This is a genomic window from Chryseosolibacter histidinae (genome assembly GCF_018598225.1).
Taxonomy (GTDB): Bacteria; Bacteroidota; Bacteroidia; order Cytophagales; family Cyclobacteriaceae; genus Chryseosolibacter; species Chryseosolibacter histidini.
In genome coordinates this window covers 115,344-173,014 of sequence record NZ_JAHESF010000014.1, presented here as the reverse complement: position 1 = coordinate 173,014, position 57,671 = coordinate 115,344, and the positions used below count along the sequence as shown (strand labels likewise).

Genomic DNA, 57,671 nt, shown 5'->3' with positions numbered 1-57,671 from the left:
GGAGAAGCTTGCCAACAATGCCATTATCACCAAAAGATCGCATGGTCAGATGTTCGAGCCTGTTGGCAGTCTTCACCTCGCATTCGAAGGGCATCATACATTCACAGACTACTACCGGGAGCTTGATCTCGGGCGGGCTGTTTCAAAAACGTCTTATAAGGTTGGCGATGTAACGTATACACGGGAGGCCCTGGCTTCCCTGGCCGATAGGGTGGTTGTTGTACAACTCACCGCAAGCAAACGTGGAAGCCTTTCATTTGCTGCTTATTACTCCACGCCCCAGCGAGGTGTTGTAAGGAAAACCGAATCCGGTAAAGACCTCACCCTGTCAGGAACAACCATCGATCATGAAGGGGTCAAAGGTATGGTTGCGTATAAAGGGATCACACGCATTAAAACAGAGGGTGGTGCACTATCGGCGACCGACACTTCGCTGATCGTTGAAGGCGCGAACGCTGCTACGATTTATATCGCTGTTGCCAGTAACTTCAATAGTTATAACGACATCGGCGGCGATGAAAAAGCAAGGGCAGCCGAATACCTTAACAAGGCATATCCGAAATCGTATCCATCCCTTCTGAAAGCGCACATTACTGACTATCAAAAATATTTTAACAGGGTAAAGCTGGACCTGGGCACAACCGATGCGGCAAACCTGCCGACAGACGAGCGATTGAAGAATTTTCGCTCAGTCAATGACCCGCAATTTGCAACGCTGTACTTTCAGTTTGGCCGTTATTTACTGATCTCATCATCTCAGCCGGGAGGTCAGCCCGCCAACCTTCAGGGCATCTGGAATAACAGGATCCATCCACCGTGGGACAGTAAGTACACGATCAACATCAATGCAGAAATGAATTACTGGCCGGCTGAAAAAACTAATCTTTCAGCGTTGCATGAGCCTTTTCTGAAAATGGTGCAGGAGCTGTCGGTGACCGGTCAGGAAACGGCCAGGGTGATGTATGGCGCAAGAGGTTGGGTGGCGCATCATAACACTGACATCTGGCGCGCTACGGGTGCTATTGATGGCGCCTTGTGGGGTGTATGGAATGCAGGTGGTGCCTGGACAAGCCAGCATCTTTGGGAGCACTACCTGTACACAGGAGATCAAACATTTCTGGAATCTATCTATCCGGTATTGAAGGGCGCTGCCACATTTTATGTGGATTTTCTGGTGGCGCATCCGAAGTACCAATGGCTTGTGGTAAACCCGGGGATGTCGCCTGAAAATGCACCAGCGGCACACCAGGGCTCATCACTCGATGCAGGCACAACCATGGACAACCAGATCGTATTTGAAATATTCTCTACCGTGATCAGGGCTGCAGCGTTGTTGAAAAAAGATGCAGCCTTCGCCGATACGCTGGTGCAGATGCGTAAACGTCTTCCTCCCATGCACATAGGCCGGCACGGACAACTGCAGGAATGGCTGGAAGATATTGACGATCCCAAGGATGATCACCGGCATATTTCACACTTGTACGGACTGTTCCCTTCAAACCAGATCTCGCCTTACCGCACCCCTGAGCTTTACAGCGCCTGCAAAACTACACTGATGCACCGGGGCGATGTTTCAACGGGATGGAGCATGGGCTGGAAAGTGAACTGGTGGGCGCGAATGCTGGATGGGAATCATGCATTTAAGCTGATCCAGGATCAATTAACGCCCGTGGGCACCAATCCGGGCGGAGGAGGGACTTACAGGAACCTCTTTGATGCACACCCGCCATTTCAGATCGACGGTAACTTCGGCTGCACTTCGGGTATCGCCGAAATGCTGATGCAAAGCGCGGATGGTAGCCTTCATTTGCTTCCCGCGCTTCCTGACGTCTGGCAAACAGGAAGCGTCACCGGCTTGTGCGCCAGGGGTGGATTCGAAATTGTAAGTATGGACTGGAAGGACTCGAAAGTTACCCGGGTTGCCATTAGATCAACACTGGGAGGCAATCTTCGCTTGCGTGTACCCAATCCTTTGAGATCGAAGGAAGGACGTTTATTGAAAAATGCGAGCGGCGAAAGTCCTAATGCATTTTATCAGACGGAAGAAACGCCAGACCCGATTGTATCACCTGATGCAAACATCATACTTCCCGCGCTAAAGCAAACTTTACTATACGATATACCAACGCAGAAAGGCGAAGTAGTGACACTTGTGGCGCAATGACCATATCGTTGCGCTTCATCGGAGACTACCTGCCCGCCAGCGTTATTGAATTCTATACTGATAAAAAAACAGGAACAACCATGAAAAAAATGATTCTCCTCTTTTCCATTTTATTTTGGAATGCACTTTCGGCTGACGCCCAGGCAACCCTCATGCACTCACCGGAAGGTTTTGATGTTTTGCGATCAGGCGTTCCGCATGGAAAAATCGATACCATTTCCTATCCTTCAAAGACAGTGGGCGTAAATCGAAAAGCGTTGATCTATACACCACCCGGATACACACGAAAGATCAAGTACCCCGTATTGTATCTCTTGCATGGCATTGGCGGCGATGAAAAAGAATGGTTGAACGGTGGCAGCCCCCAGGTGATCCTGGATAACCTGTACAGTGAAAAGAAAATTCAGCCCATGATCGTGGTGCTGCCCAACGGCCGGGCGATGAAAGATGACCGCGCTACCGGGAATGTTTTCGATAGTGTGAAAGTGCAGGCCTTTGCAACCTTCGAAAAAGATCTGCTCAGGGACCTGATCCCCTTCATTGAAAAGAAGTACCCGGTTTACACCGATCGTGAGCACCGCGCAGTTGCCGGCCTGTCGATGGAAGGAGGGCAGTCGCTGAATTTTGGACTGGGCAACCTGGACACGTTTGCCTGGGTGGGTGGCTTTTCATCGGCGCCCAACACCAAAGCACCGGAAGCACTGGTTCCCGATCCTAAGAAGACAAGCGCTCAGCTAAAATTGCTTTGGATCTCATGTGGTGTGGATGATGGGCTCATATCATTCAGCCAGCGTACACACGATTACCTGGAAGAACACGCTGTTTCCCATATCTTTTATACCGAACCCGGCGCGCACGACTTCAAGGTCTGGAAGAATGACCTCTACATGTTTTCACAATTCCTGTTCAAGCCTGTCGATGCTTCCGTTTTTCCCAAATATAATATGCTTGGATCCGCAACTGCCTCCAATGTGAGGTCTGCAAAGTTTCCCAGGGTATTACCCGATCATCGGGTCATCTTCAGGATCAAAGCGCCGGAGGCCCAGAAAGTGCAGATCGATCTGGGCAGGAAGTATGACATGGTGAAAGGGCAGGATGGTTTTTGGGAAGTAACCACCGATCCCCAGGGAGAGGGCTTTCATTACTATTCGCTTGTGATCGATGGTGTGGCGGTAGCCGATCCATCGAGCGAATCCTATTACGGCATGAGCCGCATGGCCAGCGGCATCGAGATACCAGTTCAAGGCGAAGCGTACTATGCGATCAGGGATGTTCCGCACGGCGATATCCGGTTGAAGCGGTACTATTCAACTGTTATGAACGGCTGGCGTAACCTCTACATCTATACGCCACCAGGCTACGATGCCAACGCAAACCAAAAATATCCTGTGTTGTATATTTTGCACGGTGGTGGTGAAGACGAGAGAGGCTGGGCCACCCAGGGTAAAACCGATCTCATTCTTGATAATCTGATCGCGGAGAAAAAGGCAACGCCCATGCTGGTGGTCATGCTCGACGGAAATACCGGTACGCCGGGATTTGGTGAGCAGTTCCTTCGCACATTTGAAGCGGAGCTGAAGCAGAGCGTTATTCCCTTCGTCGAGAAGAATTACCGGGCAGACACAGGCGCGCAGAACAGGGCGCTGGCGGGTTTGTCGTTGGGCGGACTACAAACACTCTATGCGGGTATATACAACCCTGGCTTGTTTTCACACCTGGGCGTATTCAGCTCGGGCTGGTTACCCAACCAAAAGAGCATCTCCGACAGGCAGTATGAGTTTATGAGGAGCAACGCTGCCGCGATAAATGATAAGGTCAAACTGTGGATCGCCATGGGTGGCAAGGAGGACATAGCGTATGAGAATTGTCAGGCAATGCTTCGCAGATTGGATGAGCTCAACATCAGGTATACGTATCATGAATATCCCGGTGGGCATACATGGCCCGTGTGGCGAAATAATTTGTATATGTTTGCGCCGCTGCTGTTCAAATAGCAGGTTTCCCGCCAACTTTCTCCGCCCTTGTTGCCAGGAAATTCAGCTTTGTGCTGTATTCAGTCCATTTTTAATGCACATTTAAAAATGTAAAAATAGTTTGAGTAACTTAAAAGTTACGTATATATTTGGGTAACTTTTAAGTTACCTGTATGACCAACGTAATTAAGCACAAATTTTTTTATCCGCATCCCCCTGAAGCGATTTGGGAATACCTGACAAGATCGGATCTAATGGAGCTATGGCTGATGAAAAATGATTTCCAGCCAGTAGTGGGGCATGACTTTCAGTTCAGAACAGATCCGATACCCGCCCTTGATTTCGACGGCATCTTCTATTGCAAAGTATTGGAGGTTGTTCCCTTTAAAAAGCTTTCCTATTCATGGAAGAGTGGCCCGGGTGATGGACAGATCACACTTGACTCGGTCGTCACGTGGAAGCTGAAGCCAAAGATAAAGGCACAGACCTGTTCCTGGAGCACAGTGGTTTTGCAAAGGAGGAAAACCTGAATTTTTACAACGGCTTAATGCATGGTTGGCTAGAGAAGTTGAACAATATCGATAAACTTTTAAATGTTGAATCAAAATGACGCAGCCAACGCTTGACGCATTTCAGGTGATAGGAGATCCCAGCAGACGCAAAATGTTGATGCTGTTATCAAAAAAGAGCATGACCATCAACGGCCTGGCAGACAATTTCAAGATGAGCCGCCCAGCTGTTTCAAAGCATGTTAAAATGTTATACGGTGCGGGGTTTATATCCATCACGAATATCGGCCGGGAGCGGCATTGCACCTTGAAAAAGGATGGTTTCGAAGAGCTCCAGTCCTGGATCTCCTACTTCGATAAATTCTGGACAACGAAATTGAAGAAGTTGGAGACCCTGTTAAACAACAAATTATCAAATTAAATATCAATAAAGTGAAAGCAATATTGTTAGAACAGTTTGGCATCGAGCATTTGCAACTGAGAGATATTCCCGTGCCTGCCATGGGCGAGAACGAGGTATTGGTAAAGACGACTGCGGTAGCATTGGAGTACCACGACTCAATTGTCGTGGAGAACACCATACCTTTTGGTATTCCCCTTCCACACATTCCGGTTTCTCAAGGCGTAGGGGTTGTGGAGGACGTTGGCAGTAAAGTAACCCGCTGGAAGAAAGGCGACCGTGTGATGATTCCTTTTATTGCCCGCTGGGAGGCCGGGAAAAATACACCTTACCACGATCAGTTGCGAACCGGTTTCTCCCGTTCCGGCGTGTTGGCAGAATATAGCGTTCAGCCCGAGAACACCCTGGTGAGAACGCCCAACAATATCAGTGATGAAGAAGCAGCACCATTACCTGTTGGCGGACTGACGGTATGGGCTATTCTGGCTGAGCAGGCAAACATCCGGGCTGGGCAATCTATTTTAATTCAGGGCACTGGTGGTGTTTCCCTGTTTGCATTGCAGGTAGCCAAAATATTTGGTCTGAAAGTGATCGCTACAACCAGTAGCCAGGAAAAAATGAAACGGCTAAAAGACCTCGGAGCAGATGAGGTGATAAATTATAAAGCGTTTCCGCAGTGGAGCAATGAAGTAAAGCGTCTCAATGGCGGTATTGGGGTGGATGTGACGTTGGATGTGGCCGGGACTGATACCATCGAACAAAGTATTCTCTCGGTAAAACAACACGGCTTTGTCGGATTGATCGGTTTACTGACAGGCACAAAGCTCACCATAGATCTGATCCCATTGATTACAAACTATGTCCGGCTGCAGGCATATTCTGTTGGCAATGCGCAGCAGCTGGCGGAGCTTGTAAACGCCATCGAAAAGAATAACATCAAACCTGTAATAGATAGTGTCTACGCTATCGGAGAAGTGCAGGATGCTTTCCATAGACTAAAATCAGGAAAGGCATTTGGGAAAATAGTGCTCAGCTTTTGATTCACCGTTGCCCGCGGATGTTACTTTCGCGGAACATCGATTTCCTTGTTATACCTGCTCCTATAGGCCAGGGGTGACATGCCGGTAATTTTTCTGAATACTTCCCTGAATGCCTTCAGATCAGAGTAACCGACTTCATACATTACTTCATGGATGGTTTTGCGTGAGTTTTCAAACGCTTTTTTCGCAGCTTCGACTTTTACACGTTGCGCATATTCTAGAGGAGAATTTCCGGTCGCTTTTATAAATCTGCGATCGAAATTTCTCCGTCCTATCGACAGCCGTGATGAGATCTCGTCAATAGAGATCTTCTCACTGATCTTACTTTCGATATATTCCTGTGCTCTTCTAATCTCCTCGTCGTCATGCAATTTTTGCCCGCTGAAGATACTGAAACCCGATTGGTATTGTCTGTCGATCTCAATTTGAAAAAGCTTCGAACAATAAATGGCCGTTTGCCTGTCATAATATTTTTCAATTAGGTAGATCAGCAAGTTCAGAAAAGAATAGGCGCCGCCATTCGTATAGATCCCGGCCTCGTAGGTGATTGTACTATGCGTCTTTAAATGAACACCGGGGAACAATGTTCTGAAGGTATTCTCGGCAGACCAATGCGTTGAACAATTTTTTCCATTCAGCAAACCCGCGGCTGCCAGCATAAAAGCACCCGTACACATCGATGCTATTTCAGCACCTTGCTTATACTGCCGGGTTATCCAGTCTACAATAAGTTTGTTTCCCTCCAGGGCTTGTTCATAGTCGCGGATCAATGATGGGATAACTACCAGGTTTGTCTTCTGAAGGGTATTGATGTCAGCATGAGGCTTGATGGTTACCAGGCCGTTGCTGAATTCTGTTCTGTCAGATATACCAACAATTTCAATTTTGTAACTGTCACGGCCTCCCTTCTTTTTCCAAAACAAATTGGCATCAGATAAAATTTCAAAGGCGCCAACAATGCATGCTACACTCGACATATTACTTTGACCGCAGGGCGCAACAATGGCTATGTGTTTCATGTGTATTTTTCTTGCAATGTTGGGATTCCCGTTGTCTTAAACAACCCACCATAATGTCTCTATTACACCCCCTGAAGGTAATGTTAAGGTCATAGCTTTGCATTCGAATTTGAATTCAGATTAAAAACAAGTGCAGGCAAAATGCGTGGCCGTTCCTCCATATCCAGGTTACTGGAAGCAGAGCGCCAGCGATCACTAAAAAACAGTAAGTATATCCATATGACTAATTTTGAAACATTTCATCAGTTGCATTACCAAACAACGCCTTTCATCCTGGCTAACGTGTGGAACGTAAAAAGTGCAAAGGTTGTCGAGGCCTGTGGCTTTAAAGCGATGGCCACATCCAGTGGAGCCATCGCTGAATCCCTTGGTTATAGAGATGGCGAAGAGATCCCTTTTCCTGAGTTGCTGTATGTTGTTAAGAGAATAAAGTTGTGTACAGGCATTCCGTTATCAGTTGACTTGGAAAGAGGATACACGGATGATCTGTCTGTTTTGAATGATCATATTCAAAACCTGATCGATACCGGTGTTGCCGGAATAAACCTGGAGGATGCACAAGGTGAGGATGGCTTTTTAAGAAAACTGGATAGTATAAAAAACTACCTTGTTAAAACAGGTCAACAGCTCTTCATCAACGCCCGAACCGATGCTTTCCTGCAAAAGCTTCCTGGTCCTTTGGAAATTGTTTTAAGTAGAGCAACGAGGTATAAAGATGCAGGCGCCGATGGATTGTTTGTAACAGCCGTTAGCGATGCCGAGCTGATCAGGAAAATTGTTGCTGGCACTTCATTGCCGGTAAATGTGGTTGGTATTCCAAAGCTCTCTATGCCTATGCTGGCAACCAGTGGCGTCAAGCGCATCAGCATGGCCGTTTTTTTATATAGGGCAACCTACCATAAAATGGAAGCGATGGCGAGCGAAGTTCTCAATGGAAATTCGTTTGAGCCACTATTTAACTGATCATTCAATTGCAAAAAGAAACCAACAAACAGGACATACAATGAAAAGGCTGGAGAACAAAGTGGCGGTGATCTATGGCAACGGGGCAGTAGGGGCAACAGTCGCAAAATCATTTGCCAGGGAAGGAGCGCACGTGTATTTGACAGGCCGCACGTGGAGTAAGCTCGAGACGGTGGCTGAACAAATCACATCAATGGGTGGAAGTATTGAGATCGCCCAGGTTGATGCTATGTGCGAAGATTCAGTCGAAAGACATATGGAGGAACTTATCAGGAAGGCTGGAAAGGTTGATATTTCTTTCAATGCCGTCGGGCTGCCTCAAACGGGTCATCAGGGAACAGCTTTGATTGAGCTCTCGCTTGAAAATTTTCTACACCCAATTACTGCCTATTCGCAATCTCACTTTATAACGGCAAAGGCTGCGGCCAGGCGAATGGTGGCTCAGAAGCATGGGGTTATCTTAATGAACACACCAAGCCCGAGCAGGGTTAGTGTTCCGTTCATGGGAGGCATGCCATCTACATGGTCATCAATAGAAGCTTTAAGTCGCACCATTTCGGCTGAATTGGGGCCTTCTGGTGTGCGTTCAGTATGCATCCTTACCTCGGCGATGCCGGATACGCCATTGATCGATGAAGTATACAGCTTGCATGCCAGGGCGCACAATATTGATTACAAGCAATTCCATGCCGGCATGGAAGGAAGAACACATACCAAAAGGCTCGCGTCTATCAATGACCTGGCAAACGCAGCAGTTTTTGCTGCCTCTGATGAGGGAAAAGCCATGACCGGAACCATATTGAATCTCACCGCTGGGTTGGTGATCAATTAAGCGTGCCGGTACTTTTCAGGAACCTCCGTCCCTCCGGGGCAGGCTCATGGCGAGCGCAATGGAGAAAAAACTTAAGGTTCGTTGCTAATAATTGTCATGTTTACACTAATATTGGTTTGGCGCATTCGATAAAGCCAGCAGAAGATGCCTGTCCTCAGAAGCATATTTTAAACCTTTATAGGAAGCGCTTTCGCTGCCGGGATATCTGAATGCAGGAAACCGTAATTAAACAATGGTGATAAGCTAATGACAAAAACAGATCGTGTAGTCTTCATCCTGTGTATAGCCGCAGGACTCGTTTCATGCAGGAATTCCCCGGAAACCAAAACCCCGGAGGCGGAAAATAAATTTGAAGAAACATGGCATTCGCTATCCACAATAGAAAGAGAGCCGGAGTGGTTCAAGGATGCGAAGTTCGGGATCTATTTCCACTGGGGTGTATATAGCGTACCTGCCTATAGTTCTGAATGGTATCCGAGGTGGATGTATGCGCCAGGCAGGAAAGATTGGGGAGGAGAAGTGTTCGAACATCACCAGAAAACCTTCGGGCCTGTATCTCAATTCAACTACCACGATTTTATACCGATGTTCACAGGCGAGCATTTCGATGCCAGGGAGTGGGCAGATCTGTTTAAAAGGTCGGGCGCCAGATTCGCAGGCCCCGTGGCGCAGCACCATGACGGATTCGCCATGTGGGCCAGCAAGCTGAATCCCTGGAACGCCAAAGATATGGGACCGAAGAAAGACATTCTTGGCGAGCTCTTCGCGGAGCTAAAGAAGAACGACATGAAGACAATTGCAACGTTCCACCATGAGAGGCTTCTTCAAAGATATGCGAACGACACGGCACAGTGGGCGCAGAATACGCCCGATCCGGGAGACGATAGCCATTTCCCGTACCATCCCGACTATGTAACCTCAACTACAGATCCCAGGCTCCGGCTCCTGTATGGAAATATTCCCGAAGCCGAATTCTACGAGTATTGGTTGAATCAGACGAATGAGGTGGTGGATAACTACGCCCCTGATATCATCTGGTTCGATTCCTGGCTTGACAGGATACCCGAGAACTACCGTCAAAAAATGGTGGCGCACCATTTTAATACAGCGGTCTCGAGAGGACAGAAACCGATCGTTGCCTATAAGCAGGAGGACTTGCCTGCCAATGTGGGTATCCTGGATATCGAACAGGGAGGCAAGACCGAGATCTCCGGCGACTACTGGCTGACCGATATTACGCTAAGTCACTCCAGCTGGTGTTATGTCAATGGCCAAACGTATAAGGATCCGGCGCTGGTGATCCGGAATATGATCGATGTTTGGAGTAAGAAAGGAATTGTATTGCTGAATATCTCACCCCGGGCCGACGGGATCATTAACGATGAGCAGCGCAACATTTTGACTTCCATCGGGAAATGGATCGATAGGCACAAAGAAGCTGTATATGAAACGAGGGCCTTCTCAACGTATGGTTACGGGGAAGCGGCCTTCAAGAAAGGTGATTTTGGGGGGCAATCCGCCACGACGGCTTACAACGAAAAGGATATCCGCTTTACCCAATCGAAGGATGGCAAGCGTTTGTATGTGTATTCATTGGGCCAGCCTGCACCCAATTCTGCCATTGAAATCCGACCGGCAATAGAGGGTAAAATAAAACGGGTCTCGGTGGTGGGCAGTGAAGCAGATTTGAAGTGGTCGGTCAAAGCAAACAAGCTCACCTTCCACACACCTGAGGCCGCTGACATGGATCCGCTGGCTACGGTGTTCAGGGTAGAGTTCTAATGATCCGCTGGTGGGTTCGACGTCTAAATTCCGCCTCTTTTCGTGAAGAGATGTATTCGCAACACCTGGTGACTATGAGCCGGGTAATGGGAACCGGAGTGGTATAACAACGTTCCTTTCTTTTACCATGGACGCTCCCGAACACAAAGTTTGCTCTGCCACGTGGTTTTGCAGCGTCATTAACGCCCGTTGAATGAACGTGATCTGTTGGATCTACGCGTCCGCCGTAACCTGCAAAAATGTGCCATCTTCCATCCCCGTGAGACACCTGGCGGTACCCAGTGAAACACTTACGACTGGTGGCAGATATTTATAATTTACTTATAAATCTGTTGCAAGGCGGAGCTGTTATGGAAAAACATATTTTGCCCTATGCAGTCGTAGCAATGAGTCTGTTGAACGCGCCTGCTTTTTCTCAATCAGTGGCCGATTCGACATTATTAGGCTTGCCGGGAGATAACCTCGACCTTTATGCTGTTCTGGATCTTTTTCAAAAATCCAGGACCATTGAAGAATTTGAAAAATCATTGAACCTTGAAAAAACGGGAATTAACAACCTGGATTTGGATTTGGATAAAAAGGTCGATTTCATCAAGGTTGTAACGAAGCAGGAGAAAGAGGATTTTACATTTATTCTTCAGGTAGCGGTAAGTGAAACTGAAACCCAGGATGTTGCCGTGATCTTAGTATCGAAGGATAAGGATAAAAAAATTTCCATGCAGATCGTAGGCGATGAAGATCTGTATGGCAAGAATTATATTGTTGAGCTAAGGGAGTCTTCCACGCCGCCAGTTACCGCCAATCCAGGATACCAGGGTCCGGACACTGTTAAAATTGTTACTGTGCCTGCACAAACCACAACAGTAGTGGTCGAACAAGCTCCCATTGTGCAATACGTATACTCTCCAGCTTATGTACCCTATTATCCGCCATACCATTATGGTTATTACCCGCCTTATTTTGCTGCATTTACTGTAATGGCAATCGGCGTATACTGGGGTAGTCACGCTCATTATCACCATCATGGCTACGGGTATCATGGCAACACCACGGTAATTCATAATACTAACAATTTTAACAATTATAACAGGACGCGAAATACTTCCAACACGGTAAATCGTAATAAGGCCAGCGGTAATTATGATAGAAGCAATGGTGTATCAACGCGTCCATCGACACGCCCATCAGGAGGAGCATCGCCCGCTACACGTGAATCCGGTGGCCGGCAGTCCTCCAATCGGCAGGCCGGCGGAGCATCGCCATCCACACGTCAGGCAAGACCTACACGCGAAGCTGCCGGTTCATTGCCTTCCAACCGTCAGTCGGACTTTTCTTCCCAGCGATCCAAACCCAGTTCAGCCGGAGCATCCCGTTACAGTGGCGGGTACGGAGGCGGCTCGAGAGGCGGCGGTTTTAGTGGAGGTGGTTCAAGAGGAGGCGGTGGCCGAAGACGGTAAAATTTCAACTGATACAATTATGGAAAAAAGACTGATCGATGTGGCATTACTGGCATGTTTGATACCTTTAGTCATAACCTGCGGTTCCAAGCAAGAAGAGTCCATAGCATCACCAATTGATAAAGACAAGATCAAAAAAGAGATTCAGGCTAAGGAAAATAAATTTGCAGAGCTATATAACACAGGGCAATTGAAAAGCATTGGTTATTACGCGGAGGATGCCATATCGTTTTCTCAAAACAAGGCGCCCCTGGTCGGGAAGCCGGCCATTATAGAATATCTCAGAGCTGGCATCGATTCTTCCTCCAGGGGTAATAAGATCGCATTCACTACCAACGAGGTTTTTATATCCAACGACGGTAATCAGGTTGTGGAAATCGGTTATTACAACTTAGCGGACTCCACCAATGTTTCTATTAATACCGGACATTACATGGTTCTATTCGAAAAGAGAAATGGTAACTATGTTGTCTTAAGGGATATGAGCGCTTGTGATATGCCGCTTCAATAAGAAGAATTTAATCTTTTATTGTTTACATTTCGCCGATTCTGCAACAAAATAACGCTCACCATTCACATAAATACGATCGTCTTTGATGCTCATCTGTAATTCTGCGGCTGGAAGTTTTTTGAAAGCAAGTTTAAGAACACCCGTTTCACCGATGCTCTCAGTCGACCAGGAACCCGATTGATAACCCTTGTAGCTTGCGTTGAGCTGTTTCATACTTCCTTTCTTCTTGATCTGCCCGTTGAAGGTACCATCACCGCAGAGGTTAAAAGTATTTTCTTTGCTGCCTGAACCCGATGATTGCTCGATCATGGAAAAGGTGATCAACGATTTATTTGACAGGAATTCCTTCCAGTTAAAGTCAACATATATCGAGACATCGGATGGCTGTGTGAACAGTGCTTTGCGCATGAAATTTTCTACTGCCATCTTCATTTCATCGTAGCATTGTACAGGACCGATTGCCAAACAAGTAATGCAATAGCCAAAGGGGCCGCATCTCGCCATGGCAAATCCTTTGTTCCCGGTATTGACGGCATCACCCTCAGGTACTACTTCAGCCATGATCATGTCGTTCTCCAGGGTGATATCAGTTGCCCTGACTTTAATGGATGGTGAGAATGACACCCCGCGTAACCAGTGTTTTTGCAATGACGACAGGTCATTTTTTTCGCTTGCAAAAGTGTAGATCTCGCCACAGATACCGGTGGTGTCGGGTAATAGTAAAAAGATCTCCATGTCAATCGGTAATGTGCCCTTCCAATTCGCGGGAACGGTGCTGGAGAAGCCATAGAAAGGAGCGTAGATGACCTCTCCGGATTCGTAGAGTTTTCCAGGCTGAAGTCGCTTTTTCTCAGGCTGCGCGGTGGCAGTAATTACGCTGATCATCACCGTGACTAGCAGAACCATTATTTGGGCGTTGCGATATGTCATCTGCATCATTGGCATGGCGTGGTGCACGATCGAGGTGAGTTTAACGGGTGGCCTCATGCAGCACCTGGGTGCGAAGCATGGTTGCATAGTTACCTTTAAATCATACGAAAGGATAGTTAAATACCGTGAATCACGCTTGCCAACCAAAGAACGGCGCAGACCGTGACTGCTTGCTCAAAGAAGGACTTTCTTCAATCGATTTTTTTAGCCTGATCGGGCTACCGTTGGAGCGCTTTACCATTTCTCATCAAGGTAAAGGCCTTTAGATCCGAACTTTTTGAGAATTATGAGCGACTCCGCAATTGCTTTTCTACTTTCTTCCACCAGCGCTGTATTTATGTTAATACCTTCGTGAAGGCTTGATAGCTGTTCCGCTGATAACGCGAGGTGGATTTTTGTCATTGAAATGTTTTGTGAAAGGGCAGATGAAGGAATGGTGCCGAAGTCGTTGTTTTCCATGGTAGTCTGGAGTAGAAACTCCTTATTGAACCCATGGAGACTAGAACCTGTTTCTCTCGATTGAGAAACCAAAGGAGTGCCTGATCCGATCGAATAAGTTAATCAAAGTTAACGTTTTAATCCTGCTTTCCTATTCATCAGGCTATTGGTTTGATTATTTGCTGCTAAGCTGTGGAAAATCACTGCCGAAATAGCTTAATACCAGTTATCGCTGACTTTCGGCTGCAAAGCCTTCTACAACAACCGGGCATCTTTTAGCAGCAACAGCAATCCGGCATTACCTCCGCCAGTAACCACAGCATCAAATGGGCGGCCACCATTGACAGTATGAAAACATGAAGTAGATTGATGGTCATCCCCAAATAGTTGACGTAGATTTCAGAGCAAGAAACCATGACTTTAAAATATCCTCTGGGTTAGATTTGCGTAGTGGCAAGGTGAAAAAATCCGATATCGAAGGTAAGATAGTTCTCTTGGGATTTTTAGGTCCAGGGGATACCGATAAATTCGTTTCACCTTTAAATACAACCAATTGGAAGCCAGATAGATTTTTTCATGAGAGTGTTTGCCGGTTACTTCATCTTTTATTTTGTTTACTCTTCACGAAAATATCGTCGATAACGATTAATTCGAATATTCATCGCAAACCTATCGATCGGTTGTGCGAATGTGCCAGCCCATGCGGGGAAGCAATGAAATAATTTGTAAATTATATTGCCAGTTGCGCGGTCTAACATCTCACGCCTTACTTGGTTGAATCTATGCCCCTTTTAATTTTCTTTGTCGCTTTTTTTAGATTAGGAAAGAGATCGGGAAACTCCTCGGTTATTCCTAGAAGATTAATGAAATTCTCGGGATTCACATCAGCTACATTGTAGCTAAGGCTTTTTTGAGTTTGTGAAAGATGTCTGGCGATGTTCTCTCGAATGCCACTTAGCTTCAGAGATAATTTATTCCGGCGCTGCTCGGCAAATGGCTGAGCGTTGGTAATCGTTCGCCATGATTTAAAGGTGTTCAGAAAATCTGTGAATAAATTCCTTAGTTCCGCATTCCCTTCATAAAGTGCAGGCAGATCCAGGACTTCGTCATACAGCAGATTTAAGTCGCGCATTACCGCATCGGCAATATTGTCGGGATATCCTGTCTTACTAACGAACTCGATATCTGCGATAAGCTTTGACAACGCATCTGATTTAATGCGGTTTAAAACCCAGAGTGGAGATCCTTTTCTTGCATTTAGCGTATACTTTTCTTTTTCTGCTATTACCGTGTGGTGGTCAAGTACACTTATTTCGAGACCGTTGAAAATTGTCGGAATTGATAGGGCGTGAAAAACCAATGACATTGATGCTGCTGCGGCTTTGGGTTGGAATTTTTTATCCTTTTTTCCATCCCCCCAGTCGCAAATACCTTTGATGATTATCCACTCGTTAAGCCCCTTACTAATGCACGCACTGGACAAGCCTGAACCTTCCATTTCACCACCAATTGCGGTAGGAAATTTATCCCGTAAAAAGTTTCTGTAATCAAGATTGTCAATCAATTTTTCGCCTGACAGAAGATCGCCCGCAAGAGGTCTTGCTTTTCGCTTGCGGGTAACATAAAATCCCCAATCTATAATATTGACAAAACTATTGTAAAGTAAATTGCCGCTAATCGGTGTAATGCCTCTTTGTGTTATGTCCCATTGTTTTTCATTGATCCTTGCAACTTCATAATAGGATACTGAACGTGAAATGAGCACGTCTCCTTTGAATTGCTTATCTGGATTTATGCCAAACGCTACTCCAACCATAATAACAGCTTTGGGTTTGATCACATCAATTGCGGTTGATACAGTTAATAGCGACGCATTGGGTTGTATAGATCCCATTTGGGACTGGACATGCGCTACCAGGTGGTAGCCGAGCCGGCCTATGCGGTAGGTATAACTTTGGTGGTTAATGCTCAAAATAGAATTTTTTTCAGGGATCGGGAGTAGCAGTCTGAAGATACTGGCTCGCTCGGCCTCATTGACAGTAACAATTAGAATGTCTACTTTTTTTAGGATGCTCCGAACATCCTCCGATTGCAAGTCAGCGTGCTCAATTGGAAGGCTAAACTCAAATTTTAATGCCATTCTAAATAGTCCTAAATTCGATAAAACTGTCCAAGGTATATAAAGCGAAAGGTGCGACTCCAAGTGGGCTTGCGATCGAGTGGATCAGGTGGGGCGGGGAATCTTTACTAAGATAATAAGATGAATTTGGGGTGCAACATTTGACAAGGAATAAATTTAGTGGCAAAAACGATAGAAGATTGAGATCATGGGACTTCCCGCTTCCGTTCAAGCCCGCCAGTATCGGTTCTTGGATACACACAATAGCACTATGTGCTACATTTTTTAGTAAGGCGGCAGAAGTTTATCCCTCGGGAGAGAGGCTGCGGTGATAGTTACAAAGGGGCGTTTAGCCCGTTCTGCTCCCTTTATTTTTGATGGTTTGGCGGAGAGACAGGGATTACTCACGTGATCCCTGAAGGGGAGGCTTAAACCAATCAACGCCGTTCGCTGTGCTCTCTTTGCATTTTTGTTTTTGCGCTTATGCTCGAGCGAGGCGCTCGGCAACGCTCCAAAACAAAAATGCCCTTGACTGTCGTCAAGGGCGTTGCTTGGTTTGCGGAGAGACAGGGATTCGAACCCTGGATCCACTTGCGTGAATAACGGTTTTCGAGACCGCCCCATTCGGCCACTCTGGCATCTCTCCATGGGTTGTGAACCGGTGCCAAAGATAAAAATAATGTGGCGGATTAATAAATAGTCACAGCCAGTGCGGGATGGTAAAGATCCATACGTCAAAGGGTATAGACTTCCCCGAACGAAATTTGTATTTTTTATAGGTATGAGAAATGTCCGTTTACCCTTTGTCATCGGTTTCCTGCTGGCCTTTACACTTACCATCTCCATCCAGGCCGCTCTTGCACAGTCAAAAAAGATACGTGTACTGATCGTAACCGGCGGGCACGGCTTTAAGCACAAGCCGTTCTATGACGTTTTTAATTCCATTCCCTCCATAGTGTACGACACCCTGGTGCAACCGGAGGCCAATGCCCTCATCGCTTCAGCCGAGGTGAGCCGCTATGACGTGCTGCTGTTCTATGATATGTTCGATACCATCACGCCCGCGCAGCAGGACGCCTACATTGCCCTGTTGAAAAAAGGCGCATCCATGATCTTTCTGCATCATGCGCTGGTATCGTATCAGGACTGGCCCGAATTCATCCGGATCGTCGGTGGCCAGTACCATACCCATCCCGTGGTGGTGAAGGGCGATACCCTAAAAGCCAATTATGAGCACGATGTTACCATTCCCGTGAAGGTAGAAGACAAAAAACATCCCGTAACCAGGGGCCTCGGTGATTTTGAGATCTTCGACGAAGTGTATGGCGACGTTGAGATCTTACCGGGTGTTAAACCTTTGCTCAGCACCACACACCCCAAGAGCATGCGCTACCTGGCGTGGATCAACCATTATGGCAAATCAGATGTTACCTACATACAGCTGGGCCACGGACCTTCCGCTTTCTCCAACCCTAATTTCAGGAAGCTGATGGGGCAGGCCATTGAATGGTCGGCCCGACAATCAAAAAAATAACCGGATCGTGAGCACAGGCTGAATCTGCAAAACTGCTCCGCCCGTGCCCACTTCCGGTAAATCTCAATTGCCCAGGATCAGTGACACGATAATGGTCACAACGCCGATGGTAATGATAACGAGCAGGAATATGAGATTGAGCCAAAAACTTTTTTTGTCCGGACCTTTCATGATAATTAGTACAGTGAGGTTTTAGGGAATCGATTACGAAAGAGCTTTATTCGGTCAGGCGGTGCTTAAGCTTTCGGTGGAGGAGAGGCGATCTCGGAGAACACAGCATTGAACCGGTTCTTTTGAAGTTCCTGGTAAGATTTTTTGACGATGAAGAAACAAGGTTTTGGATGAAGCTTTGCCGACAGGGATGAATAAAGATCGACCTTCAAAGTAAACGGACTACCATCGGGTGTGTCCTGGTCTTCAAGCTCTTTCACTGCGTTCTGCACACCAAATACGTTTTCGAGCACCAGCTCGGCGATGCTTTCAATATCGTTTACAGACAGGTCTTCGGGATGATAGGGCCGCAGGTCAGGAGGGTCGATGCTCAGGTTCAATACTTCCACAGACAGGAGAAACACTACTGCCCGGAGTGGTAATATGGACCTGAGTAAATTCATACGCAGGTAAATATAACAGCAATGGATTTTCCGGAGACTGGAATTTGAGCCGAAAACTTACGCGACTGAAACTGATGAGGTCCGCGGGGCTATGCGCTACCAGAGGTTGCTGATCACCTTGTATACATTATCAGCAACGATGCGGTGCCCTTCAACGTTGGGATGGATCCCGTCGGCCTGGTTCAGCTTCTCGTTGCCGGCAACATCCTGGAGCAGGAACGGTATCAGTGTTGCATTGTTCTTTTTGGCGATCTCGGGAAAGATCTTTCTGAACTTGGTGGTATAATCCTGACCCATGTTGGGTGGCACCATCATACCGGCCACCACCACACGTACCTTCGGATATTTGGCCTTCACTTTATCGATGATGGCCTGCAGGTTCTTTTGTGTTTGGTCGGGTGGCAGGCCGCGAAGCCCGTCATTAGCGCCCAGCTCGAGCACAAAGATATCCACTGGCTGGCGCAGGATCCAGTCGATCCTCGTCAGGCCGCCCGCGGAAGTTTCGCCGCTCAAACCGGCATTCACAACCTTGCTCGGCTTGCCATTTTTCGCCAGCTTTTGTTCTACCAGGGCAGGGAAGGCCTCTTCCGGCGACAGGCCATAGCCGGCGGTAAGGCTGTCTCCAAAGAACAGGATTGTTTTAGGGGAAGATTGAAAAACCAGTGTAAATGCAATAATGAGCAGCTTTTTTGCGACCATGATCAAAAGATTGCTAGTTTCAGGTTAAAAGTTTCAAGTTTCAAGTTTAGGGACGCCCAACTTTAAACCTTAAACTTTAAATCTCTCGGTGTAACAATTTTACCCGATAAACGATTTAAAATTAAACGGGATATTACAAAAACCATGTCACAAATAGTGCTTCAGGCAGAGAATCTCACAAAAATCTACCGTTCGGCAGAAAATCAGCTGGTGGTGCTGGACCAGATCTCCTTTTCGGTTGAGCAGGGCAACTCTATCTCTATTATCGGCCCATCGGGAAGCGGCAAAACTACCCTGCTGGGGCTCTGCGCCGGCCTGGATACACCTTCCAGTGGTGTAATCTCACTGATGGGATTCAGGCTGAATACCATGAGCGAAGACGACCGGGCATACATCCGCAACCTGTATGTGGGTTTTGTATTCCAGAATTTTCAGCTGCTGTCTACACTCACGGCACTGGAGAACGTAATGGTGCCACTGGAGCTCAGGGGCGAAAAAAATGTGGCTGACAAGGCCAAAGACCTCCTTAACCGCGTGGGACTTGCCGCCCGGATGCAGCATTACCCATCGCAGCTTTCGGGTGGGGAGCAGCAGCGTGTAGCCATGGCGCGCGCTTTCATTACCGATCCTAAAATATTGTTTGCCGACGAGCCCACCGGCAACCTCGACGAAGAAAATGCACACCACATCACCGAGCTGCTCTTCGGCATGAACAAGGAGCAGGGCACAACGCTGGTGCTGGTCACACACAACCTGGAGCTTGCCCAGCGCACGCAAAGGATCCTGCGCATGAAGGGAGGCAAGCTTGTTCAGGAAGTTTACAGCCAGGCATTCGGCATCGGGCATTAGTTGCCAGTTACCGGTTGCCAGTTTCGGTACCGTGAGATAATGCTTTTAGACCTGTAGAATCAGAACCGTAAATGTGAAACGCCAGCGCCCAGTCTAACCGGCAACCGGTAACTGGCAACCGGCAACTGATATATGATTGAGTACGTCATCAAGATCAAACGCAAAACAAAATCTATTTTCCGCGATGCATGGGTGTGGCGGATGGCCTGGCGTGATGCGCGTCATAATTATTCGCGGCTATTTCTATTCACGGCATCGCTGATCACGGGTATCGCGGCCGTTGTGGCGCTCGATTCCATCAACTATTCGCTGCAGGCCGATATCAACAACAACGCCAAAGAGCTGCTGGGCGCCGACCTGGTGGTGAATGGTGAAAAGAAATTCAACAAGGAGCTTCAGACCGTTTTTGATTCGCTCGATTATCCGCAGGCTTCCGAAGCGGACATGGCTTCTATGGTGCTGTTCCTGCATAACGGGCAGTCAAGGCTCATCCGGCTGGTAGCAGTGAAAGGCGATTTTCCTTTTTATGGCAAGATAGAAACACAACCCGCTGACGCCTACAGCCGCATGAAGCAGGGGAGTTATGCCATGATGGATGAAACGTTGGCGAGCCAATACGAAGTAAGCTCAGGCGACTCCATCCGCATCGGCAACAGCGTGTTCAAGGTCTCTGGCGTGGTAAGCAAGATCCCTGGTGGCGGTGGTCTCATGGCTACGTTCACGCCCTCGGTCTATATCTCGCTGGATGATCTTGATTCAACGGGACTGGTACAGTACGGAAGCCGTGTGAACTACAAACAATATTTCCGCATCGCCTCTGAAAAACAGACGAAGGAAACCGTTGACAAGATCAAACCACTCATCCGCAAGCACGGCTACTCCTGGGAGACGGTGGAAGGCAGGAAAGAAGGATTGGGCAGGGGATTTCTTTCCATTTATCAGTTCTTTTCACTGCTGGCATTTATTGCGTTGATCCTGGGCTGTATCGGGGTAGCGAGCTCCGTGCACATTTACGCCCGTGAGAAGCGCGAAGAGGTGGCCGTGCTGCGATGCATCGGGTCGTCAGGGTGGCAGGCATTCAATATCTTTTTCATCCAGATCTTCATTCTCGGTATCATCGGCAGCATTGTCGGCTCCTTTCTGGGGGTAGGCATTCAGCAGCTCATACCGCTCTTTTTGAAGGGTGTGGTTCCCTTCGAGATCGGTTTCACCCTTTCATGGAAATCGTTGCTGATGGGATTGGGACTGGGCGCTGTGGTGTCCGTGCTCTTTTCCATACTTCCGCTTGTGTCCGTCAGGTTTGTTCCGCCGCTCACGGTGTTGCGTACTGATTTTCAGGCGGGCCGCATCTTCTCCAAGACCAAGATCACGGCGCTGGTGCTGATCGGCATTTTTCCCGTAGCCTTTGCCGCATTGCAGACCCGGAGCTGGCTCACAGGACTCATGTTCTTTGCGGGACTGGTGGCGGCGCTGATCTGCCTCACCGGCGTTGCCATGCTGCTGCTCATGCTCGTGAAAAAATTCTTCCCTTACCGGGCTGGTTTTATCTGGCGGCACTCACTGTCGAGCCTGTTCAGGCCCAATAACCAGACGCGTGTGCTCATGGTCACCATAGGGCTGGGCGCATTTATCATCTCCACGCTGAACATCGTTGAGCGCAGCATGCTGGGCCAGGTAGAGTTCACCGGACAGGAGAATCAGTCCAACACCATCCTGTTCGATATTCAGCCGTCACAGCGCGATGGCGTGGTGAAGCTGATGAAAGACAACAAGCTGGAAGTGAACCAGGTGGTGCCCATCATCACCTGCAGGCTGAGCGAGCTGAAGGGAAGATCTATCGAATCGCTGCAGAAAGACACTACCGACAAGATCCCCAACTGGGCGCTTACACGCGAATACCGGGTTACGTATCGCGATAGCCTGCACCGTTCAGAGACCCTGATCAAGGGCGAGATCCAGAAAAAGAAAACGTCACGTGATTCGGTGTGGGTTACCATTTCGGAAGGTATGGAAGAGAACCTTGAGGTGAAGCTGGGCGATTCGCTGGTGTTCGACATGCAGGGTGTGCCCGTGAAAGCCTATATCGGTGGCGTGCGCAAGGTGGAGTGGCCCAAAGATCCGCCGAATTTCATTTTTGTGTTTCCACCCGATGTGCTGGAGAACGCACCGCAGATCTTCGTGACGGCTACGCGTATCAACGATCAGCAGCAGGCCAACCGTTTTCAGCAGGCCCTGGTGATGCAGTTCCCGAACGTTTCATTGATAGACCTGCGCCTGATCCTCAGCACTGTTAACGAGCTTTTTGATAAGCTGGGACTCATCATCCGGTTCCTGGCATTGTTCAGCATCGTTACCGGGCTGGTGGTGCTGGCAGGCGCGGTGATCAACAGCAAATTTGTGCGCATCCGCGAAAATGTACTGCTTCGTACCGTAGGCGCGCGCACCCGGCAGATCACAAAAATTACGCTGATCGAATACGCCTACCTCGGTCTGTTCTCGGCGCTCACGGGCATGATCCTCTCCCTGGGAGGAGGCTGGCTGCTCACACGTTTCTTCTTCGAGATCACGTTTGCGTTCGACTGGCTCGAGCTGCTCATCATCGGCGCCGGCGTGGTGCTGCTGACCGTGGCCATCGGCTGGTTCAACTCACGTGAGGTGATCAACACGCCACCGCTGCAGGTGCTGCGCAAAGAGAGCTGATTGGATTTTTATGCGTATCTTACGCGTCAGAGCCCTAATGAAAGCTGACGTGGTATGACAATGTGTTTGTGCAGGAAGTTTCTCCCTGTGTTCCTGTTCATTGCCGGATTTTTAGCCCCAACCTGGGGATATTGCACGGAGCCTGAACCCGGCATCAGGTTTATCGAGAACAAAGACCAGTGGCCCGGAAATGTACATTTTGCTGCCCAACTACCGGGTGGCGGTAACATGATCATAGGCCCCGGATTCTTCAAATACCATTTCAGGGACGGAGCCCGCCTCCAGGAGCTTCACGAGCTTCGCCACCACCGCCAGCAGCCCGATGCTGGTACCGACTGGCAGGTGAAAGAGCATGCCGTGCAGGTTACTTTTATCGGTGCCAATACAAACGCGCAGCCCTTGCCTTTCGGGCGATCATCCGATTATTTCAACTACTTCCTGGGAAACGATCCTGAAAAGTGGAGGTCTATGGCCTATGCCTACAGTGGCATGTTGTACCCTGCTTTCTACCGCGATGTCGATCTCAAAGTATACGCCGCCGGCTCGAATCTGAAGTACGATTTTATTGTTGCGCCGGGAGGTGACCCGTCGCAGATCGCAGTGCGCTATGATGGCGCGGATGACGTGCGCATCTCGCAGGGCGACCTGACCATCAAAACGTCGCTCGCCGATATCATCGAGAAACGTCCCGTAGCCTGGCAGTATGTTGACGGTAAAAAGAAATATGTGCGTTGTGAATTCGATCTGCAGGGAAACCTGCTCTCATTCTGTTTCCCGGAAGGTTACGATCCCTGCGCCGGGCTTACCATCGATCCGCTGCTGATCTTCTCCACTTATTCGGGATTTACGGCCGACAACTGGGGCAGCACCGCTACGCCGGGAGAGCATGGCAACCTCTATTCGTCAGGTGTGACCAACCAGGCCACACACGGCGGCATCTTCACCACTACCGTGGGCGCATTCCAGCGCACGTATGGTGGCGATTACGATGTGGGGATTTTGAAATACGATTCAACAGGAGCGAACCTTCTTTATTCCACGTTTCTCGGTGGCGATTTTGGAGAATCACCTCACAGCCTGGTGATGAACGCCAACGAAGAGCTGATCGTATTGGGTACCACAAGCTCTCCGGATTTTCCAACCACGACGGGAGCTTTCGACCGGTCTTTTGGTGGAGGGGACTTCAATAGAAACGTGATCGACTACGACAATGGCTCGGATATTTTTGTGGCACGCATCAGCCGCGAGGGTACGATGCTTATCAATTCGACATTTTTAGGCGGTGCCGAGAACGACGGTTTGAATGATATCAACGGGTGGATGGTGGCCAACTACGGCGATGAGCTCAGGGGCGATGTGATCACAGACGCCAATGGAAATATTTATATCAGCTCCGTCACGGCGTCTCCCGATTTTTTTCCTCCCGGGTTCACGAACGGATTCGATCTGACGTATAATAACGGGCTTACCGACGCCGTCCTCTTAAAGCTTTCTCCCGATCTTTCGCAGATAGCGTGGGGTACTTATCTCGGTGGAAGCCGGGAAGACGCGGCCTACACGCTCAAGCTCGACTCCCATGGCGATATCTTTATCGCAGGAGGTACAGCGAGTGTAGATTTTCCCGCTGCGCCTGGTGGCTTTCAGCCTGCAAAAGCGGGTTCGGCTGGCACTGCTGACGGATGGATCGCGAAGATCGCGGCCGACGGATCGGCGATCCTCAATAGCACATTTGTAGGAACAGCTCCCACCAATTCATATGAACAGGTATATTTTCTGGATCTGGATGAGAACGACGAAGTGTATGTGTATGGTCAAACCACCGCCGGTAATAGCTTTGTCCGGACTCCCGGTATTTTCAGTAATCCCCGCAGTGGCCAGTTTGTTCAGAAGTATAACCATACACTGAATGCCCGGATCTTTTCCACTGTGTTCGGCTCAGGCGGTATCATACCCGATATTTCCCCAACGGCGTTCCTGGTCAATGAATGCAACAACCTGTACATGGCAGGCTGGGGCGGTGAGATCAACAGCGAGAGTGGATTCTGGAATAGCTCTACCCGCGGCATGCCGGTAACGCCCGATGCCATTCAGAGAACCACGAGCGGCTCCGATTTTTATTTCATTGTGCTTACCGATGATGCCTCGAAGCTCCTGTACGCTACTTACCTGGGGGGCAATCAATCGCGTACCCATGTGGATGGTGGCACCAGTCGTTTCGATAAAGGTGGCATCGTGTATCATGCCGTTTGTTCCGGGTGCACATCTTTAAACGAAACCCAGGGGCCTACGTCAGACTTCCCTACAACGGCAGGGGTATGGTCAAGGGTGAACCGGAGCAAGAACTGCAACAACGCAGCCTTCAAGTTCGACCTCTCTTCCCTGGATGCAAAAATTCAGACCAACTCCGTAAAGCTGAACATGCCCGGCCTGAACAAAATTTGCCTCGGCGACACGATCGTGTTCCAGAATTTCAGCACGGGAGGAGAGACCTTTGAATGGGACCTGGGAGACGGAGCGAAGCCTGTAAAAACGGATCTCACATCCATCACGCACCTGTATGGCAGCACAGGCAACTACCTCGTAAAGCTGAAGGCCATCGATCCCGGTACCTGTAAGGTCGTGGATTCCACATCAACGGTGGTAACGGTGAACACCATCTATGCCACCGTGCAAGAGAACGATCACGTGTGTGCAGGCGAACCGTATCAGCTCAAGGCCGATGGGGGTGTGTTTTATGACTGGCGTACGAGAGATCATACACTGGTTTCGACTCAAGCCAACCCGGTAGTAAGCCCGGCTGATACCACCACGTATTTTGTAAGGGTCACGGCGCACAACGGTTGTTTTTATGACGACAGTGTGCGCATCAACGTGGTGCCAGCCATCAACACAAGTTTTCAAATTGCCAGGCAGTCGGGTTGTTTCGACCGTCCCTTCGTACGCCTCACCAATCTTACCGACAGCCTGAGGAGCGATGACACCATGTTCTTTGATTTTGGCGACGGCCAGACCTCCGATGTGCCACAAGCCGACCATCATTATGAAGCAGATGGCGTCTACCGCGTGCGCCTGGTGGCAGCGCGCTACGGCTGCGTGTATGAGAAGACGGCTGATGTTCCTATTTTTACCGTCAAGGTTCCGAATGTCATTACACCTTCGGGCTCGGAGGGACTGAACGACGTGCTCACCGTGCAATACGGAAACACCGAGGGCGTCACACCGGCGGATTTCGGTTTCAAAACTTCGGTCACCATCTACAACCGCTGGGGTACTGTATTATACAAGAACGATGATTACCAGTACGACTGGTCAGGCGAGGGGCTGGCGGCAGGTGTTTACTATTACGAGATCTCCGTGCAGGATCACGATGCCTGCAAAAGCTGGCTTCAGCTTGTCAGGTGATCTTTTAACGTTTCTCTTTTTTACCATCACCATACAGGTCTTCGTACGTGAGCACACTCACGTGACCTGTTGGCCTTTTCAGGTACCCAAGCTGGAAGAGCAGGCCGACGCCCATGAGCATGTACATGATAAAATAACCTACGCTGAGGATCACCGGGTTGAAGGTGGCAAACCCCTGGTAGGAAACGATGTCGTAAGAGAACATGATCACGCCCAGGAACATGCAGCTGATCATGAACCACACACCTTCGCGCTCATAGACGAGAGCCCGGATGAGGATGTACACCACGTACACGAGCAGCACGGCAGCAAAGGAAAGGTAAACCGGCAGGAACTGTGTGTACAGTGAAGCTGTGAAGAACAACGTTAACAATATAAAGATGCTGTTGAACAGGCAGAAAAGATATTTGGATGCCGAGTTCACTTCGTTCTTAAAAAGCCTGGCAATGAAAAGAATGGCCATGATCATCATCAGGTAAAGGGTAATGTATTCGATCTTGACGCAGATCTCCCAGGGGAAATCGGGAAAGAACGAAATGGCAACGTACCGGTTGGAGAACATTGACCGGATAGCCCATGTGAGGCACAATCCTGCGAAGTAAAGCAGTGACCTTTCAGGGCGTGAGAACAGGAACAGGAAAACGAAGAACAGCGTGGTAACGGCAAGGCCACCGAATTCCGTAAGGTTGCTGATGCTGGCAACTTTTTTCTTGAACTCCAGCTTCCTGGCGTCGCCCAGCAGCAACAGTTCCCTTACACCACCTTTGGCGTGATGAAAGTTCGACGCCTGGATCACAATGTCGAGTGTATCGGAGGTAGCGTTGAAACTAACGGTCTGTGGGCGCCATTGCGGCTTCGATGTTTTTTCTGTGGTACCTACCTGCCCGTTGGCGGCGATCAGCTCCGCGTTGATCCACAGGTTGTAATTCGAATAGAAGTGAGGAAGCTCCAGCGCCAGCGAGGCCGGTGCTTTGATCAGCACTTTCAGGTGGTACGTGGCATAGCCGTCGCCAGGCCTGCGCCCCCTGCTGAGCTCATTCCAGGTAGCCGGAAAGTCGATATAATCTTGAGGAAATTTTACTTTGTTGCTGAAGTCGTTGGGTGCGATCAGCTCGCTCATATAGAACTCCCATTCGCCGTTGAGCGGGATGTGGCTTTGCTCAAAATCCCATTGCCTGAGATCGAGAAAGCCTTTCCGCGCATAGATGTTCTGTGCGTCGACAACCTCGGGTAAAAACATCAATGCCAGCAAGAGGCATTTCCAAAAGTGTTTCAACGTATAATCAAGGGCTAGTAGGACACGAAAATTAGTCAAAATAAGCGACAAAAAGGAGCCGATGGATACTTATTGGCTACCCCATGTAAGTTTTTTAACCATGTTGTGCCTCACTATGTGTTACAACGCAGTACGCGCCCAGGTTTTGAGGCATTTCACGAGATCGGTTTTTTTCGCTGTTTTTTTTCTGCGGGTGGCGCGACCGTGTTCCTGGCAACTTTCGTTGCGGCAGCTTTTTGTTTTTTTGGCAGAACATCCGTTACGGTTGTCTCCTCAGGAGCTTTGTCGATGCGAAGCCCCATAAAAACAGGATGTCGCAGTATTCCATCTTCTGTAACTTCTGAGTATTTGATGTTGCACACCAGCGCGGGTTCTACCCAGGTGACGGGAGAATTCACAGCGATCTTTTGATCGAAAGGGGAGGTTGGCCTTTTCAACTCCTGCAATTTTTTGTACATGGTCTTCAGCGTCTCCTGTGTGAAGCCGGTGCCCGTATGGCCGATGTACCTGAGCTTACCGTGATCCATCACGGCCAGCACCAGCGCTCCGAAGTACGGACGGCTTTCGCGTGGTGCCGTATACCCGGCAATGATCGCTTCCTGGATGTTGTGATGTTTGATCTTCAGCCAGTCGCGGGTTCGTTTCCCGGGCGTGTATAAGCTGTCGGCTCTTTTGGCGATGACTCCTTCGAGACCCATCTCCGCCGCCTTGGCAAAAACCTCTTTCCCCCATTGCTGTATATGATCCGAGTATTTGATCATGCTGCTGCTGCCGGCGATCGCTTTCTGTGCGTATTTTTTTCGTTCAGTCACAGGCAGATGCATCAGCGATTTCCCCTTGTAAAAGAGACAGTCGAAGACGTAATAGACAAGGCGAAGCGATCGGTGGCTGTCATACTGCTGCAGTTTTTGAAAGTCGGGTTTGTTTTGCTTGTTCAGGGCAACGATCTCACCATCGAGCACTGCATGGGTTTTGATCTTGCTGAGCGCCTCCGCTACTGCCGGATACAAGGGCAGGAACGAGAGACCGTTGCGCGAGTACAACCTCACGGTGTCGCCGATCTCTGCAACGGCCCGGTATCCGTCCCACTTGATCTCGAAGATCCACTGCTCGTCGTCGAAAGCACTGTCGCCAACGCTCGCCAGCATGGGTGTGATGTAGTCGGTGAGTTTGATCCTGCCGCTGCCGCGAACTGATCGCATCCGGTTTTCCGCTAAACTTTTTTGATAAGCGTTGTCGTGCGATGCGTCTGCAGTATCACGTGATGTTTTGCGTTTGATGCGGCTGCGAGTCAGTTTCATGGTGCTGATCAATTGAGTCTTATTCTCAAAAACACATGCCTTGCATTGGCTGTCATGCGCCGGTGAGCGACCGATAGCAGCCTTTTAATGTGTACGAAGTTACACATTCGAAACAGCAGTTGATGCAAGGGGCACGACCTCTTCGCCTGTTCAGCGCGTTGGAATGGTTTTTCCATGCCCTTCAGAAACTAAAAACCAATTTTTATGAAACGGATTTTCAGAATATTGACATTGGCTTCCCTGGTGCTGATGCTTGCCTGTGATACCAGGAGAGAGAGCGACAGTGACACAAATGACAATGAAGACAGCAAGGAAGTGGCTGAAGAAGCGAACGACGAAAAGTTTGACGATAAGAGCATGGAGAACGATGCGGACTTCGTGGCCAATACCGTTGCCGCCAACTACGGTGAAATAAAATTTGCAGGTCTTGCCACACAACGGTCTGCCAACCCTGAAGTGAAGAAAGCCGCTGCCATGATGGTGGAAGATCACACCAAGGCATTGAACGAGCTGAAAACACTGGCGCAGTCGAAGTCCATCACTGTTCCAGTTGAAGAAGATGATGAAGCAAGGAGAAAAACTGAAAGGTTCAGTGACGAGGCCGGAAAAGACTTTGATAAAAAGTGGTGCAACGAAATGATCGACCGGCACGACGAGTCTATCCGCAAGTTCGAGAACCGGATGGAAAAAACGGAGGATGCCGAGCTTAAAGCATGGATCAGCAAAACACTTCCTGTTCTGAGAAATCACCGCGACCATCTGAAGATGGTTCATGACAAGATCAAAGACACCAACACCTAGGTATGTTCTAACGGATCTGACTATAATTGAACAAGGCTGGAGCCTCCTGAAATGAAGGAGGCTTTTTTTGTTTTAAGGTCATATTGTCAGCCGTTGGCAAGCGGCCGTACGACCTTGCGGCAAGCAGCGGGCAGACGGTCAAAAGTGGCGTTTACAGTGGCAAATACGCGCATTTTTTCTTCCCCAAGCCGGGTTCATGGGTATTTAATTACACATTAAACTACCGGTTAAGAACCAAAAGCAGCGGATAAAACTCTGGCATAAGAATATCATTATAAACGTTACAAATTTATCCTTATGACAACGGCTATCACCCACCTTGTATGCTTCTCACACCTGCGTTGGAACTTCGTGTACCAGAGACCTCAGCATTTGTTGAGCAGGTTTGCAAGGCATTTTAAAGTTTATTTTATCGAGGAGCCTTTGTTCGATGCATCGGCTGACTATCTCGACATCTCAACCCCCGCCGAAAACCTGTGGGTGGTGGTGCCTCACCTGAGGGAAGGCCTGCGCGACGACGCGGCCATTGCGCACCAGAAGGAATTGATATCGGGCCTGTTCATCGAACGCAACATCACCGATTATATCTTCTGGTACTATACACCTATGATGCTGAACGTGAGCGATCAGTTCAATCCAGCCATGACAATATATGATTGTATGGATGAGCTCTCGGCTTTCAAGTTCGCTCCGCAGTGTTTGAAAGACAAGGAGAACGAGCTCTTTACAAAGGCCGACATGGTATTTACCGGAGGCTATAGCCTGTACGAGGCAAAGAAGCACCGTCACCCTGATGTTCATCCGTTCCCGAGCAGCATCGATACAGAACACTACTTCAAGGCAAGGCTCTATACCGTTGATCCTTCTGATCAGGCCGGTATCCCGCATCCGCGGATCGGGTACTTTGGCGTGATCGACGAGCGCATTGATCTTTCACTGATCGAGGGCATTGCAAGACGTAAGCCCGAGTGGCATCTCGTGATGATCGGCCCCACGGCCAAGATCAGTCCGGATACGTTGCCGAAGCTGCCCAACATCCATTACCTGGGCATGAAACAATATAGCGAACTGCCTTCCTACATTTCCGGATGGGATATCGCCATGATGCCATTTGCGCATAATGAGTCGACCCGTTACATAAGCCCTACGAAAACACCGGAATACCTGGCTGCCGGAAGGCCTGTGATCTCAACGCCGATCATCGACGTGCTGCGTCAGTACGGACGGAACGGCTTGGTGAACATTGCAGGCACTCCTGAAGAATTTGTAAGAGTTGCATCATTAGAACTGGAAAATACAGACCGTGATGAGTGGCTGCAGCACGTCAATGAATTTCTTTCCCAGAACTCCTGGGATAAAACCTGGCAACGTATGATGTATTTGATTACAAGAAAACTGAACGATAAACTGAAACGAACCACTAATGTAAAGGAGCAAGTATATGTTTGATTTTTTGATTGTAGGGGCCGGTTTCGCCGGAAGTGTTCTGGCAGAGCGGCTGGCTTCTATCGCAGACCAAAAAGTTTTAATTATAGACCAACGTGATCATATAGGAGGAAACGCTTACGACTATTATAACAAGGATGGTATCCTCATCCATAAATACGGCCCTCACATATTTCACACCAATTCGAAAAAGGTTTTCGATTATCTGGGCCATTTTACGGCGTGGCGTCCCTATGAGCATCGGGTGCTGGCCAGCGTTGACGGGCAGCTGGTGCCCATTCCCATCAACCTGAACACCATCAATAAGCTTTACGGCCTTCAGCTCAGCTGTCACCAGCTGAACGATTTCTTCGAATCAAAGGCAGAGAAGATCGATCGGATCATCACCTCCGAAGACGTGGTGGTGAGCAAGGTGGGCCGGGAGCTGTATGAGAAATTCTTCAGGGGATATACGCGTAAGCAATGGGATCTCGATCCCTCCGAGCTCGATGCATCGGTAACCGCGCGCGTGCCTACACGTACTAACCGCGACGACCGCTACTTCACCGATACATACCAGGCGATGCCGCTGTTCGGTTATACGCGCATGTTCCAGAAGATGCTCTCGCATCCCAACATCAAGATCATGCTCAACACCGACTACAAAGAGATCATCGATGTGATCCCTTACAGGAACATGATCTACACCGGGCCGATCGACAGCTTCTTCAACTATTGTTACGGAAGGCTTCCCTACAGGTCTATCGAATTCAAGTTCGAAACCATAGAATCCGATGTTTTCCAGTCTACGGGCACCATCAACTTTCCCAACGAGCATGCCTATACGCGGATCACGGAGTTCAAATACCTGACGGGTCAGAAGCATCCGAAAACTTCTGTGGTGTATGAATACCCGCAGGCCGATGGCGATCCCTATTACCCGATACCACGGCCGGAGAACGCGGAGATCTACAAGAAGTATCAGCAGCTGGCCAACGCAATGACCAATACATATTTTACAGGCAGACTGGCTACTTATCGTTATTACAACATGGATCAGGTGGTTGCCCAATCTTTATCGCTGTTCGAGAAGATCACGCAACGTCAGTCCGAAAAACATGTGAATGGACAAAAGGTCTTCCAGCTGCATACCTGAGATCTGGGGTGGGATAGAGTGTTCGTTTAACAGGGTGGGCGATCTGTTCATGGACCAGCTTCACTACACCGGGCATTACCAGCGGGGTGAAGCGGATATCGAACGTTTTGCTGCAACAGGCATCCGCGCCATCCGGTACCCGGTGATCTGGGAACGGCACCAGTTTTCGCCTCATGCAACCATCGACTGGTCATGGACAGAACGGCAGCTCAACGCCCTGAACAGACATCGTATCAAACCTATTGCCGGACTCATGCATCACGGCAACGGTCCGTCGTTCACCAGCCTGATGAGCCCTGATCTTCCCGATCTTTTTGCGGCGTATGCCGGAAGTGTGGCGGAGAAATTTCCATGGCTCGAGTGGTACACACCCATCAATGAGCCGCTGACCACAGCAAGGTTCAGCGGGTTGTATGGTCTATGGTATCCGCATCGTAAAAGGGCCGGCGCGTTCGCCGTAATTTTGTTAAACCAGATGAAGGCCATTGTGCTGGCCATGGCGGAGATCCGCAAGATCAACCCCGATGCCAGGTTGCTGCAGACCGAAGACCTGAGCAAAACTTACAGCACCTCGTTGCTTCAATACCAGGCCGATTTCGAAAACGAAAGACGGTGGCTTACCTTCGATATTTTGTCCGGCTTGCTTAATCGGGATCATGCCCTGTGGGATTATTTCAAATGGCTGAAGGTGCCCGACAGGATGCTGAATTTTTTCCTGGACAATCCCTGCACCCCTGACCTGATCGGCGCCGATCACTATCTTACGTCGGAGCGGTTCCTCGACCAGAAGTTCAAGCTGTATCCGGAGCACTATTGGGGCGGCAACCACAAGCACCGGTATGCCGATGTGGAGGCCATGCGGGTGAACCATCCGTCGCCTTCAGGGTTGAAAGTGTTGCTGAAGGAGTGCTGGGAGCGATACAACATTCCCATCGCGGTAACGGAGGTTCATATCAATGGACACAACGATGACCAGATCCGGTGGTTTAAGGAAGTCTGGGATATTTGCGTGACGCTGAACAACGAAGGGCTCAACATTCCCGCCGTTACAGCCTGGGCACTGCTGGGCTCCTATGGATGGAACCAACTGCTGACCAAACCAAACGATCATTACGAGCACGGGGCCTTCGATCTGCGCACCGGCACCCCGGAGCCAACACCGCTTGTTGATTTTTTGCGCGCCTTATCAAGCAATCCCAACCATCACCATCCCGCCCTTGAGCAAAAAGGATGGTGGCAGCATGAAAACCGGAGGTTGTATGATGCGCAGCCGAGATGTGTAACAGTTGCTAGTTGCCGGTTACCAGTTGCCAGTTGAGGGGGAGGTTGAGGTTTGAGGTTTAAAGTTTAAGGTTTAAAGTTGCCGGTTACCGGTTGCCAGTTGCCAGTTGAGGGGTTAAAGTTTAAAGTTTAAAGTTGAGGAAGGGTGCGCTTTTACTGGTGTATTTCAAATCAAGCTGAGGTTGGCTGTCTCATATCTCATCTCACATCTCGTATCTAGTTCACTTGACCCGGAGCACGTCATATGTAGAGTCACACCGCTCTGAACCGGCAACCGGTAACTGGCAACTGGCAACCGAACCGGCAACCGATTGGAATGGAAATTTTGTACACACTTGGAAAACAACAGACATGCAAAAGGGAGGAAAGAAAAAAACACTGCGCAAGCCCCAGACACAAGCCAGGCCAGGGAAGGAGCACAAGATGCAGCCCAGGCCTGAAGTGCACAATGAATATCCTGGCTCTGGACGACTCAAAGACAAGGTGGCCCTCATCACCGGCGGAGACAGTGGTATCGGCAGGGCGGTGGCCGTGCTCTTCGCCAAGGAAGGCGCCAGCATTGCCATCGCATACCTGAACGAGCACCGCGATGCACGCGAGACCATGGGCATGGTGCAGGAAACAGGCCAGGACTGTATCATCATTTCGGGCGACCTGAGCAAAGAGGCTAACTGTAAAAGCGCTGTGAGCAAAACGATCAAAAAATTCGGACGCATCGATATCCTCGTCAACAATGCAGCATTGCACTGGGAAGAGAAGAATTTCGAAGACATCACTTCCGATCAGCTGGTCACTACTTTTGCCAATAATTTCTTTTCATACTTCTGGGTTACGCAGGCGGCGTTGCCTCATATCCCCGAAGGTGGTGTCATCATCAACACTTCTTCCGTTACGGCCTATCGCGGCAGCCCTTCCCTCATCGACTATGCGTCAACCAAGGGCGCTATCGTGAGCTTTACGCGAAGCCTCTCGGCAAACCTGGTAAAGAAAAAAATTAGGGTGAACGGTGTGGCACCCGGACCTATATGGACACCCCTGATCGCGTCAACGTTCGATGGCGACAAGGTAGCAAGCTTCGGCAGCGATGTGCCCATGGAGCGGGCAGGCGAGCCCTCTGAAGTTGCACCCGCGTACCTGTTCCTGGCCTGCGGCGATGCGTCGTATGTGACAGGACAATTCATTCACGTCAACGGTGGTGAGATCATCAATGGGTAACGTTCGTATCATTACGCCGATATCATAGAGTCATGCGTGCGAAAATCATTGAGCTGTGCAGCCGGTGATACTGGCATGCAGTTTTTAACGATTTATGTACAATCTTTTTTCAATGAGCGTGTACTGGATCTTCTATTGAAAATATATAAAAGCTGAAAATACATGCTTGAAGTCTCAACCGGATCATACGGCACATAGATGAATTGAAAAAAGAGAATGGGGGCTTTCTGAAAAGAGAGCCCTTTTCTTTGCGATGCGCTTGGGCATCGTAAGAAATATAAGGTTAGTCAAATAATGTTTTGTTTTTGTTTACAGAAAAGACCTTCTCTCACTTTCATCCTGTGCGTAATTACCGCCACACGCAATACCTGCTTTGGATCTTCTTTCACCATCTTGTGATTATAGCTGCTTCTAAGATCCTGGCGACATGCTTTTTATCATTCACAGCTGATCATACGCATCGCACGGAATAATACGGCTGCTTCAGATTACAGTACATATTCTGTAAATATTACACATCAGCATTTGTTGTTTTAACAGTACAAAACCCTGCACGGATTTTGATGACCTTTGTAATGTGCAAGGGACAATGATCCGCAGCAGGCGATCAATCTTAGCGTCCCTGTTTTTCTTAACACAAAGATCAACTGATAAGAACAACTTCCAACACCCTATATGAGCACAAGTAAAGTTAATGGCGAGCCTGCGCTGGCAGGGGAGCAATGGACAATACAAAGAATTAACGACTGGTACGCAGAGAAAGGCTGGCTGCTTGGCTGTAACTATGCACCTTCATCTGCGGTGAACCAGCTTGAAATGTGGGAAGCCGATTCGTTCGATTCCCTTACCATAGACCGCGAGTTGGGCTGGGCAGAAGGCCTTGGCTTTAATTCCATCCGCGTGTTTCTGCACCACCTGTTGTGGGAGCATGATGCAGAAGGACTGAAGCAGCGCATGGAGACTTTCCTGACGCTGGCTGACAAGCACTGCATCGGTGTCATGTTCGTACTTTTTGACAGTGTCTGGAATCCGTTTCCCGAACCGGGCAAACGTGAGTATAAGATCGGAGTTCATAACTCCGGCTGGCTGCAAAGCCCTGGTATCGAGATCCTGAAAGATTCGCGCAAGCACGATCAGCTTGAAGGTTATGTGAAAGGTGTGATCGGCCATTTTGCCAATGACCGTCGCATTCACGTGTGGGACCTCTTCAACGAGCCCTGCAATACCAATGGTTCTTCATACGGCGCTTACGAGCCGAAGAATAAGGCAGACCTGAGCCTTGCGCTGCTGAAGAAGACCTTTACCTGGGCGCGTGAAGTGAACCCCTCACAACCACTGACGGCAGGAGTGTGGATAGGAGAGTGGACTGATGACAAGATCAAGGCGCTCGACCGCTATATGCTCGAGAGCTCGGATGTGATCACATTCCATAATTACGAATCGCCTGAAGAGATGGAGCGAAGGATCAGGATCTTACAACGGTTCAACCGCCCGATCCTGTGCACAGAATATATGGCCCGTGGCTTTAACAACACGTTCGAAAGTATTCTGCCTGTTTTTAGGAAACACAATGTAAGCGGTTACAACTGGGGGCTCGTAGCCGGCAAGACCCAGACCAGCTATCCGTGGGATTCATGGACGGTCACCTACGATGGCGAACCTTCACTCTGGTTTCACGATATTTTCCGCGCCGACGGAACGCCCTACCGGGAAGAAGAGATCCACTATCTCTCGCAGTTCAAAAACCGCGGCTCACGACAATCGATTTAAGTTTTGGTGTTTATAGGTTTGTTGTTGGAAAGCGCCTGCCGAAAGGGGGCGCTTTTTTTTCTTTACCACTATTGGGTGTTTTGTTTGTCTGACGCCAGCTCTTTCAGGGTCCAGTAATTTTTTCTTTCCGCATTCTTTTCACGGATGGTTCTCACACGTCCCCGCCACACCAGGTCTTTTTCATTGTTCAGCTGCGCCCGGATGTAGCTAACCACATCAGCGATGTATTCGTCATTCTGCTGGGCAACGGAAGCCATCGGTCCGTTGTATTCCACGCCGTCTACCGGTCCCGTTAAGCCGTGCAGCAATATTTTTATCGGGACCTCGGGGTCTCCGGTAACACGGGGTGATCCGACAAGGGGAGGTGCAAGTTGTGGAATGCCTTTTCCTTCAGGACCGTGACACGTTGAGCAGTACTCTTTAAAGATCTTGTAACCGTTTATGATCTGGCTGGCAGCATCGCCGCCGCGAAGTCTGAATTTATCCCGGAGTGCCTGTACCTCAGAAAAGGCCGGGTTTAAATTCTCCGCAGCCGTTGCCTTGATCACATCGTTGTCGGGATACCGGTTGGCGATGGATTGTACCAGATCTTTTGTTTCATTGTTGATGATCCTAAAGGTAAGGATCAGCTGTTGCAGCACCTCGGCATCAGTGTCATTTGTCAGCGCTCTTAACGCTTCTATCATGGCTGCATCCCGTTGTTTTACAAAACGGTCACTGATCCGGATCGCCGCAACCCGCACGCGGGCATCTTCATCTTTAAAAGCTGTCAGCAGCAGATCTTTGTTGATCTCGTCCAACCCTTCCAGGGTCCAAAGCGCGTGAAGCCTTTCAAGACCGTAATCTTGATCAGCTCCAAAAATTCCGGAGAAGAGACCTTCATTGCCTTCAACGGTTTCTATAAGATCGGGCACAATTGATTTATCCTGTTTCAATACGATGAGCTTTTGTGCGGTATAACGCCACCAGCCATTCGGGTGACTCAGGTACGCGAGCAGCTCCTTCGGAGATTTTTTCAGGAGGTCAGGCTTCGGGCCGGGTTTCTGTGATTCATGGTAAATCCGGTAGATCCTTCCCATGCCAACGAACTTGTCATACCCTTTCTTCTTCACCACTTCTCTCAGGTAACTGCCTTCGCCCACCCATTGACCTTCCTGGATAATGCCTCTGTACATGTCTACTACGTATAGACATCCATCGGGACTCGTAGCCGCCATCACAGGCCTGAACAACGGATCGGTTGAAGCCAGGAACTCGGCCTGGTGGTACGCATTGGAGAGAACGATCTTTCCATTTTGGTGCTCAATTTTTGCGCGGCGTATCAACCTGCCAACCGGTTCCGGAATAAAAAGATCACCATAAGCAGGCGGCATTTTATCACCTAAAAATACTTCCTGGCCTGCCACCCCGGTGAACCTGTTGAGCGTGCTGTCGCCAGCCTTCAGTCTGCGCTTACCGCCTTGTGCATCGAGGGTTCCAACGATGGGCCACGGCTCCAGGAACGACTCATCCCATTTCCCTGGTACTTCAAGGCTGCCGTAGGCCGGGTGTTGCTGAAAACCAAGCGCGGGAATTTCCGCACCTGCGCGTGAAAAGAAGAGGCGCCCTGTTTCATCCTGCGTGAGGCCCCATTGACCTGGCGCCGACTCAGGCATCGTATCCCTCACAAACGTGCCGTTGGTGAAACGAAAACGAAATGCTTTGTTGGTCACATAAAGCCAATTGTCAATGCTCCACAACAGGTTGGCGTCCTGGTGTTCAAGATTACGGTTGTCTTTCAGGGTATCGGCCAGCAAAAGAGTTTTTTCGTCTGCTGTTCCGTCTCCATTGGTATCCCGGTAAGAATAAAGACTTCTGTTATAGGTTTCTCCAACAATGACACGGTCATCCAGGGGAAGCATGATGCGCGGCAGGATCAGGCTATCGAGAAAAATGCTGCTTTTGTCTATCACGCCGTCACCGGTGGTATCTTCGAGCAAGGAGATCCGGCTCCAGGGCTCATTCTCATCGGTGCCATCGATGTCTTGCATGTAGGTGACCATCTGCGCCACATACATTCTTCCGTTCCCATCCCACGCAATGGCTACGGGTTCATGGATCATCGGTTCGCTGGCCACGAGCTCGATATGAAAACCTTTTGGAAGATGCATCGCGCCAAGGCTTTGTTCCGGCGTCAGGTTTTTAATAGCGGGATCGATGGTGACCGTTGGCTTATCATAGATCTCATCACGATACGTTTCGTTTTGCTGGCAGGAGATGATGCCGAGGCATACGATCGTCATTATCAGGAGACGCGGGGTTACAACGCCAATGGCTAGGGCACACTTTACGAACTTGATCATAGACTAAAGGGTAGGGTACATGGAAAGGAAAGATAACTAAATCTTCGGGGAAGGGTTTACGGTTTTCTCTAAAAAACATAATCCTCACACACGTGACGCCCTTGATTATCAGGATTAAATTCTCTTATCTTTAACTATAGGAAGCCCATTCTCCGCTCTCAGTTAAGTGGATGGATGGGTTTTATGTTTTAACATAGTTCTTTTTACCGCCTGTCACCAACATGAAACCACTTACCATTCTCTTTATCACAATTTTTATATGTTCACCACTGCTGTTGAGGGCGCAGCCTGACACAGTTAAGTATTCCTATTGCGAGCTTATAGGAACGGCCCGGCTTTTCAGTAACAAAGTCACGATTGATATTGACTTCGGAGAGGCGAAAAACGTGTGGCTTGACAACAGGGTTAGGGACGAACAGACGGGCAAGGTGCGAATTTTCAATTCAATGGTTGATGCCCTGAACTACATGGGGAGTGATGGATGGGAGTTTGTTCAAGCGTATGTTGTTACGGTAGGACAGCAAAACGTTTATCACTGGCTTTTAAAGAAGCGCCGGCGTGAATCTAAATAGTTAAAGTCCAGACTTTGTGGAATATCCGGTACCGTTTCCCGTCATTTTGCTTCCGAGATCCAAAGCTTTTTCTGTGCCGTTCCAAAATTGCCCAGCTGGTAAATGGCAATGCTTGTTCCGGCGAATGAAAAACTTCTGAACGGCTCCGATTCTATTTTTTTCAGGAACGCGGGGTGAGCTGTGCCGATCGTGATGTGCGGGGTGAAATTGTTTCCCGACGAGCTGGGAACAAATGTCTCCACGTACCGGATCGTTTCGGTGTTGATCTGCTCAGCCGTTTCTTTCACAAAGGCGGCCTCCGTGCCACCATGTACGGAGAAAGGTTGCGTAGCGGATACGATCTTTCTTTCAAATTGATCCAGCTCCGAAGTGGGCTCAACTTCGTAACCAAGTATCCCGGTATAATTCCATACAGAAGTAAGATAGCCGGTTGTCACCAGCTTGAAGGGAAGCGGATGTTGCTCTGTAACTACTTTCTTGACCGCGTTGATGACCTCGTCCAACTGATCGCGGTGGATGAACCGCTGCACCAGGGTGATGTGGGGTGGATGGGCCGTATCCAGCACAAAGCCTTTTGGATAATCTTTGTGTAATCCTTTATTGACCTCCACGGCGGTTTTGATCATTTGGGCATCTGGCTGAACCAGGATGTCGATGGCGATAAGTTCTCGTGAGCTGCTTTGGGCAAATACCGCCAGGGTTAAGTTGCCAAACATCAACAGAAATATGATAGTCAGTTTTTTCATATACGCATTCATCCGTGTTTTTGATCTTGCGCTTATACGATACCAAATTTATCTAAACACGTTGAAAAAGGTCGTTTCAAGTGAGTTTATCCACTATGCCGAATAACTGGACTGAAAAAGAGAATGTTTTTGGAAAAACCTTACTCGCTCGCTGGCTGTGGCTAGGGGGATGAAAGTAATAGCCCGTAGACCACGTTCGCGTGGTAGATCAACCACTAGAGGGCTAACAATGATGTAACATTCAGCAGCGTACCCTCTCGGCCAGGGGTGGAACTTCTAAACCAGCTGATATCGTTACAGTTTATGAACAGTAGCGTTGCACATGTTCTTGTAGCTATGCACTCTTGAGCAGGTATAAGGTTGATTAGTATTGGTATAGTACATATATTTGACTAAAGTAACAGTGACATGAGCGATCAGGAAAAGAAACAGTATAATAAGTCACTAGAAACCTACAAAAAGCGGGTTTTATCAAGCAAAGGCGCGTCTCAACGTTTCCTGATCGAGTTGGGCGTTTTTACCAAAAACGGTAATCTCCGCAAGCCATATAAGCATCTATGTATTCCTCAAGAACAGGCCTGACTCTGGCCTTTCATGGATGTGATAAGAAGGTTTTAAATCAGGTAATTCAGAAGAACAAGTCGTTAAAGGCCAGTACAAATTCATGGGATTGGCTAGGCCACGGTATATACTTTTGGGAATACAGCCCCTCCAGAGCACTGGAGTTTGCCAAGGCGTTGTCGAAGAAAACAGATCCAACGATTACCAAACCAGCTGCGCTTGGTGCCGTTATTGACTTGGGGCGTTGCCTCGATTTGCTCGACTACCAAAATCTCACTGAGGTAAAGGAAGCTTATAAATTCTTTAAGCAAACAGTTGAGAACTCCAAATTTTCCATCTCTCTTCCAAAAAACAGAGTCACTAAAGGCGGACCCGATTTGCTTATCCGGGAACTTGATTGCGCCGTCATTCAGACAGTGCACAGTCTTAGAAAGCAAAATGGTGCGCCAGCTTATGATTCCGTAAGAGGTGTGTTTTGGGAAGGTGACAGCCTCTATCCAGATGCCGGATTTCGGGAAAAAGACCACATTCAAATTTGCATATGCAATCCTAACTGCATCAAGGGATATTTTACGCCGCGTGAATTAAGTAAAGATCATCCGGCCGTCTGAGCTTAGCCGTTTGTAGTTAACAACGCTGCGACTTATTCACAAAAAAAGCAGTTACGTTTTGTAACTGCTTGATTATGTGGGCCCAGCAGGGCACGATCCTGCGACCCCCTGATTATGAGTCAGGTGCTCTAACCAGCTGAGCTATGGGCCCTGAAAAGGAGTGCAATTTTAAGGATTTGGGCCGAATTCACAAAAGCAGCCAGGCTCAATATTGCTGCAGCTGCTTTTTCACAGTGCCTTTCTGAAGCCTGCTGTTTTTAATTCCGTAAAAAACGTAAATGACAGCACCTATGGCCAGCCAGATGATCAGCCGCAGCCAGTTGGCCGGGCCGAGGGAGTACATCAATCCCGTGCAGACGAGGATGCCCAGGATAGGCACCACGGGCACCCAGGGCGTGCGGAATGGTCTGGGGATCGACGGATCTGTTTTTCGTAAAACGATGATCCCAAGGCAAACCAATACAAAAGCAAACAGTGTCCCGATCACGGTCATGTCTGATATGATAGACGCAGGAACAAACGCTGCAATGATTCCCACAAAAACAAAGAACAGCAGATTTGATTTCCAGGGTGTTTTGAACCTGGCGTGAAGTTGAGAGAAGATCCCGGGTACCAGTCCGTCTTTTGACATGGAAAAGAACACCCGCGATTGTCCCATGAGCATCACCAGTATCACCGACGAAAACCCGGCGAGGATAGCAACCGTGACAAGAGTAGAAAGCCATCCATAACCCTTCATGTAAGTATCGATCACATAGGTAATGGAAGCCTCCTGACCCACCGTTCTGAATTCAGTATAGTTCGCAACGCCGGCCAGCACATGCGCAAAGAGAATATATAACACCACACAAATGGACAGCGACAGCAGGATACCTTTGGGCATGTCACGTTGAGGATTTTTCGCTTCCTGCGCCGCGGTGGATACAGCATCAAATCCAATGAAAGCAAAGAACACCACACCTGCTCCGGCCAGAAGCCCCGTCCAGCCTAACTCACCGGATACGCCGGTTGTGTTTGCAGGGATGTAGGGATCATAGTTAGCCGGATTGATATACGACCAGCCGAAGCCGATGAACAGCAACACAATGCCTACTTTGATGATCACAATGATGCTGTTCACCAGTGATGATCCTTTGACCCCTCTGATCAATACAAGCGATAATAACAGAATGATGAGCAAGGCTGGCAGATTGATAATGCCCTGCACACCGTCGGCCGAAGCTTGAAAGGGTGAATGTGAAAGCTCATACGGGATCTGAAAATGAAAAACATTGTTCAGCAGCCTGTTCAGGTATTCAGACCACGATGTAGCTACTTTGGCCGAAGCAACCCCGTACTCCAGCACCAGGTCCCACCCGATGATCCAGGCAATGCATTCGCCCATGGTGGCATAAGCGTAGGTATAGGCGCTTCCCGCGATGGGGATCATGGAAGCGAACTCCGCATAACATAAACCGGCCAGCGCGCAGCCAATGCCAGCGATGATAAAGCTGATGGATACGGCGGGGCCTGTATGGTTGGCGATCGCTTCCGCCGTGCTGGTAAATAATCCGGCTCCTATGATGGCGCCGATGCCCAGGGAAATAAGCCCCAGGGTGCCGATGGTTCGCTTCAGGCCTTTTCCATTGTCAGAAGCCTCGTCCACCAGCTGATGGATATTCTTTTTGAGCCAGATATTTGCCATGATCGTTTGACTTTTGGTGTTGTCCAAATGTATCCGGCACCCGGCCTGTGCGTCCAGCGCTGTTGTAAAGAATCGTAAAAAGTAACCGTAAGAAACGATCTGTAACTGCAGTTACACTAAGTTACAATGGACTTATACTCCTGATTTACAGGTGTGTTGATGAATTCCCGCAGCAACGTTTCATCAATTTTGATATTCTCGGGAATGATCCGGAGGCGGTACTTTCCCTGGCCAATGAAGGTAAAGAGATCCTTCCGGTCGAGCTTCTGGTCCTCTTCCAGCTGCAGTATTTCATTGATGTTATCGATGATCCGGCTGAGATAGGTTTGGTTGTTGATCTCACCACCCAGGCCGATCAGGATACTTTGAGCGTTCTCGTTGCCGAATTTTCTTCTGATGGCAAATTTAAAGAGGTTGATATACTGCGTGGTCTTGGAGCCGAACTCAATGGTTGCTCCGAATACCTTTTTCGACGGAATGGTAAGCTTGATCAACGACCAGTCCATAAAGCTGATCATCATCTCGTTTGGCTTGGGTGTGTTGGCCAGTTGAATGACCCAGCTGGTTGCCAACACAAGTGTAATGGCGATGAACGAAGTTTTGGCGGTGATCTTGATCAGCTCCTTTGCAAAGTCACCGTACAGGTCAGGGAAAACATCGGGAAGGATGGAGATGAAGATGAATACAATGGCGATAACGGAAATGACGGCTACGAGCTTTAGTCCCCGGTTTGCGAACGTCCGGTAAAAAGTAACGATCAACAGAAAAGTTAAAAAACCGGATAAGATGAGGTCGGGGAGGGCGCTGATCCTGAGACCGTGCATCTCATCGTGTTCGCCCAGCGATGGTGGTATCAGGCATGTAAGCAGCGCCATGATAAAGATCAGAACAACGATGCGGGTACTGTTCTTTTTATTCTTTTGAATGAATTGGGGCGCATGATCGGCGTAGCACAGCGCAAGAAACAAAAAGAGGTCGTTGATGATGGAGAATAGATTATTCCCGGTTTTGTAGTAGGACGTTTGATCGAAACGGAATTCATTGCCCAGGTAGGCCCAGCAGCCGGCAACCACCCATACAAAGATGGCAAGACTTAAATGCTGCAAACCTTTATCGACCCGTTGGGGAGAGTTATCCTCCTGCAGGATCTGTTTGAAACGATCGCTGATATTGTACCAGATTGCCAGTAACAGCAACGCCCCCGTAAACGAAGTAATGATATGCGCGAGTATGTGAAACCTGGTTACATCCGTCATCTGGAAAACAATTGAAAATGATGCTCAACATATTCATAAATCACCAGATTCCCAATCTCTCAGAAGTACGAAGTACGATTTACGAGGTACGTAGCGCCCTGATCGTAGCCCCTACGCAGCACAAGATCGTACGTCGTACCTCGTCCCTCGTACTTACTGCTTACTCCCCAGTCTGACCTCTTATTTCCAGGATCTTCTTTTGAATAGCACTGACATCCGCTGTTGTCTGGGCCATTGATAGCGCTTTTTGAAAATGTTGCTGTGCCTTGCGGTTATCAATGCCAGTATACAGCTCACCGAGCAAGGCGAAGTAAAAGTGATTGTCTATCAGTTCCAGTTTCTCTGCTTCCGCGATGGCTTGCTGTTTTCCATTGGCCTTCGAGAACGCATAGGTCCGGTTCAGCGCCGCCACGGGCGAGTATTCTATCTGCAACAGGCGGTTATAGAGTTGCAGGATGTTTTCCCATTTCTCTTGTGTGTCGGGTCGTTGAGTGTTCCAGTAAGCGATGCCGGCCTCGAGGTGATACCTTGAGATCTTGTCGCCGGTGGTGGCGCAATGAAGAAAATATCCGCCCTTGCTGATGAGGTCTGTATTCCAGAGTCCCGTATCCTGCTCCTGGTAGAGAATGATCTCGCCGTTTTTGCCGGTGCGTGCATCAAACCTCGATGCGTGAAAACACATCAGCGCCAGCAACGCATTTACCTGTGGTTTGTTGGTGCCGGGGTTCTCCACCAGCATGGTGCAAAGGCGCATGGCCTCCAGGCAAAGCTCTTTGCGAACGGTTTTCTCCTGGCTGATGGAGTAGTAGCCTTCGTTGAATAGCAGGTAGAGCGTGGTGAGCACCGGAGCAAGCCGCTCGTCGAGCTCCGATGCAGCGGGAAGCCCGATGCTGATCTTCTCCTCCCGTAATCTTTCTCTGGCCCTGAACAATCGTTTATTGATGGTGTCTTTGCTGGTGAGAAAAGCATCTGCGATCTCTTCCACGCCGAAGCCGCAGAGAATGCGGAGCGACAGTCCTACCTGCGCTTCGGGTGCAATGGAAGGATGGCAGATGGCGAACATCATCTGCAGCTGGCTGTCGTTGATGTTCTGCGGCGACAGATCTATGTCAAGTTCAGCCGTGCCGGTAACAATGTCTTTCGCAAGTTCCGGGATAACTTTTTGTCCAAAGGTGGTGCTGCGCTGCAGGTAGTTCTTCGCCTTGTTCGAGGAGACCCTGTATAACCACGCCGTTGGGTTCTCAGGAATACCTTCTATGCCCCACGTTTGCATGGCGGTGAGGAAGGTGTCGCTGGCAATGTCTTCGGCCACCTCCATACGTTCGAAGCCAAAGCGCTTGCAAAGCACGGCCACGATCTTCCTGTACTCGGTCCTAAACAAATGAGGTATCAACACCCTTCAAACTTTAAACTTTAAACTTTAAACTTGAAACCTTAAACTTGAAACTTCAACCCCCGTTGTGTACCGAAACTACCTTTCTCACTTCCACGCTGTTGCCTGGTCCACGAAGAATAGGGCATGCATTCGCAAAACCGGAAGCCTCGTCAAAGTCTTTTGCCTTGACGATAATGAAGCCAGCTATTGATTCTTTGATCTCGGCAAACGGGCCGTCTGTTATGGCGCTGCCTGATTTGATCACCTTGCCTTCGGTTGATAAGCCTTTGCCACCCACGAATTTGTTTTGGGCCGCAATGCCGCCAACCCAATCCTGGTATTGTTTCATGTAGACCTGCATTTGCTCGGGAGAGGGTTGCGCTGCTTTTGTGATCAGGTCAAGGCGCATGATGATGAGATATTCGTCCATAAATTGATTCGATGTTTTAATTTTAGAAGTGGTTAGTTTCAAATTTAAAATTTAAGGTTTAAAGTTGGGCGCCGCACGACCCTCAACTTTAAACTTATAACTTTCAACTTTAAACCTTAAACTTTTTTTACCGCCTGGTATGTAAGCAGCACCGCGCCATTTCTGAAAGCTTGCGTTTTTTTGAGTTTCAGGTCGAGCTCGTGGCTGATGCCCTTGAATATGGGGGTGCCATCGCCGAGGGCTACGGGATCAACCATAAACTGGTATTCATCGATGAGCCCGTATTCGGCAAGCTGCGCCGTAATGCTGCCGCTGCCCAGGATCACCATATCTTTATCTGAATCCTGTTTAAGTTTCTTCACCTCCGCCACAAGGTTGCCGCTCATCACCTTCGTATTGTTCCATAAAGGTTTTTTCAGCGTCCTTGAAAAAACGATCTTTTCGGCACTGTTCATTCCTTCCGCCACCCCTGGATTATCCCGGAGCGCTTCAGATGTTGGCCAATAGCTTGCCATCATGGTGTAAGTGACGCGTCCAAAAAGAATGGTAGCCCCGGAGCCCAGTCCTTCAATGGCCAGTTCGCTGCCCTCGCTGCCATGGATGTGCCAGCTGATGTCCTCTGCCGGCCCCTTGTAAAAGCCGTTCAGTGTGATGAAGTTAAATACATTTACCTTGCTCATAATAGTTTTTGGTTTTGCTTGTACTAACTCCATGTCAAATGAGATGCCTTGAATTGGACAGTTCGGGATAAGATTTATTTGTTTTTTAACAGGCTGGGATTAAAGTGACAACGCCTTATGTTCTGAAATCCCTGTCTTAAGTTACCTTGCCGCTTGGGTTGGGCCTTTATGGCTGATCGATGTGTTCGGCAATTGAGATCAGCTTCACAACCTGCTTTTCATCGTTGACGTGATAAACGATCCTGACTTTAGAAATCGTTTTGATCGGAAGTTGATCCGTGACCCACAGGAAATGATCATCAAGAATATTAAAGCATAGTTTTGACCTTGGCGTTCTGCTCAAAAACCATGTTATAGCATTCTTAAACTCATCCATTCTCGGATGAGAAGAATATAGTTGTTTTAATTGTTGTATGAATTTCTTGGTCGGTGTTACTGTGTACACTCCTTAATGGCTGCTTTTGCCCAATCGATGTCTCTTTCAGATGGGGTAGTGAAGGATAGTAAAAAAGTAAAGAACGGCAATTCCTCTCTGTCGGATGCAGCTTTCCAGGCGGGGAATTGATGCGACAGATCACTTATTTGTGAGCCGTTAAGATCGCCTATGCTGGATAAGACCTCGTCAATGATCACGATCTCTTCCGCGAGAAACACATCAATCCTGGGTGGTCTTTTAGCAATGAATCGTTTTTGAATCCGTCCGAAAAATCCCGATTCAATTACTTCAATGTCTCCTGAACCGACCATTTGATCTCTTATCGACAGGAATTGACGTGGCTCGGGCGTAGGACCAAATGCTTGTTTGATGTAGGTGAGATCCGAGATACGCTTTCCTCTTTTCAGATAGGAAATGTTGTCGATAAAGTAGAGACTCTTATTAAGCAAAGTAAGCCCGTAGTTATCCTGTGATGCGAACCGGTGAGCGATGTAAAGAACAAGCTCCTTCGTTTTTTGTGATTGTGACAAGCCGAACATACAGATAAGTTATAAACAATCAGTCTGTTAAACAACGGAATCACACCAAAAATAGTTATCACGCAAAACGTTCTATCGAAAAAATGCAGTTTAGCAGACGCTTGTTACAGATAATGATCCCGATTGAATGAGAGAAAATATAATCTGTTTCAAATCTCCCGCTACGGCTATCGGGACTAATATCTCAAATCTATTAGCTTTACAGCCTAAATTCATAAACTGTGGCATTGGCTGTCAAAAATCTTATTTTCGATCTTGGAGGTGTTATTCTGGACCTGTCGGTGGATCATACATTGCAGGCTTTCTCCGATCTTTCAGGCATTCCGCGTCAGAAAGTGCAGGAGATCTTTATCAGCTCACCAGGTTTCAATACGTATGAAAAGGGTGGCATGGACGATGATGCCTTCCGGCAATACTTGAAACAGATCTACGCCGTGAATGTTACTGACGGCGAGATCGACTCCTGCTGGAATGCCATGCTCCGCGGACTGCCGGCAGTAAAGCTCTCCCTGCTGCTGAGCCTGAAGAAAAAATATAACGTCTACCTGCTGAGCAACACCAACGACATCCACCTGAGCTACATCAACCAGGTGATGCTTCCCGAAGTATCGAAAGAAAGCTCGCTTGATGTTTATTTTCACAAAGCCTACTACTCTCACCGCATGCTGATGCGCAAGCCCGACGCCGAGATCTTCGAACGTGTGCTGGACGAGAACAACCTCGACCCAGCAGAGACACTTTTTCTCGACGACAACGCATCAAACGTAACAGGCGCACAGTCCGTAGGTATTAAAACAGTACATGTAACCACACCCGACCTTATTCTAGATTATTTCCATGAGCAGAAAGACTAAGCAGATCATTTTCCAGGTCGTATTATTCGTTATAACCTTCATCACCACCACGCTGGCAGGTTCGGAATTTGCCAGCGGGCTCCCGCTGTCTTTTAATCCGAACTACAGCTGGAATACTTTCCTTAGCGGACTGCAGTTCTCTGTTCCCTTGCTGCTGATCCTCACGGTGCATGAATTTGGTCACTACTTTACTGCCATGTATCATAAGGTGCGCACGTCGCTGCCTTATTATATTCCCATACCGCCGATCCCGGTCTTCCTGTTGAACTTCGGTACCATGGGGGCATTGATCAGACTTCGCAGCAGACCGAAAAGCAACCTTCAGAATTTTGATATTGGTCTGGCCGGACCGTTGGCCGGATTCGTTGTGGCGCTCCTTGCTTTATTCTACGCCTACAGAACGTTGCCTCCGGCGGAGTACATATTTCAATTTCATCCGGAATATAAACAGTACGGACTGGATTACGCTTCGCATGCTTACGACCCTCAGATCATGAAAGAGCAAAAGGCGATCGACGTACAGATCGGATCAAGCCTGATCACCTGGCTTTTTCAGCAGGTGGCGACAGATCCCGCGCGCATTCCCAATCCACACGAGATCATGCACTATCCCGTGCTGATGGCCTGTTACTTTGCATTGTTCGTTACGTGTCTCAATCTTTTGCCTATCGGGCAGCTGGATGGCGGGCATGTGGTGTATGGACTTTTTGGTTTTAAGAAACACAAAGTTATTGCCACGGTATTTTTTATTGCCCTTATATTTTATTCTGGTTTGGGCTGGCCGTATATCAAACCAGACTTACCAAAGGATGAGCTTTTGCTCGGCATTGTTTTCTACGTGTTTCTGCTGTTTCAGGCGCTGAAGGGATTGCGCCTACCCACGAAAGATACTGCCATGTATACGGCACTGATATTTGCTGTTCAGTTTTTGCTGTTGCAGTACGTGCCCGGCGTAGAGGGATATGGAGGCTGGCTTATTTTTGGTGTCATCATAGGCCGGTTCATCGGCATTGAACATCCGCCATCGGAGATAGAACAACCACTCGATTCAAAAAGAATCTTGTTGGGCTGGATTACCTTATTGATTTTTATACTCTGCTTCAGTCCGGCGCCGATCATGGTCAACGTGCCACGATGATCTTGTGCGTTTTGGTAACAGTGCCTTTCGTGCAGCGCAGCAGGTAAAGCCCCGCAGGCTGATTGAGCTGCACCAGTGTGCGGTCTGACTCATGCACCGACTCGAAAGAAACACGCTGCCCTGTAATGGAAAGGATCTCCAGATGATCCAACGGCCCTTCAATGTAAAAGCTTCCGCGCGAGGGATTGGGGAAGACGGAGAACGGTGTTGCCACTTCCTCCGTTCCCACCTGCGTTTCAACAAGTCCTGAGCCGAATATCGGGCGAACCATCAGGCTGCCGTGTACCCGGTTGTTCTTTTTCCAGGTGCCGTTCACGTTCACAAATACTTTGTCTCCGGTGTCGTTGCTGATATCCAGGCCCACCAGCATCTTGCCTACTGAGGGCTGCTTCCAACCGATATAGAATTTACGCTGGTCGATCAGGATTGCCGGGAGGAAAGCGACCCGTTGAAACTCATTGAGCTTTTTACGGCTCACAGACTTTCCCGAGAACCTGAGCAGGGGCGCCGTATCATCGGGTACGCCGTTGTTATCGCCATAAATGAAGAAGTCAACGGTCTGGTTGCTGGTCATCCCGTAAGGTGGCAGGTAGATGTCGAAAGCGATCAGTGTGTCTTGCTTGAAGGTGTCGTTGAAGGGAAGCTCGAATTCATAAGCGATCAGGTCACCGGTCTCGATGAGCCCCGCGGCATATTCGGCAACGCCATCGTCATACGCATAATAGTCCCTGAGCGAATAAGTGTTCGTGATGGTATCGTTCACCCTGAAATCAATGGGCGCGTAGTTCGGGTCGTAGTCTTTGGCAGGAGATCCATCCTCCAGGTCGATATTGTCACCCGTGAGCAAGTGCACTTTCAGGTCCACATCCACATACTTTGCGTTGGGATTGAACTGCGCGGCATCGTTCGGGTTGGGAATATCTTTCAAGGTAACCGTACGCTTTTCGAAGGCAAAAATAGTGTTGCTTCCATCATCGTTGATGTTGGTGCTGTCGCCGCCGAGGTTGCTGATAGTGTAGGGGGCAGCAACGTCGTTATGGAACGTGGCCTCTGTAAAATAGGTGAGTACTTCCGGTACACCACCGCGCAGGTTGTAGATGTTAAACTTAGGATGGAGCAGAGAAAGGTCCTGGCGAAAATGCTGGTAAGGCATCGCCCTGTACCGGTTTTTGAACAGGCTCGACAGCGAAGAAGTGATGGCCTGGTCGGGAAATGCAGTGTCTGTGATGCTGCGGCCTTTGTTCAGGTATACGTAGTCGACGTTCCAGGTATCGTACGGCCCTGACTGGCGCCCGTAAGCCATGATGCGGAACTGGAAATCGGCGTCAAAGAACTTTTCGCCATCAACTTTGACGATGGCCGTGTAGAATGTATCAGGCTTGAAGGTGTCGTTGGGCTTGAGGGTAAGCACAGTCTCCCACTTGGCGGAGTCGTATTTGAAGTCCACCTGCAGATAGTCCTGGGGGTCGGGAGCCTCTCCGTTGCCACGCCACTGGTAAAAGAAGCTCAGGAAGACCGTGCCCCGGTCGGCCATGGGAAGCGTGGGGTCACTCAGGTCGATGTTCTTTGACATCAGCGTGTCCGTGAATCCGTTGAGCAATACTTCGTTCTCGTTGTAGGCCAGCCCGGCTGAGTCGAGTCCATCGAAGGTGGCAACGTTGAGCGTGGGCGGGTTGATGGCCATGCCGTTGTTCACCCAGACGGAATAGCTGTTCTTCCACCGTGTGGTATCCGGATACGGCCCGTATGATGTTGTAAAATCATCCCAGAAGGGAAGGGTGAGCACAGATTCTGCTTGGGTTCTGGCGCCAGGGTTATCGCTGCTTTTTGGAGCTGGTGCCTTTACGCCACCCCTCGGGATTGGGACGACCTGGAGCTGTGCTGCGCTGAAGTGGGAAATGGTAAATAAAAAAAACAGCAGGAGAATCGTGTGATTCAGTTTCCTGCTTCCGGAGTGACCAATGTTAATCGTCAAACGGTCAATTTTCATTGTTTTGATCGTCCTGGTTCTCTTCCTCATCAGGAACTTCGGTGTTCGGGGCGCCGATCCATAGATCAACGACGTCACCTACCTTAATATTTTCATTGGGGCCGGGCTTTTGTTTTAGTACCACGGCGTTCATTCCGGTGGTATCGCCCACCAGCGTTACGTTCAGGTTGAGGTTGGAGCCGATCAGGCTGAGCTTGGCGTCTTCATACGAATAGTCGAGCACGTTAGGGGTGGGCAGGTAAACGCTGCCGCCATCCATTACTACCAGGTCAACCACGGTTCCTTTGGCCACGGCTGCGCCAGGGCTCACTTTATTGCCTTTGATCCTGATCTCCTGCACCAGGTTGAGGAACGGGCCTCTTACGAGGGTGATCTTTCCACGTTTCAGCTCGCTGCCACGCAACACCGCTTCGGCGTTGATCAGCGATGTATTCAGGATATCGGGCATCTGCACTGTGGGCGGATTGATGCGGTTTACCGAAACGTATACCTTGCGGTTTTCCTTCACCTGTGCGCCCGGACTCGGATATTGCTTCAATACTGTTAGGGGAGGGTACTGTGATGAATAGGCTGAATCGTTTACTTCGAAGCGCAGGTCATGCTTGGCCAGGAATGCCTCCACCTTCTGCACCGGCAAACCTTCTATGTTCGGAACCGTGATCGATTCCCCGTGATTGGTTACGTTGGGGAGGTAAGCATAGAAATAAAAGAAGCTGAGCAACAACAGGAGACAGCCAGCGAGCACGATGTGGATCAGCAGGCCGCCCAGGGTGTTGCGGTTATATTTCTTGAAATCGAATTTCATAGTCAACGGTTTGGGGCAAATATAAGGGAATCAGAATTTCAATGAAGAATTGAATTCCCGCTCGATGCGTTTACTGCGGTCGTAACGTTCTTCGGCCAGGTCGAGCAGCTTCGAGATCAGGTCTGTGAAGCTTACACCTCTTTCTTTCCACATCATAGGATACATGCTGGAGTTGGTAAAGCCCGGGATGGTATTGATCTCGTTGATGTAGATGCTTCCGTCTTCCGTGAGGAAAAGGTCTACCCTCGAAAAGTCTTCGCAGTGCAGGGCCTGGTAGGCTTTGACGCACACTTCACGGATCTTTTCTGCCGACTTCTTGCCCAGGTCGGCCGGCACGTCGATGCGCACCGCTTCCGGATCCACATACTTGGCGTCGAAGGTGTAGAACTCGTATTTTTTGTTGATCACGATCTCCCCGGGATTGGAGGCTTCGGGCGGGTTATTACCCAGGATCGCGCATTCAATCTCCCTGCCTGTAATGAACTCTTCGATCAGCAGCGAGTCGTCATACCGGAACGCTTCGGCGATGGCCTTGTCGAAATCTGCTTCGTTCTTCACTTTAGAAACACCTACGGAAGACCCGAGGCTTGCCGACTTCACCATGAAGGGCAGACCCAGCTCTTTCTTCACGTCCTTGAAGCTGATCTCCGCCTGCTCGGTATAGTGATAGGCCAGGAAACGGGTCACCGGAAGACCGGCCGCCTTCAGCAGCTTCTTCGCTACGATCTTGTTCATGGAAATGGAAGACCCGAGCACACCGGTGCCAACCATGGGGATGTCCATCGCCCTGATGAGGCCCTGAATGCTTCCGTCTTCGCCGTCTGTTCCATGCAGTACCGGGAAAATGATATCGGCTTTCATCCGGTCGCCGCTGGAGAGCAGCATAAAACCCGGATGCTGGGCATCGAGGATAAGCCCCAGCGCTTTACCCTGCTCGATGTCTTTGGTAACGCCGTTGGTGAGATGCCACTGGCCTGTTTTGGTGATGCCGATGGTTAAGGGTTCAAACCGTTCCTTGTCAATGTATTCATAAATATTACGGGCCGAGTTAACAGACACTCCGTGCTCTACTGAACGACCTCCGTATAAGATGGCTACTTTTTTCTTTTTTGACATTTCAGTTCTTTATCAGTTCAAAGATATTCAAAAACCGGTTAAACTCGTTTTAAATGCAGTTCACGCAAAGAACGCAAAGAAGCGCAAAGGGCGCAAAGATTTTGCTTGTGCTTTTCATAACTGTATCAAAACTCCCTATAACTGTCTTTGAACTTCCGATAACTGTCTTTGAACTCCCTGCGGTTAAAATTATCGCAGCACCATTACCCGCTCTGCATAGAGCTTTCCGCCGATGTTCAGCCGCACAATGTAGACACCGGAAGCGAGCGACTGCTCTAGTTCCAGTGGATAGGTCTGATTCAGTACATCCCTCAGCAGGCCGCTGGTGTATTGTTTGCCCATCGTATCGTGCACGGCATACTGCACATCACGCCGCTCTGCCAGGTTGAAGGTGATCTGCAGATTGCTCTGCGCGGGCTCTCCCGCACGGTAGCCGTAAATGGAAAAGGGCTCGTTTACCGTGACCACCCGCGGGTTTCCTGTTGAGAAGAATTCGATGTTATCCAGGTAGAGATTATTGCCATTCTCGTTGGCTGCCACAAAAGCGATCCGTACCTGATCCTTGCCCGCAAAAGCATCGAGGTTGATGGTGACATTTCTTTGCCAGTCGGTCGGAGCCTGCGGCGTGAAGGGCGTCGTCTGGACCGGGAATGACGACAGGTCCGGCGTAGTTACCTCCGCATAGGTCTCGCCGCAGTTGGGAGAGGCCAGGATCCGGAAATTTTCCGTTCGCTCTGCCAGCCTTCGGTAGGCGAGGTCCAGCACCATCAGGGCCGTATCGGTTTTTGAAAAATCCAGTACCGGGCTCACCAGCCATGCCTCGTCTCCGATGGAGGTGTTAGTGGAAGCGTTGAAATATGCCGATGTGCCGAAGTTGGTGGCGGTGCCCTGCCAGTTCATACCAGTGCCTGCGGGGTTTACCGTCAGCCACTGGTTGGGGAAAGCGGCATCGAAGTTTTCCCGTAAGGGGATCCTGTCAGCGTTTCCGTTCACCACAACGGTGAATACCTGAAGGTTGTTGGCCGGCGTTTCATCAGCCACGTCGTTGGGATCCGCGATGTTGACGGAAAGGGTATTGGCGCCGGGCTTTAGCAGAAGCTGCGGCAGGCTGATCTCGGTCTCAGTGCCATCGCCGATGGTGATGTTTTCGGTGTAGGACTGCACCACACCTCCGTTCACGGCATACTCAACCTTGAAGCGGCTGATGTCTACGTTGCCCACATTCTGAACAATGATGCGTGGTATGATCACCGGATTGCAGGTGACCAGGCCGGGACTGATCTTCTCCTTGAGCTTCAGGTCTTCCACTTCGCTGGTGATCAGGGAAATGTTATCGATGTAAACGTTGTTGCCCCAGTCGTTGATGCCTACAAACGCCAGCTGCACATGCGTTTTGCCGAGGAAGGCGTTAAGGTTCACCGTCTCTTTGCGCCACTGGCTTTCGCCCGAAGGAACGAACCCCTGTGCCGTAGAAGTGGTGGTGGCCAGCGCTGCGCCCTCTTTATCGAACACGGTGGTGCCTTCCGTCAGCTCCTGGCAGTCTGTGAGCACGATCACTTTCAGCTGGTCGTTGCTGGACTGGAACCGGGCGTGGGCAACGTCGAAAACAAGAGAGGTTACCGAAGCGGTTGAAAGATCAAACACGGGGCTGAGAAAGATATCCTGTTCTCCGAAGTGGTCATCGTAGTTAAAAAAATCCAGGAACAGCGCCTTGTTGGCAGCGGTTTCTTTCGGCGCCGGCTGCAGCTTCCAGGTGATCTGCTGGTCGGGATTCTGGATGATCCACTTCGATGGCAGTGTTGTGAAGGTTTCCGTAAAGGGTGCGGTGATCGCCTCGGGAACGAAGACCGAAGATGATAACGCGTTATTCTGCGATCGGCCATCAGTGGTGCCGTTGGTGAGCACGATGTTGAAGGCCAGGGTGCTGTTGCCTGCGGTCACCGCTGCAGGAGCGAAGGTGACTACTGCCGACTGAAGGTTGCCCAGGCTGAGCGCAACATCTTTTGTTTCCACGATGCTGCCGTTAACGGACACCGAGATGCGGGCGCTGACCACCTGGTTGCTTCCATAGTTTCTTACCTCGATGCTGGGGGTTACGGGACTGGTACACGACGTGGCCAGTGGAGAAAGTACTGACCTGATGCCAAGGTCATTCGGTACGGGGACGGGTTCCGAAAGACCGGGAGAGGTGAGCAGGCTAACCCTTCTGGGACTGCTCTCGATCACAATGCCCATGCGGTCTACCTGGCCCTGTGTAAAGAGGTTCATGCAAACGTCATCCGTATAGTCGAGGAAATTCTGGAACATCTTTGCCGGCGAGCAGGTGTCTACACGGGGGTGGTTGGGGCAACCCGTTGTGCTTTCCGACTGATCCGGGGTGTCAGCCACATGATCTCCGCCCGAGCCGTTTGCCTGCTCGCAGCCGCTCTGGTCGCCCCAGATGTGACGCAGACCGAAAAAATGTCCCATCTCGTGGGTCAGCGTGCGGCCTTTGTCATAGTCGGGATCGAGTGTAAAAGCACCATCGTCAGCGGAGCCAAATGCCCGGTACCAGATCACAATGCCATCCGTGAGCGCGTTGGTAGAGCCGTTCTCAAGTCCCGGCAGGTTCGATACCGGAAACTGCGTATAGCCCAGGTAGTCGGTAAGGTTACAGACCCAGATGTTCAGGTATTTCTCCGCAGGCCAGTAGCTCTGCGACTTCAGCTCGTAGTTATCGTTGATGGTCCAGCCGCTTTTATTCCCTTTCACGCGTACAATACCCGAGGTTTCAAGCCCTTCAGGATTTTGTTTGGCCAGCACAAACTCAATGTTCATGCTTCCGGCCACGGCTGCAAACACCGCGGGCGTGTTGGCGGCATCGGCGTTCAGGCGATTGAAGTCCTTGTTCAGCACGCCGATCTGGGAAAGGATCTGCGCCTCGGAGATGTTGGTACCTGTGCCCACAGCTTCACCGTTATGAACCACGTGTATCACCACCGGCACTTTGTAGGGGCCTGATTTCTGCCGCTGGTTGCGTTGATCCGGCGACCGGTCTTTCAGCCAGCGCTCGAATTGTGCATCGCTCTCACGGACACGCTGCTGGTTTTTTAAGGTATGGCTGTATTGCACGGTTCCACACCGGTCTTGCGCTGCGGCGATGAAGTAAGTGAGTATGAAGCTGAATGAAAGCAGCAGACGAAGTGAACGTGAGATCAGCGCCACAATACGGTTGGATTGATTACCCACGAAAGATACGAAAATAGTCCACAGTGGTGAATAGTAGGCAATAGGCAAAAGCAGTAGGCAATGGAACAGTAGACACAGCAATGGTCAATATCAATCGACAAAAAATGCAGAACGCTGTCGTACCTCGTATTTCGTACCTCGTACCTATAAACGACGCGTAATGATCGAAGCTCGTCTAAACCGGCAACTGGTAACCGGCAACTGGCAACCAAACCAGTCCAACTTTAAACTTCAAACCTTAAACTTTAAACTCAAGGACTATCTACCGATCGGGGTAAGATTCACAACTTCAATGGAGCGGACTTCGGGCACATCGCGTTTGATGGCAGCTTCCACACCGGCTTTGAAGGTCATAGACGACATCGAGCAGTTACCGCAGGCGCCTATAAACTCCAGCCTCACCACGTGATCATCTGAGATATGGCTTACTTTCACATCGCCTCCGTCGGCCTTCAGATAGGGACGGATGGTGTCAAGCGATGCTTCGATCTTGCGGGTGATCTCCTCCAAAGTGCTGTTTGTGTTCATTAAACTTTCAGTTCAACTTTCTGCGTTTGTACAAAGTTAGCATTTCTGATGGCAATTTGCCGTGCAAGTGTTCTGGCCAGTTGGTGAAATGCTTCGCCGGTCGGGCCTTCTTTCATCGCTGCAGGCAAACCACTGTCGCCGCTTTCGCGGATGCCCTGCACCAGCGGTATCTGGCCCAGCAATGGAACGTTGTACTTTTCCGATAAGTTCTTGCCGCCGTCTTTGCCAAAGATAAAATATTTATGGTCCGGTAGCTCTTCTGGTGTGAAATAAGCCATGTTTTCCACCACACCCAGCACGGGTACATTGATCTGTGGTTGTTTGAACATGGAAAGACCTTTGTTAGCATCGGCCAGCGCAACCTTCTGGGGCGTTGTAACGATCACGGCACCTGTCACCGGCACGGTCTGCACCAGGGTCAGGTGAATGTCGCTGGTACCGGGGGGCAGGTCAATGAGCAGGTAATCCAGGTCACCCCATTCCGCGTCGCTGAAGAACTGTTTCAGGGCAGCGCTTGCCATAGGACCCCGCCACACCACCGCACTGTCTGGCGGCGCCAGGAACCCGATAGATAACAGCTTCACACCGTATTGCTCAATGGGGATGATGATGTTGCGGCC

At 49.4% G+C, this 57,671-nt stretch carries 46 protein-coding genes and 2 tRNA genes (2 of these 48 cut by a window edge); 24 read left to right on the top strand and 24 right to left on the bottom strand.

All coding sequences use genetic code 11. From position 1 onward, the window contains the following. The 5 genes from KK083_RS15985 to KK083_RS15965 all read left to right on the top strand — a co-directional run. Positions 1 to 2,164 carry the 3' portion of a glycoside hydrolase family 95 protein gene (locus KK083_RS15985; protein WP_254164494.1) on the top strand. The gene continues 296 nt to the left of window position 1, outside the view, so the window shows 2,164 of its 2,460 coding nt (coding positions 297-2,460); the start codon falls outside the window, past its left edge; the stop codon is at positions 2,162 to 2,164. Positions 2,165 to 2,244: 80 nt separating this feature from the next. Next, the gene (locus tag KK083_RS15980) at positions 2,245 to 4,158 is read left to right on the top strand and encodes an alpha/beta hydrolase-fold protein (protein ID WP_254164492.1); all 1,914 of its coding nucleotides are present in this window, start codon (positions 2,245 to 2,247) and stop codon (positions 4,156 to 4,158) included. A gap of 152 nt (positions 4,159 to 4,310) precedes the next feature. Beyond that, positions 4,311 to 4,667 carry an SRPBCC family protein gene (locus tag KK083_RS15975; RefSeq protein ID WP_254164490.1) on the top strand — a complete coding sequence of 119 codons (357 nt, stop codon included), beginning with the start codon at positions 4,311 to 4,313 and terminating at the stop codon, positions 4,665 to 4,667. Between the two features lie 76 nt (positions 4,668 to 4,743). Next, the gene (locus KK083_RS15970) at positions 4,744 to 5,067 is read left to right on the top strand and encodes an ArsR/SmtB family transcription factor (RefSeq protein WP_254164488.1); all 324 of its coding nucleotides are present in this window, start codon (positions 4,744 to 4,746) and stop codon (positions 5,065 to 5,067) included. A gap of 11 nt (positions 5,068 to 5,078) precedes the next feature. After that, positions 5,079 to 6,086 (top strand): zinc-dependent alcohol dehydrogenase family protein, encoded by a 1,008-nt coding sequence (locus tag KK083_RS15965; RefSeq protein ID WP_254164486.1) that lies wholly within the window; start codon positions 5,079 to 5,081, stop codon positions 6,084 to 6,086. Between the two features lie 20 nt (positions 6,087 to 6,106). On the opposite strand, the gene KK083_RS15960 is transcribed toward KK083_RS15965, so the two are convergent. Then, a complete protein-coding gene (locus tag KK083_RS15960) occupies positions 6,107 to 7,105 on the bottom strand; it encodes a GlxA family transcriptional regulator (RefSeq protein WP_254164484.1) in 999 nt (332 codons plus the stop codon). Between the two features lie 219 nt (positions 7,106 to 7,324). Here KK083_RS15960 and KK083_RS15955 point away from each other — a divergent pair, with 219 nt between their 5' ends. From KK083_RS15955 to KK083_RS15935, 5 genes are all read left to right on the top strand, one after another. Further along, the gene (locus KK083_RS15955) at positions 7,325 to 8,068 is read left to right on the top strand and encodes an isocitrate lyase/PEP mutase family protein (protein WP_254164482.1); all 744 of its coding nucleotides are present in this window, start codon (positions 7,325 to 7,327) and stop codon (positions 8,066 to 8,068) included. A 40-nt stretch (positions 8,069 to 8,108) separates the two neighbouring features. Continuing rightward, on the top strand, positions 8,109 to 8,900 hold the full coding sequence (locus KK083_RS15950) for an SDR family NAD(P)-dependent oxidoreductase (RefSeq protein ID WP_254164480.1): 792 nt from the start codon (positions 8,109 to 8,111) through the stop codon (positions 8,898 to 8,900). Positions 8,901 to 9,146: 246 nt separating this feature from the next. Continuing rightward, the gene (locus tag KK083_RS15945; RefSeq protein WP_254164478.1) at positions 9,147 to 10,682 is read left to right on the top strand and encodes an alpha-L-fucosidase; all 1,536 of its coding nucleotides are present in this window, start codon (positions 9,147 to 9,149) and stop codon (positions 10,680 to 10,682) included. A gap of 299 nt (positions 10,683 to 10,981) precedes the next feature. Next, positions 10,982 to 12,139: a hypothetical protein gene (locus KK083_RS15940; protein ID WP_254164476.1), complete on the top strand. Its 1,158-nt coding sequence runs from the start codon at positions 10,982 to 10,984 to the stop codon at positions 12,137 to 12,139. A gap of 19 nt (positions 12,140 to 12,158) precedes the next feature. Then, positions 12,159 to 12,650, top strand: coding sequence for a YybH family protein (locus KK083_RS15935; RefSeq protein ID WP_254164474.1), 492 nt, complete (start codon positions 12,159 to 12,161; stop codon positions 12,648 to 12,650). 15 nt (positions 12,651 to 12,665) lie between these two features. Here KK083_RS15935 and KK083_RS15930 read toward each other — a convergent pair whose 3' ends face one another. The 4 genes from KK083_RS15930 to KK083_RS15915 all read right to left on the bottom strand — a co-directional run bounded on the left by KK083_RS15930 (position 12,666) and on the right by KK083_RS15915 (position 16,783). Next, on the bottom strand, positions 12,666 to 13,607 hold the full coding sequence (locus KK083_RS15930) for a hypothetical protein (RefSeq protein ID WP_254164472.1): 942 nt from the start codon (positions 13,605 to 13,607) through the stop codon (positions 12,666 to 12,668). A gap of 207 nt (positions 13,608 to 13,814) precedes the next feature. Then, on the bottom strand, positions 13,815 to 14,039 hold the full coding sequence (locus tag KK083_RS15925) for a hypothetical protein (RefSeq protein WP_254164470.1): 225 nt from the start codon (positions 14,037 to 14,039) through the stop codon (positions 13,815 to 13,817). A 745-nt stretch (positions 14,040 to 14,784) separates the two neighbouring features. Further along, positions 14,785 to 16,158 carry a 5'-methylthioadenosine/S-adenosylhomocysteine nucleosidase family protein gene (locus tag KK083_RS15920; RefSeq protein ID WP_254164468.1) on the bottom strand — a complete coding sequence of 458 codons (1,374 nt, stop codon included), beginning with the start codon at positions 16,156 to 16,158 and terminating at the stop codon, positions 14,785 to 14,787. 538 nt (positions 16,159 to 16,696) lie between these two features. Next, a tRNA-Ser gene (locus KK083_RS15915) sits at positions 16,697 to 16,783 on the bottom strand. Between the two features lie 135 nt (positions 16,784 to 16,918). Here KK083_RS15915 and KK083_RS15910 point away from each other — a divergent pair. Then, positions 16,919 to 17,671 (top strand): ThuA domain-containing protein, encoded by a 753-nt coding sequence (locus KK083_RS15910; RefSeq protein WP_254164466.1) that lies wholly within the window; start codon positions 16,919 to 16,921, stop codon positions 17,669 to 17,671. A 236-nt stretch (positions 17,672 to 17,907) separates the two neighbouring features. Here KK083_RS15910 and KK083_RS15905 read toward each other — a convergent pair whose 3' ends face one another. Then, positions 17,908 to 18,285 (bottom strand): hypothetical protein, encoded by a 378-nt coding sequence (locus KK083_RS15905; protein ID WP_254164464.1) that lies wholly within the window; start codon positions 18,283 to 18,285, stop codon positions 17,908 to 17,910. A gap of 96 nt (positions 18,286 to 18,381) precedes the next feature. Continuing rightward, positions 18,382 to 18,984: an arylesterase gene (locus KK083_RS15900; RefSeq protein WP_254164462.1), complete on the bottom strand. Its 603-nt coding sequence runs from the start codon at positions 18,982 to 18,984 to the stop codon at positions 18,382 to 18,384. A 144-nt stretch (positions 18,985 to 19,128) separates the two neighbouring features. Between KK083_RS15900 and KK083_RS15895 the strand changes: the two genes are divergently transcribed. From KK083_RS15895 to KK083_RS15885, 3 genes are all read left to right on the top strand, one after another. Then, entirely contained in the window at positions 19,129 to 19,833 is a 705-nt protein-coding gene (locus tag KK083_RS15895) for an ABC transporter ATP-binding protein (protein ID WP_254164460.1), read from the top strand. Between the two features lie 132 nt (positions 19,834 to 19,965). After that, positions 19,966 to 22,533, top strand: a complete 2,568-nt coding sequence (locus KK083_RS15890; protein ID WP_254164458.1) for an ABC transporter permease — start codon at positions 19,966 to 19,968, stop codon at positions 22,531 to 22,533. A 54-nt stretch (positions 22,534 to 22,587) separates the two neighbouring features. After that, a complete protein-coding gene (locus KK083_RS15885) occupies positions 22,588 to 25,935 on the top strand; it encodes a DUF7948 domain-containing protein (RefSeq protein WP_254164456.1) in 3,348 nt (1,115 codons plus the stop codon). Between the two features lie 4 nt (positions 25,936 to 25,939). Here the strand turns inward: KK083_RS15885 and KK083_RS15880 are convergent, their stop codons facing one another. Beyond that, entirely contained in the window at positions 25,940 to 27,211 is a 1,272-nt protein-coding gene (locus tag KK083_RS15880) for a 7TM-DISM domain-containing protein (protein WP_254164454.1), read from the bottom strand. Positions 27,212 to 27,366: 155 nt separating this feature from the next. Beyond that, complete coding sequence (gene ligD / locus KK083_RS15875) at positions 27,367 to 28,512, bottom strand: non-homologous end-joining DNA ligase (RefSeq protein ID WP_254164452.1); 1,146 nt, start codon at positions 28,510 to 28,512, stop codon at positions 27,367 to 27,369. A gap of 204 nt (positions 28,513 to 28,716) precedes the next feature. Between ligD and KK083_RS15870 the strand changes: the two genes are divergently transcribed. From KK083_RS15870 to KK083_RS15845, 6 genes are all read left to right on the top strand, one after another. Next, positions 28,717 to 29,313 carry a DUF4142 domain-containing protein gene (locus tag KK083_RS15870; RefSeq protein WP_254164450.1) on the top strand — a complete coding sequence of 199 codons (597 nt, stop codon included), beginning with the start codon at positions 28,717 to 28,719 and terminating at the stop codon, positions 29,311 to 29,313. A gap of 297 nt (positions 29,314 to 29,610) precedes the next feature. Beyond that, the gene (locus KK083_RS15865) at positions 29,611 to 30,762 is read left to right on the top strand and encodes a glycosyltransferase (protein WP_254164448.1); all 1,152 of its coding nucleotides are present in this window, start codon (positions 29,611 to 29,613) and stop codon (positions 30,760 to 30,762) included. After that, the gene (gene glf, locus KK083_RS15860; protein ID WP_254164446.1) at positions 30,755 to 31,894 is read left to right on the top strand and encodes a UDP-galactopyranose mutase; all 1,140 of its coding nucleotides are present in this window, start codon (positions 30,755 to 30,757) and stop codon (positions 31,892 to 31,894) included. Before KK083_RS15865 ends, glf begins: the two co-directional genes overlap by 8 nt. After that, on the top strand, positions 31,863 to 33,212 hold the full coding sequence (locus KK083_RS15855) for a family 1 glycosylhydrolase (protein WP_254164444.1): 1,350 nt from the start codon (positions 31,863 to 31,865) through the stop codon (positions 33,210 to 33,212). Before glf ends, KK083_RS15855 begins: the two co-directional genes overlap by 32 nt. A gap of 314 nt (positions 33,213 to 33,526) precedes the next feature. Further along, positions 33,527 to 34,390, top strand: coding sequence for an SDR family oxidoreductase (locus KK083_RS15850; RefSeq protein ID WP_254164442.1), 864 nt, complete (start codon positions 33,527 to 33,529; stop codon positions 34,388 to 34,390). 675 nt (positions 34,391 to 35,065) lie between these two features. Beyond that, entirely contained in the window at positions 35,066 to 36,160 is a 1,095-nt protein-coding gene (locus tag KK083_RS15845; RefSeq protein ID WP_254164440.1) for a glycoside hydrolase 5 family protein, read from the top strand. 68 nt (positions 36,161 to 36,228) lie between these two features. Here KK083_RS15845 and KK083_RS15840 read toward each other — a convergent pair whose 3' ends face one another. After that, positions 36,229 to 38,442, bottom strand: coding sequence for a DUF7133 domain-containing protein (locus KK083_RS15840; protein WP_254164438.1), 2,214 nt, complete (start codon positions 38,440 to 38,442; stop codon positions 36,229 to 36,231). A gap of 281 nt (positions 38,443 to 38,723) precedes the next feature. Here KK083_RS15840 and KK083_RS15835 point away from each other — a divergent pair, with 281 nt between their 5' ends. Beyond that, entirely contained in the window at positions 38,724 to 39,074 is a 351-nt protein-coding gene (locus KK083_RS15835) for a vWA domain-containing protein (RefSeq protein WP_254164436.1), read from the top strand. A gap of 41 nt (positions 39,075 to 39,115) precedes the next feature. Here the strand turns inward: KK083_RS15835 and KK083_RS15830 are convergent, their stop codons facing one another. Next, positions 39,116 to 39,820 (bottom strand): 2'-5' RNA ligase family protein, encoded by a 705-nt coding sequence (locus tag KK083_RS15830; protein WP_254164434.1) that lies wholly within the window; start codon positions 39,818 to 39,820, stop codon positions 39,116 to 39,118. A gap of 557 nt (positions 39,821 to 40,377) precedes the next feature. Between KK083_RS15830 and KK083_RS15825 the strand changes: the two genes are divergently transcribed. Beyond that, positions 40,378 to 40,992, top strand: a complete 615-nt coding sequence (locus KK083_RS15825) for a hypothetical protein (protein ID WP_254164432.1) — start codon at positions 40,378 to 40,380, stop codon at positions 40,990 to 40,992. A gap of 77 nt (positions 40,993 to 41,069) precedes the next feature. Here KK083_RS15825 and KK083_RS15820 read toward each other — a convergent pair. From KK083_RS15820 to KK083_RS15790, 7 genes are all read right to left on the bottom strand, one after another. Then, positions 41,070 to 41,143: transfer RNA gene (locus tag KK083_RS15820), tRNA-Ile, on the bottom strand. Positions 41,144 to 41,197: 54 nt separating this feature from the next. Continuing rightward, positions 41,198 to 42,676, bottom strand: coding sequence for an amino acid permease (locus KK083_RS15815; RefSeq protein WP_254164430.1), 1,479 nt, complete (start codon positions 42,674 to 42,676; stop codon positions 41,198 to 41,200). A 116-nt stretch (positions 42,677 to 42,792) separates the two neighbouring features. After that, positions 42,793 to 43,932 carry a hypothetical protein gene (locus tag KK083_RS15810; protein WP_254164428.1) on the bottom strand — a complete coding sequence of 380 codons (1,140 nt, stop codon included), beginning with the start codon at positions 43,930 to 43,932 and terminating at the stop codon, positions 42,793 to 42,795. Between the two features lie 160 nt (positions 43,933 to 44,092). Next, complete coding sequence (locus tag KK083_RS15805; RefSeq protein ID WP_254164426.1) at positions 44,093 to 45,313, bottom strand: RNA polymerase sigma factor; 1,221 nt, start codon at positions 45,311 to 45,313, stop codon at positions 44,093 to 44,095. Between the two features lie 67 nt (positions 45,314 to 45,380). Continuing rightward, the gene (locus tag KK083_RS15800; RefSeq protein WP_254164424.1) at positions 45,381 to 45,737 is read right to left on the bottom strand and encodes a YciI family protein; all 357 of its coding nucleotides are present in this window, start codon (positions 45,735 to 45,737) and stop codon (positions 45,381 to 45,383) included. A gap of 116 nt (positions 45,738 to 45,853) precedes the next feature. After that, entirely contained in the window at positions 45,854 to 46,417 is a 564-nt protein-coding gene (locus KK083_RS15795) for a dihydrofolate reductase family protein (protein WP_254164422.1), read from the bottom strand. Between the two features lie 432 nt (positions 46,418 to 46,849). Further along, entirely contained in the window at positions 46,850 to 47,392 is a 543-nt protein-coding gene (locus KK083_RS15790) for a Panacea domain-containing protein (protein WP_254164420.1), read from the bottom strand. A gap of 221 nt (positions 47,393 to 47,613) precedes the next feature. On the opposite strand from KK083_RS15790, the gene KK083_RS15785 reads away from it, so the two are divergent. Together KK083_RS15785 and KK083_RS15780 are read left to right on the top strand one after the other, a co-directional pair. After that, the gene (locus KK083_RS15785) at positions 47,614 to 48,246 is read left to right on the top strand and encodes an HAD family hydrolase (RefSeq protein WP_254164418.1); all 633 of its coding nucleotides are present in this window, start codon (positions 47,614 to 47,616) and stop codon (positions 48,244 to 48,246) included. Then, positions 48,230 to 49,384, top strand: coding sequence for a site-2 protease family protein (locus tag KK083_RS15780; protein ID WP_254164416.1), 1,155 nt, complete (start codon positions 48,230 to 48,232; stop codon positions 49,382 to 49,384). Before KK083_RS15785 ends, KK083_RS15780 begins: the two co-directional genes overlap by 17 nt. Here the strand turns inward: KK083_RS15780 and KK083_RS32665 are convergent. From KK083_RS32665 to KK083_RS15750, 6 genes are all read right to left on the bottom strand, one after another. After that, the gene (locus KK083_RS32665) at positions 49,368 to 51,170 is read right to left on the bottom strand and encodes a T9SS type A sorting domain-containing protein (RefSeq protein WP_254164414.1); all 1,803 of its coding nucleotides are present in this window, start codon (positions 51,168 to 51,170) and stop codon (positions 49,368 to 49,370) included. The genes KK083_RS15780 and KK083_RS32665 overlap by 17 nt on opposite strands. Positions 51,171 to 51,363: 193 nt before the next feature. Next, complete coding sequence (locus KK083_RS15770; protein WP_254164412.1) at positions 51,364 to 52,179, bottom strand: PASTA domain-containing protein; 816 nt, start codon at positions 52,177 to 52,179, stop codon at positions 51,364 to 51,366. Between the two features lie 30 nt (positions 52,180 to 52,209). Continuing rightward, positions 52,210 to 53,295, bottom strand: coding sequence for a D-alanine--D-alanine ligase family protein (locus tag KK083_RS15765; protein ID WP_254164410.1), 1,086 nt, complete (start codon positions 53,293 to 53,295; stop codon positions 52,210 to 52,212). Between the two features lie 189 nt (positions 53,296 to 53,484). Then, positions 53,485 to 56,499, bottom strand: a complete 3,015-nt coding sequence (locus KK083_RS15760) for a choice-of-anchor J domain-containing protein (protein ID WP_254164408.1) — start codon at positions 56,497 to 56,499, stop codon at positions 53,485 to 53,487. A gap of 282 nt (positions 56,500 to 56,781) precedes the next feature. After that, on the bottom strand, positions 56,782 to 57,051 hold the full coding sequence (locus KK083_RS15755) for a NifU family protein (protein ID WP_254164406.1): 270 nt from the start codon (positions 57,049 to 57,051) through the stop codon (positions 56,782 to 56,784). After that, on the bottom strand, positions 57,051 to 57,671 hold the 3' portion of the coding sequence (locus tag KK083_RS15750) for an Mrp/NBP35 family ATP-binding protein (protein WP_254164404.1). It continues 474 nt past the right edge of the window; 621 of the gene's 1,095 nt are visible here — the last part of the coding sequence; its start codon lies beyond the right edge, outside the window; the stop codon is at positions 57,051 to 57,053. The genes KK083_RS15755 and KK083_RS15750 overlap by 1 nt, the downstream gene beginning before the upstream one ends.

Coding starts and splice junctions, on each gene's coding strand:
- KK083_RS15980 (WP_254164492.1), top strand. CDS start 2,245: ATGAAAAAAATGATTCTCCTCTTTTCCATTTTATTTTGGAATGCACTT.
- KK083_RS15975 (WP_254164490.1), top strand. CDS start 4,311: ATGACCAACGTAATTAAGCACAAATTTTTTTATCCGCATCCCCCTGAA.
- KK083_RS15970 (WP_254164488.1), top strand. CDS start 4,744: ATGACGCAGCCAACGCTTGACGCATTTCAGGTGATAGGAGATCCCAGC.
- KK083_RS15960 (WP_254164484.1), bottom strand. CDS start 7,105: ATGAAACACATAGCCATTGTTGCGCCCTGCGGTCAAAGTAATATGTCG.
- KK083_RS15955 (WP_254164482.1), top strand. CDS start 7,325: ATGACTAATTTTGAAACATTTCATCAGTTGCATTACCAAACAACGCCT.
- KK083_RS15950 (WP_254164480.1), top strand. CDS start 8,109: ATGAAAAGGCTGGAGAACAAAGTGGCGGTGATCTATGGCAACGGGGCA.
- KK083_RS15945 (WP_254164478.1), top strand. CDS start 9,147: ATGACAAAAACAGATCGTGTAGTCTTCATCCTGTGTATAGCCGCAGGA.
- KK083_RS15935 (WP_254164474.1), top strand. CDS start 12,159: ATGGAAAAAAGACTGATCGATGTGGCATTACTGGCATGTTTGATACCT.
- KK083_RS15925 (WP_254164470.1), bottom strand. CDS start 14,039: ATGGAAAACAACGACTTCGGCACCATTCCTTCATCTGCCCTTTCACAA.
- KK083_RS15920 (WP_254164468.1), bottom strand. CDS start 16,158: ATGGCATTAAAATTTGAGTTTAGCCTTCCAATTGAGCACGCTGACTTG.
- KK083_RS15910 (WP_254164466.1), top strand. CDS start 16,919: ATGAGAAATGTCCGTTTACCCTTTGTCATCGGTTTCCTGCTGGCCTTT.
- KK083_RS15905 (WP_254164464.1), bottom strand. CDS start 18,285: ATGAATTTACTCAGGTCCATATTACCACTCCGGGCAGTAGTGTTTCTC.
- KK083_RS15900 (WP_254164462.1), bottom strand. CDS start 18,984: ATGGTCGCAAAAAAGCTGCTCATTATTGCATTTACACTGGTTTTTCAA.
- KK083_RS15895 (WP_254164460.1), top strand. CDS start 19,129: ATGTCACAAATAGTGCTTCAGGCAGAGAATCTCACAAAAATCTACCGT.
- KK083_RS15890 (WP_254164458.1), top strand. CDS start 19,966: ATGATTGAGTACGTCATCAAGATCAAACGCAAAACAAAATCTATTTTC.
- KK083_RS15885 (WP_254164456.1), top strand. CDS start 22,588: ATGACAATGTGTTTGTGCAGGAAGTTTCTCCCTGTGTTCCTGTTCATT.
- ligD (WP_254164452.1), bottom strand. CDS start 28,512: ATGAAACTGACTCGCAGCCGCATCAAACGCAAAACATCACGTGATACT.
- KK083_RS15870 (WP_254164450.1), top strand. CDS start 28,717: ATGAAACGGATTTTCAGAATATTGACATTGGCTTCCCTGGTGCTGATG.
- KK083_RS15865 (WP_254164448.1), top strand. CDS start 29,611: ATGACAACGGCTATCACCCACCTTGTATGCTTCTCACACCTGCGTTGG.
- glf (WP_254164446.1), top strand. CDS start 30,755: ATGTTTGATTTTTTGATTGTAGGGGCCGGTTTCGCCGGAAGTGTTCTG.
- KK083_RS15855 (WP_254164444.1), top strand. CDS start 31,863: ATGGACAAAAGGTCTTCCAGCTGCATACCTGAGATCTGGGGTGGGATA.
- KK083_RS15850 (WP_254164442.1), top strand. CDS start 33,527: ATGCAAAAGGGAGGAAAGAAAAAAACACTGCGCAAGCCCCAGACACAA.
- KK083_RS15845 (WP_254164440.1), top strand. CDS start 35,066: ATGAGCACAAGTAAAGTTAATGGCGAGCCTGCGCTGGCAGGGGAGCAA.
- KK083_RS15840 (WP_254164438.1), bottom strand. CDS start 38,442: ATGACGATCGTATGCCTCGGCATCATCTCCTGCCAGCAAAACGAAACG.
- KK083_RS15835 (WP_254164436.1), top strand. CDS start 38,724: ATGAAACCACTTACCATTCTCTTTATCACAATTTTTATATGTTCACCA.
- KK083_RS15830 (WP_254164434.1), bottom strand. CDS start 39,820: ATGAAAAAACTGACTATCATATTTCTGTTGATGTTTGGCAACTTAACC.
- KK083_RS15825 (WP_254164432.1), top strand. CDS start 40,378: ATGTATTCCTCAAGAACAGGCCTGACTCTGGCCTTTCATGGATGTGAT.
- KK083_RS15815 (WP_254164430.1), bottom strand. CDS start 42,676: ATGGCAAATATCTGGCTCAAAAAGAATATCCATCAGCTGGTGGACGAG.
- KK083_RS15810 (WP_254164428.1), bottom strand. CDS start 43,932: ATGACGGATGTAACCAGGTTTCACATACTCGCGCATATCATTACTTCG.
- KK083_RS15800 (WP_254164424.1), bottom strand. CDS start 45,737: ATGGACGAATATCTCATCATCATGCGCCTTGACCTGATCACAAAAGCA.
- KK083_RS15795 (WP_254164422.1), bottom strand. CDS start 46,417: ATGAGCAAGGTAAATGTATTTAACTTCATCACACTGAACGGCTTTTAC.
- KK083_RS15790 (WP_254164420.1), bottom strand. CDS start 47,392: ATGTTCGGCTTGTCACAATCACAAAAAACGAAGGAGCTTGTTCTTTAC.
- KK083_RS15780 (WP_254164416.1), top strand. CDS start 48,230: ATGAGCAGAAAGACTAAGCAGATCATTTTCCAGGTCGTATTATTCGTT.
- KK083_RS15770 (WP_254164412.1), bottom strand. CDS start 52,179: ATGAAATTCGATTTCAAGAAATATAACCGCAACACCCTGGGCGGCCTG.
- KK083_RS15765 (WP_254164410.1), bottom strand. CDS start 53,295: ATGTCAAAAAAGAAAAAAGTAGCCATCTTATACGGAGGTCGTTCAGTA.
- KK083_RS15755 (WP_254164406.1), bottom strand. CDS start 57,051: ATGAACACAAACAGCACTTTGGAGGAGATCACCCGCAAGATCGAAGCA.